The 55502-nt window shown below is 59.8% G+C and carries 59 protein-coding genes and 1 tRNA gene (1 of these 60 running past the window's edge); 28 read left to right on the plus strand and 32 right to left on the minus strand.

Annotated features, from left to right (window positions below):
• The coding region (locus RMQ97_RS09055; protein WP_413660549.1) for a hypothetical protein at positions 1 to 199 on the plus strand (199 nt) is incomplete at its 5' end.
• A 255-nt stretch (positions 200 to 454) separates the two neighbouring features.
• Here RMQ97_RS09055 and RMQ97_RS09060 read toward each other — a convergent pair.
• Positions 455 to 886, minus strand: a complete 432-nt coding sequence (locus tag RMQ97_RS09060; RefSeq protein WP_413660550.1) for a CBS domain-containing protein — start codon at positions 884 to 886, stop codon at positions 455 to 457.
• Positions 887 to 1180: 294 nt separating this feature from the next.
• Between RMQ97_RS09060 and hfaA the strand changes: the two genes are divergently transcribed.
• The 3 genes from hfaA to hfaD are packed head-to-tail and all read left to right on the plus strand — an operon-like array spanning position 1181 to position 3756.
• Positions 1181 to 1621, plus strand: a complete 441-nt coding sequence (gene hfaA, locus RMQ97_RS09065) for a holdfast anchoring protein HfaA (protein WP_413660551.1) — start codon at positions 1181 to 1183, stop codon at positions 1619 to 1621.
• The gene (hfaB, locus tag RMQ97_RS09070; protein ID WP_413660552.1) at positions 1614 to 2612 is read left to right on the plus strand and encodes a holdfast anchoring protein HfaB; all 999 of its coding nucleotides are present in this window, start codon (positions 1614 to 1616) and stop codon (positions 2610 to 2612) included. The genes hfaA and hfaB overlap by 8 nt, the downstream gene beginning before the upstream one ends.
• Positions 2527 to 3756, plus strand: a complete 1230-nt coding sequence (gene hfaD / locus RMQ97_RS09075) for a holdfast anchor protein HfaD (RefSeq protein ID WP_413660553.1) — start codon at positions 2527 to 2529, stop codon at positions 3754 to 3756. Before hfaB ends, hfaD begins: the two co-directional genes overlap by 86 nt.
• Positions 3757 to 3796: 40 nt before the next feature.
• Here the strand turns inward: hfaD and RMQ97_RS09080 are convergent, their stop codons facing one another.
• Positions 3797 to 4561, minus strand: coding sequence for a PhoH family protein (locus RMQ97_RS09080; RefSeq protein ID WP_413660554.1), 765 nt, complete (start codon positions 4559 to 4561; stop codon positions 3797 to 3799).
• Between the two features lie 280 nt (positions 4562 to 4841).
• Here RMQ97_RS09080 and RMQ97_RS09085 point away from each other — a divergent pair, with 280 nt between their 5' ends.
• On the plus strand, positions 4842 to 5378 hold the full coding sequence (locus RMQ97_RS09085) for a gamma carbonic anhydrase family protein (RefSeq protein ID WP_413660555.1): 537 nt from the start codon (positions 4842 to 4844) through the stop codon (positions 5376 to 5378).
• Between the two features lie 53 nt (positions 5379 to 5431).
• On the opposite strand, the gene RMQ97_RS09090 is transcribed toward RMQ97_RS09085, so the two are convergent.
• From RMQ97_RS09090 to RMQ97_RS09100, 3 genes are all read right to left on the minus strand, one after another.
• Complete coding sequence (locus RMQ97_RS09090; RefSeq protein ID WP_413660556.1) at positions 5432 to 5956, minus strand: DUF4339 domain-containing protein; 525 nt, start codon at positions 5954 to 5956, stop codon at positions 5432 to 5434.
• A gap of 114 nt (positions 5957 to 6070) precedes the next feature.
• Entirely contained in the window at positions 6071 to 6694 is a 624-nt protein-coding gene (locus RMQ97_RS09095) for a PilZ domain-containing protein (RefSeq protein ID WP_413660557.1), read from the minus strand.
• A 57-nt stretch (positions 6695 to 6751) separates the two neighbouring features.
• Positions 6752 to 7312 (minus strand): PAS domain-containing protein, encoded by a 561-nt coding sequence (locus RMQ97_RS09100; protein ID WP_413660558.1) that lies wholly within the window; start codon positions 7310 to 7312, stop codon positions 6752 to 6754.
• Between the two features lie 225 nt (positions 7313 to 7537).
• Here RMQ97_RS09100 and RMQ97_RS09105 point away from each other — a divergent pair, with 225 nt between their 5' ends.
• A complete protein-coding gene (locus RMQ97_RS09105) occupies positions 7538 to 8440 on the plus strand; it encodes a hypothetical protein (RefSeq protein WP_413660559.1) in 903 nt (300 codons plus the stop codon).
• Positions 8441 to 8485: 45 nt separating this feature from the next.
• Here the strand turns inward: RMQ97_RS09105 and RMQ97_RS09110 are convergent, their stop codons facing one another.
• From RMQ97_RS09110 to RMQ97_RS09155, 10 genes are all read right to left on the minus strand, one after another.
• A complete protein-coding gene (locus RMQ97_RS09110; RefSeq protein ID WP_413660560.1) occupies positions 8486 to 8995 on the minus strand; it encodes a hypothetical protein in 510 nt (169 codons plus the stop codon).
• 78 nt (positions 8996 to 9073) lie between these two features.
• Positions 9074 to 9556 (minus strand): hypothetical protein, encoded by a 483-nt coding sequence (locus RMQ97_RS09115; RefSeq protein WP_413660561.1) that lies wholly within the window; start codon positions 9554 to 9556, stop codon positions 9074 to 9076.
• Between the two features lie 16 nt (positions 9557 to 9572).
• A complete protein-coding gene (locus RMQ97_RS09120) occupies positions 9573 to 11141 on the minus strand; it encodes an ABC transporter permease/substrate-binding protein (protein ID WP_413660562.1) in 1569 nt (522 codons plus the stop codon).
• Complete coding sequence (locus RMQ97_RS09125; RefSeq protein WP_413660563.1) at positions 11138 to 11914, minus strand: ATP-binding cassette domain-containing protein; 777 nt, start codon at positions 11912 to 11914, stop codon at positions 11138 to 11140. Before RMQ97_RS09125 ends, RMQ97_RS09120 begins: the two co-directional genes overlap by 4 nt.
• A complete protein-coding gene (locus RMQ97_RS09130; protein WP_413660564.1) occupies positions 11911 to 12135 on the minus strand; it encodes a DUF3126 family protein in 225 nt (74 codons plus the stop codon). Before RMQ97_RS09130 ends, RMQ97_RS09125 begins: the two co-directional genes overlap by 4 nt.
• A gap of 127 nt (positions 12136 to 12262) precedes the next feature.
• Entirely contained in the window at positions 12263 to 13084 is an 822-nt protein-coding gene (cysE, locus tag RMQ97_RS09135) for a serine O-acetyltransferase (protein ID WP_413660565.1), read from the minus strand.
• A 12-nt stretch (positions 13085 to 13096) separates the two neighbouring features.
• Entirely contained in the window at positions 13097 to 13690 is a 594-nt protein-coding gene (locus RMQ97_RS09140) for an NUDIX domain-containing protein (RefSeq protein ID WP_413660566.1), read from the minus strand.
• Between the two features lie 36 nt (positions 13691 to 13726).
• Entirely contained in the window at positions 13727 to 16864 is a 3138-nt protein-coding gene (locus RMQ97_RS09145; RefSeq protein ID WP_413660567.1) for an efflux RND transporter permease subunit, read from the minus strand.
• Between the two features lie 4 nt (positions 16865 to 16868).
• Positions 16869 to 18008: an efflux RND transporter periplasmic adaptor subunit gene (locus RMQ97_RS09150; protein ID WP_413660568.1), complete on the minus strand. Its 1140-nt coding sequence runs from the start codon at positions 18006 to 18008 to the stop codon at positions 16869 to 16871.
• Between the two features lie 127 nt (positions 18009 to 18135).
• Positions 18136 to 18780: a TetR/AcrR family transcriptional regulator gene (locus RMQ97_RS09155; protein WP_413660569.1), complete on the minus strand. Its 645-nt coding sequence runs from the start codon at positions 18778 to 18780 to the stop codon at positions 18136 to 18138.
• A 112-nt stretch (positions 18781 to 18892) separates the two neighbouring features.
• Here RMQ97_RS09155 and RMQ97_RS09160 point away from each other — a divergent pair, with 112 nt between their 5' ends.
• On the plus strand, positions 18893 to 19522 hold the full coding sequence (locus RMQ97_RS09160; RefSeq protein ID WP_413660570.1) for a nitroreductase: 630 nt from the start codon (positions 18893 to 18895) through the stop codon (positions 19520 to 19522).
• Between the two features lie 4 nt (positions 19523 to 19526).
• On the opposite strand, the gene RMQ97_RS09165 is transcribed toward RMQ97_RS09160, so the two are convergent.
• Positions 19527 to 20147, minus strand: a complete 621-nt coding sequence (locus tag RMQ97_RS09165) for a TetR/AcrR family transcriptional regulator (RefSeq protein ID WP_413660571.1) — start codon at positions 20145 to 20147, stop codon at positions 19527 to 19529.
• Positions 20148 to 20283: 136 nt separating this feature from the next.
• Here RMQ97_RS09165 and RMQ97_RS09170 point away from each other — a divergent pair, with 136 nt between their 5' ends.
• The 5 genes from RMQ97_RS09170 to RMQ97_RS09190 all read left to right on the plus strand — a co-directional run bounded on the left by RMQ97_RS09170 (position 20284) and on the right by RMQ97_RS09190 (position 24430).
• On the plus strand, positions 20284 to 20973 hold the full coding sequence (locus RMQ97_RS09170) for a peroxiredoxin-like family protein (RefSeq protein WP_413660572.1): 690 nt from the start codon (positions 20284 to 20286) through the stop codon (positions 20971 to 20973).
• A gap of 22 nt (positions 20974 to 20995) precedes the next feature.
• A complete protein-coding gene (locus RMQ97_RS09175) occupies positions 20996 to 21286 on the plus strand; it encodes a DUF1330 domain-containing protein (RefSeq protein ID WP_413660573.1) in 291 nt (96 codons plus the stop codon).
• A 9-nt stretch (positions 21287 to 21295) separates the two neighbouring features.
• Positions 21296 to 22285, plus strand: coding sequence for a haloalkane dehalogenase (locus tag RMQ97_RS09180; protein WP_413660574.1), 990 nt, complete (start codon positions 21296 to 21298; stop codon positions 22283 to 22285).
• A 185-nt stretch (positions 22286 to 22470) separates the two neighbouring features.
• Complete coding sequence (locus tag RMQ97_RS09185) at positions 22471 to 23244, plus strand: phage tail protein (protein ID WP_413660575.1); 774 nt, start codon at positions 22471 to 22473, stop codon at positions 23242 to 23244.
• A gap of 76 nt (positions 23245 to 23320) precedes the next feature.
• Positions 23321 to 24430 (plus strand): phage tail protein, encoded by a 1110-nt coding sequence (locus RMQ97_RS09190; RefSeq protein ID WP_413660576.1) that lies wholly within the window; start codon positions 23321 to 23323, stop codon positions 24428 to 24430.
• Positions 24431 to 24437: 7 nt separating this feature from the next.
• On the opposite strand, the gene RMQ97_RS09195 is transcribed toward RMQ97_RS09190, so the two are convergent.
• The 3 genes from RMQ97_RS09195 to RMQ97_RS09205 form a co-directional block, all read right to left on the minus strand.
• Positions 24438 to 26396 (minus strand): methyl-accepting chemotaxis protein, encoded by a 1959-nt coding sequence (locus RMQ97_RS09195; protein ID WP_413660577.1) that lies wholly within the window; start codon positions 26394 to 26396, stop codon positions 24438 to 24440.
• A gap of 130 nt (positions 26397 to 26526) precedes the next feature.
• Positions 26527 to 26988, minus strand: a complete 462-nt coding sequence (gene queF / locus RMQ97_RS09200; RefSeq protein WP_413660578.1) for a preQ(1) synthase — start codon at positions 26986 to 26988, stop codon at positions 26527 to 26529.
• Between the two features lie 119 nt (positions 26989 to 27107).
• Positions 27108 to 27584 carry an Lrp/AsnC family transcriptional regulator gene (locus RMQ97_RS09205; protein ID WP_413660579.1) on the minus strand — a complete coding sequence of 159 codons (477 nt, stop codon included), beginning with the start codon at positions 27582 to 27584 and terminating at the stop codon, positions 27108 to 27110.
• Between the two features lie 195 nt (positions 27585 to 27779).
• Between RMQ97_RS09205 and ald the strand changes: the two genes are divergently transcribed.
• Both ald and RMQ97_RS09215 read left to right on the plus strand, forming a co-directional pair.
• Positions 27780 to 28898 (plus strand): alanine dehydrogenase, encoded by a 1119-nt coding sequence (gene ald, locus RMQ97_RS09210; RefSeq protein ID WP_413660580.1) that lies wholly within the window; start codon positions 27780 to 27782, stop codon positions 28896 to 28898.
• Positions 28899 to 29197: 299 nt separating this feature from the next.
• Positions 29198 to 29857, plus strand: coding sequence for an HAD hydrolase-like protein (locus RMQ97_RS09215; RefSeq protein ID WP_413660581.1), 660 nt, complete (start codon positions 29198 to 29200; stop codon positions 29855 to 29857).
• 24 nt (positions 29858 to 29881) lie between these two features.
• Here RMQ97_RS09215 and RMQ97_RS09220 read toward each other — a convergent pair whose 3' ends face one another.
• Together RMQ97_RS09220 and RMQ97_RS09225 are read right to left on the minus strand one after the other, a co-directional pair.
• A complete protein-coding gene (locus tag RMQ97_RS09220; RefSeq protein ID WP_413660582.1) occupies positions 29882 to 30616 on the minus strand; it encodes a DUF4328 domain-containing protein in 735 nt (244 codons plus the stop codon).
• A gap of 143 nt (positions 30617 to 30759) precedes the next feature.
• Entirely contained in the window at positions 30760 to 31722 is a 963-nt protein-coding gene (locus RMQ97_RS09225; RefSeq protein ID WP_413660583.1) for an NAD(P)H-dependent flavin oxidoreductase, read from the minus strand.
• Positions 31723 to 31959: 237 nt separating this feature from the next.
• Here RMQ97_RS09225 and RMQ97_RS09230 point away from each other — a divergent pair, with 237 nt between their 5' ends.
• The 4 genes from RMQ97_RS09230 to RMQ97_RS09245 are packed head-to-tail and all read left to right on the plus strand — an operon-like array spanning position 31960 to position 33755.
• Positions 31960 to 32430, plus strand: a complete 471-nt coding sequence (locus tag RMQ97_RS09230) for a hypothetical protein (RefSeq protein WP_413660584.1) — start codon at positions 31960 to 31962, stop codon at positions 32428 to 32430.
• A complete protein-coding gene (locus tag RMQ97_RS09235) occupies positions 32420 to 32818 on the plus strand; it encodes a hypothetical protein (RefSeq protein ID WP_413660585.1) in 399 nt (132 codons plus the stop codon). Before RMQ97_RS09230 ends, RMQ97_RS09235 begins: the two co-directional genes overlap by 11 nt.
• Before the next feature lie 2 nt (positions 32819 to 32820).
• The gene (locus RMQ97_RS09240; RefSeq protein WP_413660586.1) at positions 32821 to 33441 is read left to right on the plus strand and encodes a hypothetical protein; all 621 of its coding nucleotides are present in this window, start codon (positions 32821 to 32823) and stop codon (positions 33439 to 33441) included.
• Entirely contained in the window at positions 33438 to 33755 is a 318-nt protein-coding gene (locus RMQ97_RS09245) for a hypothetical protein (RefSeq protein WP_413660587.1), read from the plus strand. Before RMQ97_RS09240 ends, RMQ97_RS09245 begins: the two co-directional genes overlap by 4 nt.
• A gap of 14 nt (positions 33756 to 33769) precedes the next feature.
• Here RMQ97_RS09245 and RMQ97_RS09250 read toward each other — a convergent pair whose 3' ends face one another.
• Positions 33770 to 34393, minus strand: a complete 624-nt coding sequence (locus RMQ97_RS09250) for a DNA-3-methyladenine glycosylase family protein (protein WP_413660588.1) — start codon at positions 34391 to 34393, stop codon at positions 33770 to 33772.
• A 94-nt stretch (positions 34394 to 34487) separates the two neighbouring features.
• Between RMQ97_RS09250 and RMQ97_RS09255 the strand changes: the two genes are divergently transcribed.
• From RMQ97_RS09255 to RMQ97_RS09270, 4 genes are all read left to right on the plus strand, one after another.
• Positions 34488 to 34916 (plus strand): DUF2946 family protein, encoded by a 429-nt coding sequence (locus tag RMQ97_RS09255; protein ID WP_413660589.1) that lies wholly within the window; start codon positions 34488 to 34490, stop codon positions 34914 to 34916.
• 63 nt (positions 34917 to 34979) lie between these two features.
• Entirely contained in the window at positions 34980 to 37088 is a 2109-nt protein-coding gene (locus tag RMQ97_RS09260; protein WP_413660590.1) for a TonB-dependent receptor, read from the plus strand.
• 5 nt (positions 37089 to 37093) lie between these two features.
• The gene (locus RMQ97_RS09265) at positions 37094 to 37789 is read left to right on the plus strand and encodes a PepSY domain-containing protein (RefSeq protein WP_413660591.1); all 696 of its coding nucleotides are present in this window, start codon (positions 37094 to 37096) and stop codon (positions 37787 to 37789) included.
• Positions 37790 to 37956: 167 nt separating this feature from the next.
• Positions 37957 to 38184: a hypothetical protein gene (locus tag RMQ97_RS09270; protein ID WP_413660592.1), complete on the plus strand. Its 228-nt coding sequence runs from the start codon at positions 37957 to 37959 to the stop codon at positions 38182 to 38184.
• Between the two features lie 62 nt (positions 38185 to 38246).
• Here RMQ97_RS09270 and RMQ97_RS09275 read toward each other — a convergent pair whose 3' ends face one another.
• The 9 genes from RMQ97_RS09275 to RMQ97_RS09315 all read right to left on the minus strand — a co-directional run bounded on the left by RMQ97_RS09275 (position 38247) and on the right by RMQ97_RS09315 (position 49466).
• On the minus strand, positions 38247 to 39374 hold the full coding sequence (locus RMQ97_RS09275; protein ID WP_413660593.1) for a hypothetical protein: 1128 nt from the start codon (positions 39372 to 39374) through the stop codon (positions 38247 to 38249).
• Between the two features lie 31 nt (positions 39375 to 39405).
• The gene (locus RMQ97_RS09280; protein WP_413660594.1) at positions 39406 to 40224 is read right to left on the minus strand and encodes a helix-turn-helix domain-containing protein; all 819 of its coding nucleotides are present in this window, start codon (positions 40222 to 40224) and stop codon (positions 39406 to 39408) included.
• Positions 40225 to 40673: 449 nt separating this feature from the next.
• Positions 40674 to 41348, minus strand: coding sequence for a hypothetical protein (locus tag RMQ97_RS09285; protein WP_413660595.1), 675 nt, complete (start codon positions 41346 to 41348; stop codon positions 40674 to 40676).
• A gap of 418 nt (positions 41349 to 41766) precedes the next feature.
• Positions 41767 to 42465, minus strand: coding sequence for a hypothetical protein (locus RMQ97_RS09290; protein ID WP_413660596.1), 699 nt, complete (start codon positions 42463 to 42465; stop codon positions 41767 to 41769).
• Positions 42466 to 42560: 95 nt separating this feature from the next.
• Positions 42561 to 44324 (minus strand): UvrD-helicase domain-containing protein, encoded by a 1764-nt coding sequence (locus tag RMQ97_RS09295; RefSeq protein WP_413660597.1) that lies wholly within the window; start codon positions 44322 to 44324, stop codon positions 42561 to 42563.
• A complete protein-coding gene (locus RMQ97_RS09300; protein WP_413660598.1) occupies positions 44315 to 46096 on the minus strand; it encodes an ATP-dependent nuclease in 1782 nt (593 codons plus the stop codon). The genes RMQ97_RS09295 and RMQ97_RS09300 overlap by 10 nt, the downstream gene beginning before the upstream one ends.
• Before the next feature lie 294 nt (positions 46097 to 46390).
• Positions 46391 to 46477, minus strand: a tRNA-Leu gene (locus RMQ97_RS09305).
• Between the two features lie 101 nt (positions 46478 to 46578).
• Positions 46579 to 48510, minus strand: coding sequence for a vWA domain-containing protein (locus tag RMQ97_RS09310; protein WP_413660599.1), 1932 nt, complete (start codon positions 48508 to 48510; stop codon positions 46579 to 46581).
• 95 nt (positions 48511 to 48605) lie between these two features.
• Entirely contained in the window at positions 48606 to 49466 is an 861-nt protein-coding gene (locus RMQ97_RS09315) for a LysR family transcriptional regulator (RefSeq protein ID WP_413660600.1), read from the minus strand.
• A gap of 159 nt (positions 49467 to 49625) precedes the next feature.
• On the opposite strand from RMQ97_RS09315, the gene RMQ97_RS09320 reads away from it, so the two are divergent.
• Entirely contained in the window at positions 49626 to 50114 is a 489-nt protein-coding gene (locus RMQ97_RS09320) for an SRPBCC family protein (protein WP_413660601.1), read from the plus strand.
• On the opposite strand, the gene RMQ97_RS09325 is transcribed toward RMQ97_RS09320, so the two are convergent.
• A complete protein-coding gene (locus RMQ97_RS09325) occupies positions 50111 to 50890 on the minus strand; it encodes a competence/damage-inducible protein A (RefSeq protein WP_413660602.1) in 780 nt (259 codons plus the stop codon). The genes RMQ97_RS09320 and RMQ97_RS09325 overlap by 4 nt on opposite strands.
• A gap of 191 nt (positions 50891 to 51081) precedes the next feature.
• On the opposite strand from RMQ97_RS09325, the gene sfsA reads away from it, so the two are divergent.
• From sfsA to radC, 5 genes are all read left to right on the plus strand, one after another.
• Positions 51082 to 51798 carry a DNA/RNA nuclease SfsA gene (gene sfsA, locus RMQ97_RS09330; protein WP_413660603.1) on the plus strand — a complete coding sequence of 239 codons (717 nt, stop codon included), beginning with the start codon at positions 51082 to 51084 and terminating at the stop codon, positions 51796 to 51798.
• Positions 51795 to 52277, plus strand: a complete 483-nt coding sequence (locus tag RMQ97_RS09335; RefSeq protein WP_413660604.1) for an acyl-CoA thioesterase — start codon at positions 51795 to 51797, stop codon at positions 52275 to 52277. The genes sfsA and RMQ97_RS09335 overlap by 4 nt, the downstream gene beginning before the upstream one ends.
• Positions 52278 to 52354: 77 nt before the next feature.
• Positions 52355 to 54013 (plus strand): M28 family metallopeptidase, encoded by a 1659-nt coding sequence (locus tag RMQ97_RS09340; protein WP_413660605.1) that lies wholly within the window; start codon positions 52355 to 52357, stop codon positions 54011 to 54013.
• A gap of 92 nt (positions 54014 to 54105) precedes the next feature.
• Positions 54106 to 54942 (plus strand): type I methionyl aminopeptidase, encoded by an 837-nt coding sequence (map, locus tag RMQ97_RS09345; protein WP_413660606.1) that lies wholly within the window; start codon positions 54106 to 54108, stop codon positions 54940 to 54942.
• A gap of 12 nt (positions 54943 to 54954) precedes the next feature.
• Positions 54955 to 55502 carry the 5' portion of a RadC family protein gene (radC, locus tag RMQ97_RS09350; protein ID WP_413660607.1) on the plus strand. The gene runs 175 nt beyond the window's last position, so 548 of the gene's 723 nt are visible here — the first part of the coding sequence; its start codon is at positions 54955 to 54957; its stop codon lies beyond the right edge, outside the window.

Genomic DNA, 55502 nt, shown 5'->3' on the forward strand with positions numbered 1-55502 from the left:
CCAGACCCAACAAGCATTCTCGCCAGATCTGCCAGCAACAAAACCCAACTTCCGTAAGGCCCGTCACCGAAGGGAGCGCGGTGTTTATGAAACCGCCGATCCCGTGTCAACTCATTCTTCAGAGTTTTGTCAGTTTTGTTTCAGCCCCGTTGAAAGTGACAAAACCACCCTCGCCGGCGCATCGGTGAAACGCCGCTGATGTAAACCCCGTCCAATGGGAGGCTCGGCAGAATGGCAAACATCGCCCCGACACACAAGAGATAAATCGCAGATCAATCTCAGTGGACTGTTCCGAAGAACCGTCCGGTGTGTGTCGCGCCGGTGTGTCCCGCCGCCGAGGTCGCGGTGTATATGCCCCCCTTTTCAGGACGGCAATCCCCCAATGCATAAAAAGTTCAAAAAAATGCGGGTCGAAACTGCGGCATTGCCCGAAGAGCCCTGCCCAGCAAGGCCATCAGCTCGCTGCAGCGCAAACAGCTTGAACCGCATCTTGCGGTGCATGCTTGGACAGCTGATGTTTCACCAGGTCGCCGATTGAAACCAGACCGCAAATCTGACCCGCGTCCAGCACCGGTAGATGCCGCACATGACGCTGTGTCATCCGGGCCAGCGCGGTTTGGACGCTGTCATCGGTAGAGGTGGAGACGAGACCCGGCGTCGTTACCTGCGCAATGGGGCGCCCGAGTGAGGCCGCTCCATGCAGGGCCAGTTCCCGCACGATATCGCGTTCACTGATCAGGCCGGTCAGTCGCCCCCGCCGATCCGTAATGACAAGGGCACCGATCGCGTGCGCATCCATGAGGGCAATCGCGCGTTGGAGCGCCTCCCCTTCATAAAGAGTGATAACGGCTGTGCCCTTGTGTTCGAGAATATCGCCAATCTGCATATTCGCCTCCCAAGCGCATTTACCCTAGCACAATTCCCTCGCCAATCCGACCTTTTGCGAATTGCCCCGAATTCAGACGCCCGCAGTGCGGTGGCGGAGCGCACGATTGTGCCGGAGCGAGACAGATGTGCGGGTCGAGGCCGGAAATTGCGTCCAGAATTGGCGCGTCGCCTGACAGGAGAGCGGTTTTTCACGGCTTTCCCGCCTCAGGCGTTCGCGTTTTCGGGGAAATAGACTGGCACGCGCATTGCAGCAGGGAGTGCAAAGACAAGATGCGCTCAAGGGACGACCCCGATGACCACAAGCCTGAGACAGACACTGTTCGCGACCGCCAGCCTGGCCATGGGCCTGGCCGGCACCAGCTCTGCGCTGGCCCAAACACAATCGCCCAATTTCGAAACCCCTTATGGCATGGGCTATGGCCAGGCCGGACGTGCCTACAGCGCGGCCAGCGCCACGGGCTCTGCCGTGGCCCGCGACAACCAGAATAACCGCGTTGTGATCGACGGTTTGATCCAGACCGGGGTCGGCGTTGCCAACCAGGTCAACGGGCAATACGGCCTGGGCGGCGTCGGCGCCGGAGCCACCGCGATCGGCAATCAGCTCAATGTAAATGTCACGGGCAATTACAATTCCGTCGTCATCAATTCGACCCAGATCAATAACGGCTCCGTCACCGCCCAGGCCCAGGCCAATGGCGAGACGGCCCATGCCGGAGACTCGCAAAATGACTAAGATGCGCGCCCTCCTCGCCTCCATGGCCAGCGCCCTGGTCCTGGCCGGTTGTGCCACGACGAGCCATCCCGGCTCGGACGGTCTATATGCCGCTCCGACCGGCGGTGCTCCGGTCACCCCGAATCCGACCCCGTATTCCGAGGCCCTGGTTTGCCTGGCGCATCACGCCCAGGCCCATAATCTCGCCTCTCCGCGCATCGCGGTGGGACGCCTGGCAGACTATACCGGGCGCGCCTCGCAGGATGGTGCCGGGGCGGCCGTCACCCAGGGTGCCTCGCTGATGGCCATGTCTGCCTTTGCCAAGGCCGGCGTCAATCTGGTGGAGCGTTTCGACACATCCGTATCCGAACTGGAATTGCGTTATGCCAATAATCGCTTGATCCGCGATGACCAGACGGGCCAGCGCCAGATCAATGCCGGATCAATCCCCGGCTCGAATTTCCACCTCGTCGGCGGCATTACCGAGCTGAACTATAATATCCGCTCCAACGGTATAGATGCGCTGGGTGGAGACCGGGTGGATGGCGATCCGACCGGTGTGTTCAGCCGGCGCCTGTGGGTCATGAATATCGGCCTCGATCTGCGTCTGGTGGATACGGTTACCCTCGAGGTGGTCGATGTGATTTCCTATCAAAAACAGATTATTGGCCGTGAGTTGAGCGCAGGCGTCTTCACCTTCTGGGATGATGCCGTGGTGGATATCTCCGGTGGCGGTTCCTCGCTGGAACCGGTTCAGCTGGCCGTACGCTCCGTGGTGGAACGCGCCGTGCTTGAAATTTCCGCCCAGCTCTACGGCGTCAACCCATCCCAGGCCTGCCAGTTCGATGATCCGATCGGCGGCGGCGCCTCCAATATTACAGGCGGCGTGAATGTCGCCACGGCCTATGGTTCCAGGGAGACATCCAATGTCCAAGCCCGCCAAAACATTGATCGCGGCCACGAGCAGCGCGATGACACTCTGCGCGGCTACCTTCGCGGACGATACGACTGAGATCCTGAACGGCCAGATCAATCTGAATGCGGCGATTCTCGCCGTCACAGAGGGTCAGGCCGACCAGGTCAATCTTGCCAGTCAGACCGCGAGCGCGATTGCCAATGCGGCCAGCATTGATGTCATCACACCGCATGATGTCGAGAATGACCAGCAATTCGGCGGGGATGTCGCCTCACGCGCGACCACTCAGGCCCGGGCGATCGACGGTCTGGCGACCACGACTGCGACCTCTCATGGCAATTCGCTGAGTGTCCTGGCGGACGATACGCTCGATATCCGCTCCACCCAGACCGCCGCCGACGGGGCCAGTATTGCGGCGGAAGCCACGCTGGCCGTGGAGGATTATGTCATGCATTCCGTGACGACGGCCGGGGCAAATGCCAATACCTATCAGGGTGTTGTCTATGGTGGTGAGACCAATCTCGACCTGCGACAGGACAGCGGCGCGCGCGTCACGGCCGATGCCTATGTCACTGCGCCGACCGGTGGTCTGGGGGATACGGCCACCATCGCAGCCGGTGCGAACGGGAATTCAATCCTGAGCGAGGGCTATTATCAGGCCCCGTCCCAGATTGTTGAGATTGACCAGGAGAACCGCGGTGAAATCCGGGCCCGTGCCCGGGCAGAAGCCGGCGGCGGCTCCGTGGCGACAACCGTCATCGCTTCAGCGCGCGGCAATGAAGCCCGGATCCAGAATGAAGACGGCTATGCCCATATGCAGGGGCAGCAGTCCAATTCCGGCACAGTCACGGCGCAAAGCGAGGCCGCCATTCCCCATTTCGACGTGGATGTGGTGACGCTGGGCAGTGAGGCGATCGGCAATTCCGTAGTGATCTCGAATTTCGGTGCCGATGCCTATAACGGCGTGGGTCAGACCAATACCGGCACCATTCTCGCCCAGACCTGGCAAACCGGAAACGAGGGCGGAGCCGGGTTTGCCACGGCAACGGCCTTTGGCAATGCGGCCTCGACCTATATCTGTTCGGAATGCCCTGTCACCGCTTACGGAACGGGAAGCCAGACCAATTCCGGTTCGGTCACTGCGGTGTCCAGCCAGTCTGTTAATACGGCGCCCTATCTGACAGGGTCGGCCACCGCGATCGGCAATTCCGCGACCTATCAGACCCGCCAGCCGGACTAGTGTCGGCCGGCAGGCCTGAAAAGGGTTATCCCTGTCAGTCTCAGAGGACCGTCAGCATGGTGGCGACCAGCGGGTGGCGCACAATGTCCTTGGAGGCCAGCCGACACACGGCCACATCATCGAGCTCATCCATCCGGTCAGCGATTTCGGCCAGCCCGGACATTTCCGGCAGAAGGTCAGACTGCGCCGGATCTCCTGTCACCACCATGGTGGAATTCCAACCCAGTCGTGTCAGCAGCATTTTGAGCTGACCGAAAGTGCAATTCTGCGCCTCATCCACCACCACAAAGGCGTTATTGAGTGTGCGACCGCGCATATAACCGATCGGCGCAATCTCGATCAGGCCTTCAGCCATCAAGGTTTTCAATCGCTTCGGCGAGAGGCGATCGGCCAGGGCGTCGTAGAGCGGGCGCAGATACGGTGCCAGCTTGTCTTCCATGGCGCCGGGCAGGAAGCCGATGGATTCGCCCGCCTCAACGGCCGGACGTGACAGCATGATCCGGCTGACATCGCCGCGTTCGAGCGCCTCGACCCCCTTGGCCACCGCCAGATAGGTCTTGCCTGTGCCGGCCGGCCCCAGGGCCATGACCAGATTGAAACGCTCGATGGCGTCCATCAGCTTGGCCTGACCATCCGAGCGCGGCTTGACCGTTTTTATGAAACGCTGGTCCCGCATGGGTTCCTTGTCGTCCGGGCTCCAATTGGTGCCGGGAAACAGGGCCCGAACCTCGGCCTGATCTTCCTTGTAGGCATCGGAATTGAATTCACCGGCTTTCTGACGACGTTTGACTGACCGCTTACCCATGGGGGCTTCCTCCACGCATGAAAAACCCCTCAACCAAGGGCAGAGGGGCAACGACTCGAAGATGGGGTGAAATCAGGGACTCGAACGCCCCGGGTCCTGAAGGGACCGCCTGGGGTGGACTATGATGCAAACACGACATCAGCGTCGTCTGCCTCCGTTCGAGAACCGGACCGACTCAAGCTTGCGCTCGAATCGTGTGGACAGTGTCAGTGTAGCGTGGTTGAGAGAGTCTGAATCCAGTTGTCTTGAATAATTCACGTATTTTCCGGGGAGATAATAAATGACTGTCTATGCTTTGGGCGATTCTGCCCCGCAATGGCCCGAAACCGGCGAATTCTGGGTTGCCCCGGGCGCCATGGTGATGGGGAATGTCATTTTGAAACGTAACTCCAGCGTCTGGTATGGTGCTGTTGTGCGCGGAGATAACGACCCGATCGAGATCGGTGAAGATGCCAATGTCCAGGACGGTGCCGTGCTCCACACAGATATCGGCTTCCCCCTGACCATCGGCCGGGGTGTCACGATTGGCCACAAGGCCATGCTGCATGGCTGCACGATTGGAGATTATTCGCTGATCGGCATTGGCGCGACGGTGCTCAATGGTGCCAAAATCGGCCGCAATTGCCTGATCGGAGCCCACGCATTGATCCCCGAAGGCAAGGAGATTCCCGACAATTCACTGGTCGTGGGTGCGCCGGGCAAGGTGATCCGGCAACTGGACGAGGACATGGCTGTGATCCTCAAAGCCTCGGCCGATCATTATGTCGAGAACTGGCAGAAGCATAAATCGGAACTGACCCCGATCGAGACACCCTGAGGCCGGAGCTGCCGCCCATCGCGCTTCAGTCCGTCAGTCCCAGCTCGGGCGGATCAGTCCGCCCGGCTCCACAATTCGCGGATATTCTGGTCCGCATCGCGCCCCAGATTGAACCAGGCTGCCCGGTCATGGGAGGCATCGATCACCAGAAGGCGATCATCACGCTCGAGCATGTGGCTGAGCTCATTGCGCAAGACTGCAGACGTGGTGGGGCCGCGCAGCAGCCAGACACCGTGGGTCACCGGCTCCAGATCGCCATAGGCGCGCAGGGCCGTTTCGAATTCCGGACCATTATCAGATCGGATTTCGCTGATAATCACGAAATTGGCCGGCCGAGCGCCCGGCGTGACACGCTTCTCCGGCTCAGGGCCCTTGCGGCTTTCCTCAAGCCAGGCACGGATTTCAGCCTGGTCAGAGGCCTCACCCCAATCCGAATCCCGTTTTGTCGACACCTGGGAATGAGCCGCAATGCGCCCTTCGCTAACGAAGGACCGCATTTGAGCCGGAGTATATGGGCCATATACCCGACCTTCGACTTTTACGAACCAGGCCATAGTGATTCCATCATCGCGAGGCATTGGGTGATCTCTCTCGCTTCAACACACAACTGACGCTATCACCCCGATACGGCAAGAATCGGGCCGACACACTGCGTACACGTAAAAAGCGACGTTTTTCGAACAATTTTCGACTCAGGCAGCCTGATCGCCGCTTTCTTGGGCACGGGGGGGATCGAACATGACTGCGAAACCATTGTCCAGAATGCGAGCCACACGGCCTGTCATTTCACCCACTTTAACAACCTCACCGGGCCTTGGGCGCTCTAAACACTCGAAAGCTGCCCCAGAAACGGACACATCAATGACATTCGCCTGAATCACCACGCCATCTTCCAGAATGATTCGGGCGCGACCCCGACCGGGTTTACGAGGTGCGACCCGATCTTCATCCAGACCGAGACGGTCCTTGTTATAGCGCCAGGTAATGGCATCGGCGAGCTTGTCCCGTTTTCGGGCAGGTGCACTGAAACGCAGCGAGAATTCCTGCCCAGCCGCACGCACGACCTTGCCCTCGATGCGCCCGATGGAGGGAATCATCATGACAACACGCTCGTCAGCAGAGGGAGTGACGCGACAAGCGATGCGGGCACCACCCGGAGATATGTCCAGAAGGGCACAGGCGTGCTCACCCAGGGCCTCTGTCCAGAAACGACCATGCAGTCGCAAGGGCAAGCGGGCGTGACGACGACGCTCATCCGCGCCGCGAGCCGCGATCTTGATTTTCCTGCGATCCAGTCGGCCGGGTTCATCCAGCATCACATACCTCCGCAAGAGTGTGAAAATACTCCCGAGGTATTAACGAGCGCTTTCAGATCACGCGTGTCCCGTCAGTCCCTCATCGTAAGGGTGTCGTTCCCCGTTAAGGGCAGCGAACGGCCCGGAGGTCAGGACAGGGGGGGTGATATCCTTCAACCGAAGGCGGACGAGCGGACGCCCGCCCAGGTCATCACTGGCGTGCAAAGGCTGAAGCAGACCCAGTGTCCGGTCGACCGATCCCTCCGCCCCCCGCAGAGGAAAGAGCGCTAATTCCAGCGGCAGAGCCTGCATTTCCAGGGTATGAGCCGCAATACGGGCATAGGCAGGAGACCCACCAGCGAGCACCGAATCGAGTAGAGCCTGCATGTGGTTGCGATCATATCCGCGCCACAGGCTCAGGAAATTCTGGTCGCGAAACTCTCTTTGAAACAGATCACACAACTGGGTCCCGGCCAGCCGGAACACGTGATGATCCCGGTCCATACGTCTCAAAATGAAAACATGGCCCAGAAAATCCGAGAGCTCCTGCGGCGCGATCGCGGAACGCAAGGGTGTCGTCCCCGAATTGCGGCGTGACAGCCAGTAGGCATGAAGCGCCTGTGTGTGTGCGTGTCTCATTGATACAGTCCAAAACAATCAAGCCGGATCGAAACACTGCACGCCCCAAGGCGCTCCCGGTTCAATCCATGACCAAAAGGTTTTCAAGATCGGGGCCATACTCCTGAAAAGCGAGAAATGGCAAAGCGTTCTCCTGTTTCGGGCGTGAGCCGCCCCGGATGACGGGCAAAAATCAAAACTGGCCCGCGCATTGCAGCACCCGGTGTGAAACTGAGGAGAATCGCCATGCGCGTATCAGCCCGGCACGTTCTGAGTGTGGCCCTGACATCGCTGACCCTAACTGCTGCTGCCCCAGCCCTGGCCGGTGGAGGCGGTGGCGGCGGTGGTGGAGGTCATGGCGGCGGCGGGGGTCATGGCGGACCGCCCAACTGCGGTGGCTGCGGCCATGGTGGCGGTCACACCGTGAATGTGCCGAACATCAATATTCACGGTCCAACCGTGAATGTCGGCGTGAACGTCCATTCCAACGTCTCGGTTAACACCAATATCACGGCCAATGTGAATGCGGTCGCCAATGCCAATGCGAACGCCTCGGCATCGGCCAGCGCCCTCACCGTCATCAATTCATCCTACTATCCGATGATGTCGCCGCCCGCGGCCACCGCCATTACCGGCCTGAATGTTGTCGGTGTCGAGCACGAGAGCGCGTATGAGCTGGTCGAAGAAGAACGCTCGCGCATGATCGAGGAATGGCGGGTTGTCCGCGCCGTGTGCGTGGACGACCGGGGCACGCCGCACCCGGCATCCCGCCCGACACCGGATGAGCGTGTCGATGCCATTTATGAGGGCGAGATCTTTCGCTGTATGGCCGGCACGGCGATGCAGGTCACAGTTGGTTGGCGCCAGGACGGAGCCGATCGCTGGGAAAATGCCCCGACCCTGATGTGCCGCAAAGGTGAAGCCCTGCGTCACGTGCCTGGTGGCACGCTCAACTGCGTCACCCAGGAACCGCGCCGCAATTGTAATGAACGCTCCTTGCTGCGCATGCACGGCCCGGGGGTCAAACTCATCTTCATCCGCCGCGAGGAGCGCTACACCGAAACCGTGCGCCGCGAAGTCGCGCGTGAACACTCTTCCAGCACCCAGATGACGCTCATGCTCGATGGTGGCGTCGGCGGGTATCGCTGATCCGATCAACACCACTGCCACTCAGGCAAACTCGCCCGGCATGTCTCATGCCGGGCTTTTTCTTGGTCCCGACACAGATGCAGAGGGTGTGGACCGCATGGCGGCCAGCTCCCTCAGGGTCAATGGCAACAGGGTTGAGTTGTTACGGCGGCCTCGAAAGGTCCAGCCCAGCGCGAGAAGGCCCAGCATCACCAGCCAGAACATCGGACTGGCCGCCCCCCCCTCCAGCCAATCGCCAAGCCCGCTCTGCAATGACAAAAGCATCACCAGCGCAAAGGCTAAAACGACAAACGGGCCCAATGCGAAGCCCGACCTTCTGCGGCCTGCGCCCGCGCGGCCATCGCGAAAATAGGGCCCCTGAATCCGCGCAAAATCGACCAGTCGCTCAGGGTCAATCCAGTCAACGACGTCGGAGAAACGCCGGCGGTCATACCCGCACGCCCGGTTCAGCGCCATTTCGGGGCGAAGACGTTCGCCGTTTTCAGGCACAAACCCACGTGTTTCCAGCAAGGTCACGGCCCGGTTCACCCAGGCATCATTCGACAAATTTTGCATGTCATCCCCGGCATGATGCAAAAGCGCTCCGCAAGGTGCGGGGCCTCTGACAGATCATCAATGCCGGACAGCGTCAGATCAATGCACCGTTTGGTTGCCAAGCCTGTACTGCGCCAGCATGCGGAGAGTGAGCACATATTCCTTGGTGGGATCAAGCCCCAGCTTGCGAATGTAATGTTTCGCACGGGCCTTGCGCTGCTGCACGATCGAATAATGGACAAAGATTGCCGCAGCGATCACCGCCCAGAGGAAGAGATGTGTCAGACCGAGCCAGTTGGGCACAAAGACAGCCACCGCAAAGGCCGCACCGCCGCCCAGGATGAAGTCCAGTGGCCAGCCTTCAGAAGGCTTCATATGCGCAAGCGCCGGAAAAAAATCCTTGTCGACCGAAGCTTCCGGATCAATGCGTTCCAGCAGGCTCTCAAGGTCGGCAACCTGACGGACATAGGTCTGATTGATGGGCGTGTCGCCATTGATGCGCGTTGCGCCCTGGGGCAGGTCGGCATTCATGATGTCGCAGGCCCGGCTGACCCAAGCCTCGGTGTCCAGACGTTCGCTCATTGCACGCAGTCACTCTTCATCGGCGGCTGTTCAGTGTCTCGTCCAGCCAGCGCGCGACCTCGCCAGAGGTCTCCTGATCCAGATCGGCCCGGCGATTGGCTTCACGCATCAGATCGCCATCGATCGCTCCAACAAGACCGGACAACGAATCCGCCAAGCCGGGCGTTGCGGCCGCTTCGGGCGACAGCAGGATGACCGCATCATAGGGCGGCAAGACCGCCAGGGGATCGTCCAGCACAACAAGGTCAAAGGCGGCGATCCGACCATCCGTGGTATAGGCGGAGATAAGGTCGACCTGACCATCGCGCACGGCACCATACATGAACGCGGCATCCATGGACCGGGTCGACATGGCATTCAGACCGTAACGATCACGCGTCTCGGTCCACTCGCGACGGGCAAAGACTTCCGCATCACCCCCCACTTCCAGATCCCCGGCAAGAGGTGCCAAGTGGGCCAAGCTGGATACGCCCAGGGCCTCGGCCTGGTCCCGGCGCATGGCAAAACCATAGGCGTTTTCAAACCCCAGTCGTCCCAGAACGATAATGCCGGTTTCCTGCTGGAGCCAGCCGGTCATTTCGGCATGCATGACATAACGATCCACGGGCTCCGATCGGTTCATCACCGTCGCCCAGATCGTGCCGGTATAGTCGATATAGACATCGATCTCGTTATTGCGCAGCGCATCAAACACAATGGCTGAACCCAGATTGTCCCGGCGCTCCACACGTGCCCCGGCCGTTTCCAGTCGGCGCTGCATCAGATCCGCGAGAATGTATTGTTCGGAAAAGGCCTTGGCACCCACCACCACAGTTCGACCATCCAGCCCGGCCTGTGTGGCATAGAGCGCTTCGACCTCGCTCGAGCGGTTCTCGAAATCAGCGCTTCGCACCAGGCTGGGTGTCAGCGCCAGGGCCAGGCACAGGGCGAACACAACCGACACCCCGACAGCCAGATCACGGCGTCGATCCCGCGCGGAGATCTCCAGCAATCGCGCCATCTGGTCCAGACCAATGGCCAATCCGGCGGCAAACACGCAGCCGAAAATGACCGACAGCCAGTTGCGGGTCTGAAGCCCGGCGAAAATGTAATTACCCAGGCTGGGAGCCCCGACCGGAGTGGCCAGCGTCGCAGCGCCGACAACCCAGACCAGAGACGTGCGCAAACCCGCGACAATCACCGGCAGCGCCAGGGGAATATCGACCTGCCACAAGCGTTGACGATGCGTCATGCCCAGCCCGCGGGCTGCCTCGCGCACCACCGGATCAACACCTTGCAAGCCGACAATCGTATTTCTCAGGATCGGCAGGATGGCGTAAAGCATCAGGGCCAGAAACGCAGGTTGATACCCGATCGTGCCGCCCAGCAAAGGCACCATCAGGGCGAGCAAGGCCAGGCCCGGTATGGTCTGGATCAGTCCGGCGATAAAGAGGACCCAGCCCGACAAGACGGGTCTGCGTGCTGCATACACACCCAGTGGCAGGGCCAGGGCCAGTCCAACCGCGATGGCGGCAACCGACAATAAGAGATGTCCGGCGAGATAATCGGGCAATTCGGCCCAGCGTTCGGCGAGATTGGCGTTCACAGGTCCAGCTCCCGGATCCGGCGCATTTGCCGACGCGGGGTCTCGAGCAGTTCGGACACGTGGTCATGAGCCGGGTTGTCCAGTAATTCCCGCGGCTTGCCGATTTGCAGGATCTCGCCCTCTTTCATCACCGCAATCCGGTCGGCCATGATCAGGGCCTCGGCCATGTCGTGAGTGACCATCACGGCGGCAAAACCCAGTCGGGCCTGGAGTTCGCAGAATTCCTGCTGCAGCAGGTCGCGATTGACCGGATCGAGAGCACTGAACGGCTCGTCCATCAACAGAACATCCGGCTCTCCCGCAAGCGCGCGGGCAAAACCGACACGCTGACGCTGTCCGCCGGACAGTTCCGAGGGCATTCGATCACGATAAATGCCGGGATCGAGACGCACCATCTCCAGAAGGGCATCAACACGGCGGGCAATACGGTCACGCTCCCAGCGCAGGAGACGCGGAACAATCGAGATATTGCGCGCCACCGAAATATGGGGGAACAGGCCATCGCCCTGCATCACCCAGCCCATGGCCCGGCGCAGCAAGACGGGGTCCATCGTCTCCACCGGCTGGTCTTCATACAAAATGGAACCGCCCGAAGCATCCTCCAGGCGGTTGATCATTTTCAGGGTCGTGGTCTTGCCACACCCGGATTCGCCTGTCAGGGCCACCAGCTCGCCCGGATAGACATCCAGGTCGACCCCGCGAACCGCATCCACGCCGCCGTCATAGGTTTTGCAAACCTGGCTTAGCGACAGGACAGGCGAGGCAGATGTCAAAGGTCTTCCAGATCGATGTCGAGAATGGTGATCTCGAACGAGAAGGAGGTTTCACCCTCATCGATGATCTTGGACACCACGCCCATGCATTCATCGCCGATATAGATCTCGGCGCACTCGTCCGGACGGTTCCGGCGCTGCACAACCAGTTCAGGGTTCAGCTTGGAGGACAGGAAGCTTTGCAGTTTGGCTTCCTCGATGGCGGTAATATTCTTGTCCAAGGGAATTCTCCGGCAGGTCAGGGGATTCGTATGAGCCCTAATAAACGCATGCAACCGCACTCCGTCCAGACCAAGCCTGTCATGAAGTGTGCATCAATCGTGTATGGAGCGATCCGCCTGCGCTAACTCAGGCCTGATCCGGCAGGATCTGGTCCATGGAGCGAGCGGGTTCCGGGCAGCAATCACCGACGATCTTCGCCGGCACACCTGCCACGGTGCAATTGGGCGGCACTTCCTTGAGTACGACCGAACCGGCGGCGATGCGGGCACCGTCACCGACCGTGATATTGCCCAGAACACGCGCGCCCGCGCCGATCATCACGCCTTTGCCAATCTTGGGATGGCGGTCTTCATGCGCCGCACCGGTTCCGCCCAGCGTGACCTCGTGCAGGATGGAGCAATCATCACCCACGACGGCCGTTTCACCGATCACCACGGACGTCGCATGATCAATCATCACCCCTTGCCCGATACGGGCGGCCGGGTGGATATCGAGTCCGAAGCGTTCCGCGACACGGCTTTGCAGGTGAAACGCCAGATTTTGACGACCTTCATTCCACAGCCAGTGACTGACACGATGGCTCTGCAGGGCGTGAAACCCTTTAAAATAGAGGAAAGGCTGCAACAGCGACAGGCTTGCCGGATCGCGCTCGTCAATAGCGGTCATGTCCGCGGCCGCGCGCTCCACGATCTTCGGATCGCTATTGAGCGCCTCGATCGCCACGTCGTGGGCGAGCATGGTGTCCAGCTGGGCATCCGCCAGCTTGGCGGCCAGGCGATAGGCCAGCGCAGTCTTGAACTTGGAGTGGCGCAGGATGGCGGCATTGAGGAAACTGGCCAGGATGGGCTCTTCAGCCGCTGCGGCCGCCGCGGCCACACGCAGCCGGGCCCAGACCGCATCCACGCCCGACCGGGCTTCGATTGCCGTGTTCTGTGTGCTCGCGCTCATCAACTCATCCCTTCAGTCCTGGCCCAGCAAAACCTGAGCAATAGTGGGGGATAGCTCCCCTTCCCGCGCCATGTAGTAAGTACGCAGAAGAATTGTAATGGTCAGTGCGTCCTTTATCTGCCCGCTCATCGCCGCCTGCAAGGCTGACATGAAGGGGACACGACGAAGTGAAAGCACTTCCGTACCCTCCGGTTCGGCCTCTCCCTGCGTCAGATCCATGGCCAGAAACCCGTAGGCATGCTCGTCGGTGATCGAGTTGGAGAGATCCATCCGAAAGATTTCCTGCCAGGACCGGGCCGTGAGCCCCGTCTCCTCTTTCAGCTCGCGCCGGGCACCGTCGAGCGGGGTCTCGTCCTTTGGGCCGCCGCCTTCCGGGACCTCCCAGCTATAGTGATCGGTCGCGAAGCGATGCTGCCCGACAAGCGTGACCGTGCCATCCGCGTGAACGGGCAAAATGGCCAGAGCCCAGTTCTTCGGCGACATGACGCCATATACGCCCGGCGCCCCGTCGGGCCGGATCACGTCATGGTCGGTGATCTGCATCCAGGGCGTGTCATAGACGGTCCGCTTGCCCGTCACCGTCCATGGCCCGCGTCGCTCATTCATACCTCGCCCTCCTGCGATACCGGCGGGCTGTCTGGCCTATTCGGCAGGGATGGACAAGTTTTTCCGCCGCGCACTGCGCTCCGCGAGCTTCTGGGCGATCTGTCCGCGCCGTGCCGACACCCGCACCAGGGCCACAAAGGCGGCCGGCGCAAACACCAGGGCGAGGATCGCAGACCCGGCCACCCCTCCGACCATGGCCGAGGCGAAGGGCAGCCAGAAACTGTCCCCGGACATCAATAACGGCATGAAACCGCCGATCGTGGTCAGCGTGGTGGAGATGATATGTCGGGTCGCATCCGTCACCGTCTCCTGGACAGCGTCCGCTTCGAGACGTACGGCAGCCGGATTGGCCTTCAGCGCCGACAGCACCACGATCGAGCCATTGATCGACAGCCCCATCAAGCCCATCGAACCGACAATGGCATTGAACCCCATGGGCGTCCCGAACAACCAGACGCCAAACATCGCCAGGCCGACCGACAGGAAGGCCACCACAAAAATCACCCCGGCATATCGGAAGGAGTTGAAGGCCAGAACGACCGAACCGATCATCAGGATCATCAGCGGCAGGGCCGTGGAGAACAGGTCGGCCATCGCGTCACCGCGCTCGGCCGCCTCCCCGCCAATCTGCAGCTCATAGCCCGGCGGCAATTGGATATCGGCGACCTCAAGGGCCTGGAAGAACTGCTCCAGCGCAGGGGCCGGCAGGGTAAAGGGTTCGAGATAGCCATAGATCGTATTGACCCGGCGACCGTCCTCATGGGGGATGGAGGCAATCTGCGGGGCCAGGGTCACGGATCCCAGAGCGGAGACAGGCGAGGCCAGTTCTGTTCCGCCGCGCAGGGGCAGTGGCGCAGACGAAACCGCCGCAACACTGGAGCGGCGACCATCCTCGGCGATCACCCGGATTGGCAATTCTTCCAGACCTTCCAGAACACTGCCACCCGTCACACCATCCAGATCGCCGCGCAGACGATCCGCCAGATCGCCCAGGCGCAGACCGGCCATCTCGGCCGCCGCCTCGTCCGCCATGATACGCGCGACCGGTTCACCGGTTTCCAGGAGGGCCATGGTGTGAGTGATCGTCGGGGTCTGGCTCAGCACGGCGCGAATCTCGTCGCCCAGCCGGTCCAGCTCGTCCAGTTCCGGCCCCACCAGGACGAGTTCGATAGGCGCTGGCACGGGCGGCCCCTGCTCAAAAGGCAAGGCAAGGAAGCGGGCCTCGGGGAAATCGACCAGCAGCCGGGCCTGCAGCTCCGGCAGGATACGCGCTGTCGTGGCAGGTGAGTCCGTGCGGACAAAACCAGCCGCATAATTGGGCACGCCCGACTTGTTCGACACCACATTGTAATAGGTCCGCGGTGCGCTCTCACCAATCACCCAGCCGACCGATTCCACGCCCTCATAACTCTCGATAATCGCCCGTGCGCGCTCGGTCTGACGCAGGGTTTCCTCAATCGAGGCCGAAGACGGCAATTCCAGTTCCAGCTGGAACATGTCGCGATCGGTCGCCGGGAAAAACTGCATCGGCAGTGTTGAGGCCGCGACAAAACCCGCAATCGGCAAAAGACACCCCGCGACCAGCCCCGTCCAGGGCCGCGCAGTGATGGCGTTGAGCATATCGCGATACAGTCCGGAGAACGGACCGGCTCCCAGCCCCTGTCTCCAGAAGCGTTTGGGACCTTCCAGCGCCGTCTCGTCGTCGAACCAGGCGGCAAAAGCAGCCACAACGGTCATGGCCAGCAGGAAGGAGGACACGACCGCGAAAATCACGGAAATACCGATCATCGAGATAAACTCACCCGATGCGCCGGGCATCAGTGCGATGGGCGCGAACGCAAAGACCGTGGTCAGGGTGGAGGCCAGAAGGGGGGCGAACAAGTGCCGGATGGATTTGTCCAGCGCTTCGACAATGCCCAATCCCTTGTGGCGCATCAGGCGGAACTCATCCACCACCACAATGGCATTATCGATCAACAGCCCCAGGGCCACGACCAGACCTGTCACCGACATCTGGTGCAGGGGTTCGTCATAGATGCTGATCAGGATTAAAACCGCGAGGACCGTCAGCGGCAGCGCCGAGCCGACAATCAAGGCCGCGCGCCACCCCATCATGAAGAACAGGACCGCAAACACGATCAACGCTGAAAAGGCGAGATTGCCCGCAAGGCCGTTGAGGCGTTTTTCCACATACTCGACCTGTCGGAACACCGGAATGACCTCGATGCCCGGAACGCTGGCCGCAAACTCAGCAACAACGGCATCGGCCCGCTCGGCCCATTGGTCGACACGCAATTCGGGCTGGAGATAGGCGGCGACAAAGACCGTGCGGCGCCCGTTATACGTCCCCAGGCTGTCGGCGGGGTCACGCGCCGCCTTGATCACATCCGCGACGTCGCCCACCCGCACAAAGGCGCCACTGCCATCCTCGGCCAGCGCGATGGAGCGGATCCGGTCCAGACTGTCGAGTTCACCGGCAATCTCGACATTGAGATCGGTGGTTGAGGAGCGCAATTCGCCCGCTGGAGCCTTGGCATCGGCCCGGGCGATCAACGCCGCCATGTCAGAGACCGTCAGACCGAGCGAGGCCAGGGTATCGGGATCGGCAACAACACGGACTTCTTCCTCAACATCGCCAAAGACCTCGGTTTCATCGGTCCCGGAGAGATTGCGCAATTCGTTTTCCAGATCGCGCGCCAGACGGGTGAGGATGGCCGGGTTCTCACGCCCCGCCTCACCCCAGCTGAGACCGACAATCATCGTGGCGGCGCCCAGATATTGACGCTGCACATCCGGAGCTGAGGCCCCGGGCGGCAGGAAGGGACGCACGCTCTCGACCTGTTCACGGATCTTCGTCCAGGCCTGGTCCACCTGGGTCGGGTTCAGGTCCTCGCGGATCTGCAGCGAGATCACCGACACACCCGAACGGGAGCTGGAACTGGTCTGATTAATCTCGGCCAGTTCGTGGATCGTATTCTCAAGCGGTTCGGTGATCAGCGCCTCAACTCGTTCGGCAGACGCGCCGGGAAAGGCCGTCACGACCAGGCCGAAACGCTCGGTCAGCGACGGATCTTCCTGGCGACCCAGTGTCATGAAGGCGCCCATGCCCGCTGCCACCAGCAGGAAGACCGACAGGAGGGTCAGGCGCGAATAGCGATAAAACAGCGTGCTCATGTGATCAGCCCCCGGTGCTCAGACCAGCGGTCTGTTGCGCAGGTTGAACACGCTGGCCCGGCGTGACGCGCTGGAGGCCTGATGCCAGCAGGAGTTCACCATGAGCGACCGCGCCGCGAACATAGACCCGTTCGGCCTCGATCCGGATTGTTTCAACAACGCGCGGTTCCAGCACATGGGCGCCGTCCTGTTCGACTAGTGCGTAAACGGTCCACAATCCGCGCCGACCCTCTGCCAGTGCAGTGGTGGGCACCCAGAACCCATCGGAGGAGATCTCCGTCTCAATTGCCAGTCGCGCCACTTCACCCGGTGCGGCCGAGGCCGGATCCACAAGATCAAACACAGCGGCGACCGTGCGAGTCTGGCGATCAACAACCCCGGTCGACGCTCGCAGACGCGCCTCCACGCGTGAACCTTCGGCGTCAAATGTGTAAATCCGGCCCGGTTCAAGTGTGTCCGCAACGTTCAACGGCAAACCCACCCGGATCTCCAGCGCCGTGTTTTCGATGATGTCAAGAATGGGCAGTCCCGGGGAGGCCACAGCGCCTTCATCCATATGGCGGGCGGTGATGACACCGCTAAACGGGGCAGTGATGACCGACAGGTCCAGCTGTACACGCAGAGCATCGGCTGCGGCATCCGCTGCATCACGACGCGCAGCGGCAGCCATGGTTGATGTGCTCAGCTCGTCAAAGCGCTGTTGGGAGATATGGCCCTGTTCCAGAAGACGTCCTTGACGGTCCTCGGTCTCGCGGGCCAGGGCCACCTGTGCGCCCGCCTCGGCGGTCTGTGCATCAGCGGCAGCGATCTGGGCTTCCAGAGCCCGGGTATCCAGACGGGCCAGGAGATCACCGACCTCGACCCGGTCACCGACATCCACAGCGATGTCGTCAATCCGTCCGCCGCGCTCGAACCCGAGAGCACTGTTACGCCGGGCGGCGATAATGCCCGGGAAAAATTCCGCGGTGACCGCATCGCCGGCCTGTTCGACGGAAATCACCGGAACAGGCAGGGGCGCAGGACCAGCACGCTGAGCTGTGGCATCAGCACGCAGTGACGTGATGCCAAAAACCATGACAGACAAGGCAACAGCCGCGAACCCGACCGTTGCCCCGGCACCAAAACGTTTCGTCAATGCGGACATGACGCGCACCCTTCTTCAGACTGATGCGCAATATAGCCCCACGAATGGCGTTTGAGAAGTGAACGGCGTTCACAAATATCTGTATATCCCGCATGCGAAGACTTTACGCATACGTCACCGGATCAGATCAGACGGCCAGTCCGCGAATGATCATCTCGGTATGAAAATCCAGCACCTGATCGCGGGTCACATGTTCTGAACCGGGCATGCCATTGGGGAAATCATCAAGCGATACCAGAAGCATGGTCAGGCCATGCAGGCTGGCCCAGACGCTTTTTGACGCGACGCGCGGATCGACTTGGCGGAACAGGCCTTCCTGCATGCCCTGGTCAATCATGCCCACCAGAGCCTGTTCCGCATCATAGGCGGCCTTCTCGTTTTCAAGACTGTGCTGGTGTTCTTCCAGATGCGGAGCCCCGAACGCCATCCGGTAGTGATTGGGCTCTTCCATGCCGGTTTCCATATAGGCCCGCATGCAGCGCGAGGTGAGGACACGCACTTCCCCGCCTTCATCCATCGCTTCGCCGATCCGGTTCATCAGACGTTCGAAGAATAATTCCCGGATGGATGTGAACAGATCATCCTTGGACGAAAAATATTTATAGATGGCCGCAGGCGAGTAATCGATTGCTTCAGCCAGGCGCCGCATAGAAATTCCGCCCTCCCCCTCTTTCGAAAAGATGGCTTCTGCGGCATCAATGATGGCTTCACGGACCTTGCGTCGACGGCGATCCGCCGGACTGGTCTCCTCGATAGCGACTCGTGCGGTCATTCTTTTATCTACTCCGACAGCAGCCCCGTTTCCAAGGCATCCCCCTACCCATATAACGAGGCCGTCATACAAACGTCAAAGACACAATCCCCAAGGGCGAGAAGCGTACACCATGGACAACTCCACATTCACCCGACGACCCGAATTCGGCGAACGGCTTGAAGCGTCTCACAAATCCGAGGATACGCTAACCCTTTTGACACACCGCCGATCGACCGCTGCGATTGGTATGACCGACCCAGGGCCAACCGCGGACGAACGCGATCTTCTGCTTCAAATCGGTGCGCGCGTCCCCGATCACGGCAAGCTGGCGCCCTGGCGATTCGTGATCTTTGAAGGCGAGACACGGACCCGGTTCGGCTCCGAACTTGCCAGGATCTTCCGGTCCCAGAACCCGGAGGCCACGGACGAACAGGTGGCATTCGAGGCCAACCGGTTCAACCGTGCGCCCCTGGTCATTGCCGTGATTTCCCGGGTCGATGAGCGACACAAAGTGCCCGTCTGGGAACAGGAATTGTCCGCCGGTGCGGTCTGCCAGAACCTGTTGATTGGCGCGTCTGCCCTGGGATATGCCGCCCAATGGCTGACCGAATGGTACGCGTTTGACCAAGCCGCCAAACACGCCCTGGGTCTACAAGCGGGTGAACGGGTCGCGGGCTTCATCTATGTCGGAACAGCCAAGGAACAGCCCGTGGAACGCGCGCGCCCTGGTGCGGATATTCGGAACTGGACCCCCGCCTGAGCGACTAGTGCGCCGGGGCTGGTGATTGATACAATCCCAGACCTTTCAGGGTGATGTCCGAGATCTGACGCAATCCAGCTTCGGTGCGATCGACCTTGGCCATGACATTCATGCCCACCATCAGGTTCTGGAGAGCCAGCGCACTAGCTCGCACCGGATAATCGGGCGGAAGCTCGCCGCGGTCCACGCCCCACTCCAGCAGGGTTTGAAACCGCTGGGTTGATCCCTGAATAAACTCGCAGACCAGACGCCCGATCTCGTGATCCGGCTTATCTGCCAGTTCGGTGATCGCATTGACGATCATACACCCCCGACCGTCCGGTTCCTGACCGCGCACATGCACGATACTGGCGAAGACCCGTGTGATGAGTTCGCGGACGGACCAGCTCGTATCGTCAAAATCAACCTCATCGAGCGTGCGGTCCGGAGACCGCTGCGTGTAGAATCGCAAAGTCTCGCGAAACAAAGCTTCGCGTGTCCCGAACGCATTGTAGAAGCTCGACCGGGTCATGCCCATTTTTTCCGAGAGCGCCTTGACCGAACTGGCCTCATATCCATCGCTCCAGAACGCGTCGAGGGCGATCTGAACCGCCTCGTCACGATCGAATTTTGCCGGTCGTCCCATTCCGTGTCTCCTCGCCTGGCGCGCTCACAAAAGCGTGAAGTCCGGGCGGTCAGATTTCATTTGTTCACCCATGTACAAATGAGCGATTTCGTGTTTTGTACACCCTCGCACAATTCGGTGCAAGGGAAACAGATTCATGACATTGAACCAATCCATACGTGACACAATCGAGCAATTACGCGACGCGCTTCCGGCCGATATTACGGCCAAGATCGAAATCGGAGCTGGCGAAATCAGCGCACTCTCAATCGTAGAAGGCGCACGGTCCGCTGGCCAGTCCGCACCGGATTTTGCCCTCAAGGACCGCAGCGGTGAAACCAAGACGCTGAAATCCTACCTGGCTGACGGTCTCGTCATCCTCACTTTCTATCGCGGTGCCTGGTGCCCCTACTGCAATCTGCAATTACGGGCCTATCAGGATCATCTCGATGCGTTTCGCACCCGCGGCGCTCAGCTGGTAGCCATTACGCCGGAAACGCCGAACGCGATCGACGACCTGCTGGCCAGCGACCTCCCGGACGGCGTCATCGACGATACGGCTGCCAAGGTTGAGTTCGACGTCCTGCACGATGCCGGCAACACGGTTGCGCGCCAGTTTGGTCTGGTTTTCGACATGCCTGACAGCCATAAGGACGTGATTTCCGGCTTCGGGCTGGATCTGGAAGCCATCAATGGCGAAGGCGGCTGGGCCGTGGCCGATCCGGCCACCTATATCCTCACGCCGGACGGTCAGATCGCCTGGGCCTTCATCCCCAACAACTACCGCAAACGCGCCGAGCCCGAGGCCATTCTTCGCGCGCTCGACGACATCAACCGTTCCAACTAACACCCCCTCAAGGAGCTCCATCATGCCTGCATTTTTTGTTGCGACTGTTTCCGTCAAGAACCCCGAAAAAATGAAGGAATATGCTGCCAAATCCGGCCCGACCTTCGCCGCTTTTGGTGGCACCCTGCTCGCCCGCGGCGGCCTGGTCGAAACCCTGACCGGAGCAGCGGCAAAACCCGTCACCGCCGTGGTTCAGTTCCCCGATGCCCAGGCCGTGTCCGACTGGTACGCATCCGATGACTATCAGGCCCTGATCGCCTTGCGCGAAGAAGCGGCCGATATGGACATCAATGTCTTCGCGACGCCCGAATAGTCTCGATCCATGTCACGTCTTCTGACAGCGGCCCTGGCCGCTTTGAGCCTGGGAGGCCTCGCGGTCGCCCAGGACACGTCCGACACCCCGGCACCGCGCCTGCCTGCCCCGGCCATCGATGATGTGCTACATCTGGAGTATCAATCCGTGCCGGTTCTGGGCTCAACCATGACCTATCTTGAGATGGGAGAGGGTGATCCGGTCCTGTTCATTCACGGCAATCCGACCTCGGCCTATCTCTGGCGCAATATCCTGCCCATCGTGGGTGAGGACAGACGCGTGATCGCGGTCGACCTCATCGGCATGGGTCAATCTGGCAAGCCCGATCTGGACTATTCCTTCACCGATCACGCGCTGTACCTGGCCGCCTTTGTCGAAGCCCTCGGACTGGAAGAATTCACGGTCGTGGGACATGACTGGGGCGCCGCCCTGGCCTGGGATTATACCCTGCGCCATCCCGATCGTGTGACCGGGATTGCCTTCATGGAGGGTGTGCTGCCGCCCACCTTCCCCCAACCCAGTTTCGACGCCATGGGGCCGGAAATGGGCGGTATGTTCCGCATGTTCAAGGATCCGGTTCTTGGCGAGCAGAACGTGATCGGCCAGAACATGTTCGTGGAGCAGGTTCTGCCGATGCTAATCAATCGACCGCTCAGCGAGACCGCCATGGAGGCCTATCGGGCACCCTTTCTACAGGAAGAGGATCGCTGGCCGACACTCGCCTGGCCCCGTGAGGTTCCCATTGCCGGTACGCCGGCCACGACCGTCGACCGTCTCAATGACATCGCCGTCTATATGGGTGAAATCGACAAGCCGGTTCTGCTGCTCTACGCGGATCCCGGCGTGATCGTGCCGCGCCAGGCCGTCGACTGGTATGTCGAGACCATACCCGGACTGGAAACCGGTTTTGTGGGCCAGGGCCTGCACTTCATCCAGGAAGACCAGCCCGTTGCCATTGGCCGGGCGATCCAGGACTGGCTGCGCCGAACTGAGGGATAGGTGCCGCCAGAGCGCCGGGACACTTGTCCCTGTTCCGGCTCCCCCCTGCGCTCAGGGGTGCCCGGCGGCTCATCCCCGCCGGGCAAGCGCCGGAATAATCATAACCGCGCGCGAGTTTAGCTTGAACTGAACAGGTTTTGATTGTTGTTTGACGCTCCACACGAATTGATGTTTGGGGGCGTCAGATGTTGTTTCTTCCCGTGGTCGCTGTGCTTTTGGCCCAGGACACGACCGATCCCGGCCCGGGTGATACCCGCTCGGATGACCATACGCATGCCCAAGGGCAGGCGCAAAGACAGGCCCAATCCGAGAGCCACGCGGCCATGCACCCGCATGGGGAGGCAAACTCAGCCCTCTCTCCAGCTGAAGCCATCGATACGGACGATACCGCGAACAAGCCCGAGCCCCCGCCTCGCCCGACCTTGCGATACTATACGAGCCAGGTCGTGTTGTTCGCGAACTGGTACTGTCCTCTCGGAACAGTCGAAGCCGACGGTGGGTATTATCAGGTCAACGAGGTAATGGAGCTGTCGGCGCTCATTGGCAGCCGTTTTGGCGGTGACAATATCAACACGATACTGATCCCTGACTTGCGAGGCCGCACGCCGCTCGGCGCTCAAGGCTATCGCGACCCGGCCTATGGCGGCATGCCCTACCAGACTGTCGGAACTCCCGCACACTCCCACGTCCTGCTCGCCTCCTCCGCGGGTGTCTCCCAGGCCTCTCCAATAAACGGCATGCTTCCAACCAACTCACGGCCCGCTGATCCGACGCCGTATACATCACCTGTAAACGCGCAGAACCTGGTTGGGATGGGATATGAAACCATCTCCATGCAACCCTATACGCCGTCCGGCTACCCCATCAACACAGACAACTCGTCAGTTGACCTGTATCAGCCCCACCTGAACATCCGCTTCTGCTTTGTCCCGCAGGGCGTTTTTCCGCAACGCCAGTAGAAGGGGTCTCATTATGCTTCGGGCTCACACTATCTCCCGCCACTTGCTGATCGCCCTGACCGTCGCGGTAAGCAGCATGTCCTCGCCGGCCGCGCAGGCACAGCTGAATCCGGTGCTCGGGGAAATCCGGTATTTCGGTATCAATTACTGCCCGACAGGCTGGACGATGCCGGTTGGACAAACCATCGACCTGAGCCATCCGCCCCGGGGCGATTACGAGGGGCTGGCCGCGCTCCTCCAGCCCCCGTTGGGGCTACAAGGGCGAACCAATAATCTCAAACTGCCCAATCTGATGGACGTCTTTCCCGGGGGTTTTCAGACCACGCACGTCATCGGCACGACTTACGGCCAGAGCCACGTGACAGTCGAGCCGACAAATATGGAAACCCACACGCATGCCGTAATGGCCGACAGCGGTGACGCCACTCAGTCTTCCGCGCAAGGTGCCTATCTGGCCGGCTATTCCAATTCCTATCGCTTCGCCAACGGCTCTGAACCGACGGTCGACATGGCCAATGGCTCCATTACCCAAACCGGCACGCCTGGCCAGACCTTTTCAGTCCAGCACCCCTATACACGACTCACACCGTGTATGAGTGTGGACGGCTATTTCCCCTCCCGCGACGGACCGGATGCCTATGTCGACCGGCTGATGGGCGAAATCGTCATTCTCCCCTACAAGTTGAGCGACAGCATTCAATCCAGCTGTCCTGACGGAATGATTGAGGCTAACGGGACCTATCTCAACGCATCGACCTACGCGTCCCTGTACGCCCTCACCGGTGGGGCGTGGGGCACCCGGTCAAGCGGGACCGAGTTCGCTGTGCCCGATTTAACGGGACGCGTTCCGGTGTCCCATGGCACGCCCGTGATCAATAATCACCCCATGCAGTTTACATTCGCCAGTGAAGGCGGCGCTGAAACGGTGTCCATTCCCACCCATGAACACCTCCACAATCTGATGGTTGCCGTGGAGGTGGGAGACCAGCGCGATCCACAGGGGAGTTATCTGGCGGATTTCGAACGCGGGCGTGTCTTTGCCGGCACAAATCCGAACCCGTCATTGATCATGAATATGAACAGTGTCTCACCGGAGGGCACGGGAGCCCCCCTCCCGCTGGTCGCCCCGACGGTCGCATTGCATTTTTGCGTTGTAGTGACAGGGGACTGGCCTCAACACCCGTAATAGGCCCCTAGGCCGCGCGCATGAGGTCCCGCACGGTGCTGAGGAAGTCGGTCACGGCTCCCTCCAGCTCGCTGGATGTATCGGACAGATTGGCCACAATACGGTCAGACTGACCCGCGACCGTCTGGCATTCCGCCACGACGCCTTTCAGGCTCTCGGCTCCGGCTGCCGCCCGCTCGCTCGACTGACTGGCCAGCTCGCCACCATCGCGCAGCTCGTTGGAGGCCTGGCGCTGGGAGTCCACCGATTGCGTGATGGAGCCCACAGACGCCCCGGTCTCGGCGGTGAGACCACTGATATGACTGACCATGCCGGCAACCTGGCTGATCTGCCGGGTCAGGCCGGACATTTCATCCTGGACCCGCAAGGTGGCCGTTGAGGTTTGCTGGGACAGGGTTTTCACCTCGTCGGCGACCACCGCAAACCCTTTGCCGGCCTCACCCGCACGCGAGGCCTCGATTGTCGCATTCAACGCCAGAAGATTGGTGTGTTCGGCAATTTCCTCGATCAGCTCCACCACACGGCGGATCTCGCCCGAGGCGGCCTCCAGCGCCTGTGTGGCCTCGCGCGCTTCGGTGGCATCACCCTGGACCCGACCCGACAGGTCATGGGTCTGGCTGGTTGCCTGGGCAATCTGATCCATTTCCAGCAACAGGGTGGAGAGGTTGGACGACATGCCGGCAACATTGACGGCGGCTGTGCGCGACGTCTCCGCGACCTGGTCGGCATCCTGGCGAGCGCGTCCGGTCAGATCCATCATCCGCGCGGCCATGTCATTGACCTGACCAATCGCTTCACCAACGGTGTGAAGACAGGTCTCGATACTGGTCTGGAAGTCTAGAATCAGGCGCTCCACCTTGTCATAACGCGCACGCCGGCCCTCTGCTTCCGCACGCTCATTGTCTGCATGCACGGTTTTTTCGCGTTCCAGCACATGGAATTCACGCAGGGACGACGCCAGAACCCCGGTCTCGGTCTTGTTCTCCCAGCGCGCCAGATCAGCGATGCGTGACGCATTGCCTATATCCTGAACGGCCGCAGCAAAGGCGCGAAGCGGGTGACGGATGCTTCGGGACACAGCCACGCAGAACCAGATACAGGCCGCCGCCACGCCCATCACGATAACCAGAAGCCCCCACCCCGTCAGCTCAGCGACACGCGTATATTCCTGACGTGCTGCCACCGCATCTTCACGCAAGAGGGTCTGCTGCCGGGTCAGCTCGGTCAGGGTCATCTGAGATTGCCGCCGGTATTCGCTCACCCGCGTATCGAGACGCAGGGACATTTCCGCCCAGTCATTGAAGGCGCGCTGATAGGTTTGCGCCGGGTCCAGAGCGCCACTGAGAAAGCCGATAACCTCGGCCGTTTCGATCAACTCGACAAACCCGTCGATCTGGCCATTGAAACGGGTCACATAGCGTTCCTGCCCGCGCAACATGAAGTCCTTCTCGCTGCGGCGCAGGCTCAGCATTTCGATCGTCAGGATCTGGGCCAGCTGTTCCTGCCCGGAATTCGCCGGCTCGAACGCCTCCAGCTGTGTCTCGATACTGTGGACGGCGGCGCGCAATTCTCCGGTCAGACCCTCTTCCGAATGCAGGCCCAGGGACTGGCGAAGCGCGGTAATGTCCTGTGCGCGTTCGACCAGACCATCAAGAACCAGGTCCTCGTGCCCCGGGGACTGGCTGGAGAGCCGACGGCCCAGCTGATCAATGTCTGCGATTTGTTCGGGGGATTTATCGAGCAGGAATTGTTCGAGCGTGTATCCCAGCTCCAGTGCCGTGGTGCGAATATGTTCAATATCCAGCGCGCGAGCTTCGAGCCGCTGTGCCCGATTCAACGCGTCAGCCTTCTTGGCCTCGCCCAGAAGCATGGCGCCCCCAATCACCCCAAAGCTGGCGATCATCAACCCGAGCAGGGTGAACAGGCGGGCCTGGACCGTCCAGGCACTTAGGTGGAATAATTTCATTCGCTCCCCCAACAGAGTGGGGGAGAGTGTGCCAAACAGGGTTAACTCGATCTTACGACACAACCGGTTTTAGTTTCGAATAATCATGAACATTCAACAGGTTGCGTTACAGGGCCAAGCGGACCCAGGGTTAACCGCGCCCCCGATACGGCGGCACACCTTGATCGGGAACCCACACGCCGGCCGGCGCCTCGCCGGTCGCAAAAAACACATCAATCGGAATACCGCCGCGCGGATACCAGTAACCGCCAATGCGCAGCCATTGCGGGTCGAGCTCCTTGACCAGGCGCTGACCAATCATCGTCGTGCAGGCCTCATGGAAGGCACCATGATTACGGAAGGCCCCCATGAAGAGTTTCAGACTCTTGGATTCGACGATCCAGTCACGCGGCACATAATCGATCACCATGTGTGCAAAGTCCGGCGCGCCCGTGACCGGGCAGATCGAGGTAAATTCCGGGCACACAAAACGGATCATGTAAGGGGCGTCACACGGATTGGCGACACGTTCGAGAACGGCCTCTTCCGGCGTGTTCGGCAGCGGGGTATCGGCGCCCAGCTGGCCGAGTTCGGTATAGCGTTGATCGGTCATGGCGCGGATCTAATACCGCCATGAGGGGTTGGCAAGCATCTCGCCCCGGTCTTCTCCAGAACACTGAGCCTGCGAACCCGACCAAATCGCCCCCAAACAGCCCAGGTGACGATCCGGCCTCAGACCTCAACCCCGTCCGGGATCGGCATCTGGGTGCGTGAAAACACCCGTCGGATGGTGAAGGAGGAATTCAGTCGCGCCACGCCCGGCAGGGAGGACAGCACCTCACGGTGCACACGCTCATAATCATTAGGGTCGCGGACCAGAACGCGGACCAGATAATCCGCTTCACCGGACATCAGATAACACTCCATCACCTCAGGCACGCCTTCCACCGCATTCTCAAAATCGCGCAGCGTGTCATGCTTCAGATTGTCGAGCGTGACCTGGACATAAACGGTCATGCCCCGGCCCAGGGCTTTCTCGGACAACAGGGCGACATACCGCTCGATCACACCGGACGCCTCGAGGGCCTTGACCCGGCGATGGCAGGCCGAAGGGGATAACTGCACCCGGTCGGCCAGTTCGGCATTAGTCAAACGCCCTTCATCCTGAAGCGTATTGAGAATGGCGATATCTACCGTATCGAGCCGCATGACGGTCCCCCCGAACTACACGAAATATTCTTCTGGATCTGACGCTTTTTGCTGTATATACAGCGGCGCCATTGATTGCTTTGCGCAGCTCATTGCACACTTGCAATCCAGTGGTCAAGAATATTTCAAGTGCCAGCGCGATAACATCCCGGAGTGGAACGGATTGCGCCGACAGACAAGGGAAGCGGGAGAAACATGCGCATCGGTGTCCCCAAGGAAATCAAGGTTCGCGAATACCGGGTCGGGCTGACCCCGGACAGCGCGGCAGAACTCATCCGTGCCGGCCATGACGTCGTCGTGGAAACCCAGGCCGGGAGCGGTGTCGGCTTCTCCGATGACGACTACAAGGCGATCGGCGCCCATATCCTGCCCGACGCCGAGGCCGTGTTTGCCGACGCCGAGATGATCGTGAAGGTGAAGGAGCCGCAGCCGTCTGAAACGGCCATGCTGAAACCCCATCATATTCTCTATACCTATCTCCACCTGGCTCCGGATCCGGTCCAGGCCGAGGGCCTGCGCCAATCCGGCTGCACCGCCATTGCCTATGAGACGGTCACGGATGTGGATGGTCGCCTGCCCCTTCTGACCCCGATGAGCCAGGTCGCTGGACGGATGTCTGTGTCGGTCGCAGCACATTGCCTGCAAAAAGCCCAGGGTGGCCGTGGCCTGATGCTGGGCGGTGTGCCAGGCGTTTTGCCGGCCAAGGTCGTGATCATCGGCGGCGGTGTGGCCGGAACACACGCCGCAGAGATGGCGATCGGCGCACGCGCAGACGTGACCGTGTTTGATCGCTCCGCCAAGCGGCTCGCGGAACTCGACGAACAATTCGCCGGCAGTGTGAAAACCGCCTACTCCACCCAGGGCGCGCTCGACAAAGCTGTACGCGAAGCTGATGTCGTGATCGGTGCTGTTTTGATTCCTGGTGCCGCTGCCCCGAAACTCGTCTCGCGTGCCATGCTCGCAGACATGAAGGATGGCGCAGTGCTGGTGGATATCGCGATCGACCAGGGCGGGTGTTTCGAAACCTCAAAAGCCACCACCCATGACGCGCCGACCTATATCATCGACGGTGTCGTGCATTACTGCGTCGCCAATATGCCGGGCGCCTACGCTCGCACGTCCACTCTGGCGCTCAACAATGCCACCCTGCCCTTCGCCCTCGCTCTGGCCAACAAGGGTCCCCAGGCCGCGATGAATGATGATCCACACCTGGCACGCGGTCTGAATGTGCATGCGGGCGAGATCTGCTATGAACCGGTAGCGCGCGATCTCAACCTGCCGTATGTAAAACCGCAATGGCTCACCTCTATCTAAGGGTAGAAGTGTCACACGAATCCGTAGTGTGATCAGGGCCGGTCCACAGACCGGCCCTTTTTATTTCAGGCCGGGCCTGTGCCCGGACAGCATGGCGAACAACGCCAAAACAGGTGACGCGCCTGTCGGATGAGATTCAGGTCCAGGCCTTTCAGGGGTCCGGATCTTTCAAGGAACACACCCTGCCCATCGCAGGCCCTTGCAGTGGATTTCAGAAGACATCCGGACCGGAATGAACGCTGGGATGAACTCTGGGGAGATGTTCAACACCCGAACCGGCGCGAACCAAGGGGGGAAGTATGACGCAGCGTTTCGACCTCGTCGTTTTTGATTTTGACGGCACTCTCGCCGATAGCCTGACCTGGTTCCGCTCGGTGCTGGGTGATGTGCTCGAACACCACCGGCTCAAGCCCCTGACCCTGGACCAGGCCGAAGCCCTGCGTGGACTGACACCCAAAGCCATCATGGACGAGCTGGAGATCCCGGCCTGGAAAGTCCCGCTCATCGCCGCTGACGTCCGCCAGCGCGCTGCGGATAATGCCGACCAGATTGTGCTGTTTGATGGCATTCCCGAGCTATTGCTCGCCCTCAAGGCGTCCGGGGTCTCTCTGGCCGTGGTCAGCTCAAATGGCGAAAAAGCCGTACGCGAGGTGCTGGGGGCGGAACTGGCCGGCCTGTTCGACCAGTTTGCCTGCGGCGCGGCCCTGTTCGGCAAGGCCTCTGTGTTCAAGAAAGTCATCAAAAAGGCCGGCACAACCCCGCAACGCACCTTATGCGTGGGGGATGAGGTCCGCGACATCGATGCCGCACGCGAGGCCAGCTGCAACTGCGCAGCCGTCAGCTGGGGTTTTGCCACTGCCGACATCCTGGCGGACCAGGGGCCGTGTCACTTAGTCAGCGAACCGGCCGCCCTGGGCGACATTGTGCTGGGGCATCAGAGCGAAGCCCAACGGGCCTGATCTCGCCCCGCAAGTCAGGTCGGCTTAACGCAGCCGTGCTGGAACGACCTTCGTAAGCGCGGACTGATCCTCGGCGATCTGTTGTGACACGATAAAAATGCCGACAAGCGAGACAACGATAAGAACCGCTGCGACGATATGGAATTTGAGTGTGAGCAAGAAGGCGCCGAGCCTCTCCTTGTCTTCTAGAAGCGGCTCCAAACCCTCAAAAACAATCCCGGTCACGGCCCCGGACGAGATCGCGGAAAACAGACCGGCCACCAGCCAGCTGATCCACCATACGGCCAGCCAGTAAGCATTCGTACGCCCGCCATCCGCCCAGTCTCGACCTGCCGTCCAGATGTCGAGCACCCGATTGGCGGGGACGAACAGATTGCCGATGGGAATGAGGTACCAGATCCAGACCGCATGCGTGAACCGGTCATCGCGCTCGCGTGTGATCTGAAGTGCGTTGTGCTGCGCCCGCACGAAAAACATTACGTAACCGATCGCAAACAGCACGTTCAGCAATGCATTAAGCGTAAATCCACCGACAAACACGCCATTGAGAATGCCCTGGGCGGCTTCCGGAATGCGGTCGAATTCACCGTGGTATATATTGCCCAGGACGGCATGAGCGCCGATCGAGCCCATCACGATCAACAGGTGAAACACCAGGGACATCCAGATTGCAATCTGGAACACACCCCATCCACTACTGATCGGTCGAATATCCGCCCGACGCTCGATGAGCTCTTCGGTACTCAGACTAATGCCCATGCCATCCCCCCAACACACACTGAAGGAGATCGCATTATCTTGGCATCGCTTCAAGCCTGTATTCGGAGCTCGCACACCTCAAACCCGACTCAAACAGTGCCCGACAGGGCCGGACGCTGTCGTCTTGATACCGGATATGAAGCTCAGCCGATCAGGCGGGACTTCGCGGCGGCGTATTCGGCCTTGAGCTGGTCGATATAGGCCTCTGCAGACCGGACCGCCTTGATCGATCCAATCCCCTGGCCAGATCCCCAGATATCTTTCCAGGCCTTGGCGTCTTGATTGCCGCCGGAACCGAAATTCATGGCAGAGGGATCGCTTTGGGGCAGGTTGTCCGGGTCGAGCCCGGCATCTTCGATGGATTTGCGCAGATAATTGCCGTGCACACCGGTGAATAGATTGGTGTAGACGATGTCTTCGGCGGAGCCATCGACAATGCCCTGCTTGTAACGCTCATCCGCACGCGCTTCCTGGGTCGCGATAAAGGCCGAGCCGATATAGGCGTAATCTGCGCCCATGGCCTGGGCCGCCAGCACACCGCCACCGGTTGAAATGGACCCGGAACACAGGATCGGACCGTCAAACCATTCACGTGTCTCGGCCACAAAACCAAAGGGCGACAACGCACCGGCATGCCCGCCTGCACCGGCAGACACGCAGATCAGACCCGTGGCCCCCTTTTCAATCGCCTTGTGAGCGAAACGCTGATTGATCACGTCATGCAGAGTGATGCCACCCCAGCCGGTCACAGCCTGGTTGACCTCTTCGCGCGCCCCCAGCGAGGTAATAACGACCGGCACCTTGTATTTCTCACACAGGGCGATGTCTTCCTCGAGGCGGTTGTTCGAGCGATGAACAATTTGGTTCACCGCAAAAGGCGCGGCCGGTGCGTCCGGATTTTTTTCGTTGTAACTGGCCAGTTCAGACGTGATCTGGTCCAGCCATTCATCCAGCTGGGAGACCGGCCGCGCATTGAGCGACGGGAAGGAGCCCACGATACCGGCCTTGCACTGGGCGATCACCAGATCCGGGTTGGAGATGATGAAAAGCGGTGCACCGATAACGGGCAAACGAAGCTTGCCCTTCAGGATATCCGGTTCGGCCATGGTATCTCCCCTATCGACCTTGTTTGCGGTTCGGATCAGGTGTCACCGAACCGTCCGTTATGTCACCGCCGGGACTCGTTCATCGGTCACGTGCGGATCGCCGGTGAGATTAGTGGCGTCTTCCCGGACTGTCGAGACCAAACCTCCGCTTACGTCAACGTAATGCCCTGTCGCCGCTCCAACCCACAATTTCGACCTTAACTTGCAAGCCGACCAGGTTTGTGACCAAATCAACCTATGAGGGATATCTTGGCCATCATAGCGGTTGTCGTGCTTGCTCCACTTGGAACAGGCTGCGCCGTCAATGGGCGAGGCCTGGCGGTTACGGAGGTGACCCGGCTCGAAGAGGGCACACGGCTCGATGTCCGCTCGTTCGGGGGTCTCGTCTCGCGTTCGGGAGGAACGGAGTGGACGCTGGGATACCGGCACGACACTCTATTATACGCCGACCAGCTCGATCTGCCCGACGCATGTGAGACGGGATGTTTCAATCAAGCCACGCCAGAAGACGCTTTGGCATCAGATCGACTCTCTGTCGGAGTCCGTCTCGGCCTCAGCCCGATCTTGCGCGGACTGACGATTGGAATCGAGCGGGTGTATCTGCACCAGCAATCCATTCACGACACCCGCTGCGTCCGGATCCTTTACCATCATGACCAACCAGAGCTCACACACGTTCAAGAGGGGGAGAATTGCGATGAATTTTAGACGTTATTCCAAACACCTAGGCTTGATTCTGGTATCTATTACCAGTCTGAGCGCCTGCTCTAAATCAGACCATGTGTACTATTATCAACGGAGCGTACTGGGTGTCGATGCCTCGGCGTCGACCGCAGAACAGGGAGGCGGTCTCACTGTTGGATTTCGCCGAAACTTTCTCGCCTACGTCCCCACTCAAACCAATGAAGTCACTCCAACGGAAGTCACTCCAAAGCAGAGCACAATGTCAGTAATCGCGTGTGCCGAAGTTGAAATTGTAAACGCGTTCGGATTTGACGTGAATGAAGCCATGGCCACAGGTGAGGCTGCGCTCATTTACGCCGATAAAGTTGCCCAGGGCGCAGCCGGCCCGTTCTCATGCTTCCAGGGAGGCTAGTCATGCACATCAGAACCACATGGCCTGTCCTGCTTCTGATTCCCGTATTGGCCTCGGGCTGCAAGACAACAAAGACCTCGGATGCGGTCTTCTTCGCTGAAGAGGCCCAGATTGCCTTTTCCTTGACCCTGGCGCCCAATGCCGCCACCTCCTCGGAACCAGCCGAGATGAGCCTCGCCTACAAACGCTCGGTGTTCGCCTCGATACCCGGAAATGCTCCGGTTTCCGAGAATCCAAATCCGGGACAAGGCCCGTCGCGTGAGGCCCAGGACGTGATCTCCATGTTTGGCACCACGCGGACCGACAATAATGACTTTACGATCCGTAGCGCATTCTCAACCGGGCAGGCCGCGCGCGCGCTCGGTAACTCGGCAAGCAGTACCAACGCATTTCTCAATCTTGCGCCAGAGGACACGGAGTTCACACGCCGTGTCGCGGAGCTATCAGGGTGCAAAACCGCCCTCGCCAACAATGGTGACCCAGAGGCTCAACAGGCTGCCATTGATCAGTTGGGGATCAGTCAGGATGGTCGCTCGACGCAACAAACCATTCTGGAAATTGATCTGAGAGACCGTGAATTCGGCTTCAGCCAGCTTGAATCAGCCTTGTGTGACGAGTCATGACATTCATCCTTCAGATCGACACACTTGATCGCAATCTCGACTCGCAGGCTGCGTTCGAAACTGAAGCCAGGGGTGATGTGGCGCAGTACGGGGATCTGTGCGCCGCAGGATACAATCTCACCGAGGACAATCAGCGACGCAATTGGTATGTCTGCCGCACTGACAACCCGCGCGGATCCGACGCTCAAGTCACTCTCGTCAACGAGGGCGACGCGCCGCCGCAAGGGATGACGTATGTGTGCACGGCCTTTCTCAGGTTTGGGGACGCAAATGCTGAGGCATTCGATATCTATCAATCGCCCGACATCCCATAAACACTCCCCATAGACTATGGAGATGCATCGCCATCGGGCGGTGCATCCACATAGGCCCACATATAATAGGCCAGCCAGGATCGATAGGGTTTGAACCGCGCCGCTGAACGGACCGTTTTGCGTCGTTTCGAGGTCAGGCGCTCGAGCGTCTTGCGCGCGGCCACATCCCCGTCCGGCCAGATATCCCACTCTCCAAAATAGAAGATATTCATCATGTCCGCTGTCCACTGGCCCACACCCCACAGCTCGGTGAGACAGGCCGCGCGTTCAGCGGGTGTCAAACCCTCAAGGCGCTGCGTATCCAGCCCGTCTGTTTGGTGGGCCTGCGCGATAGTGATGAGAGTCTTCGCCTTGGCGTGCGACAGGCCACACCCCCTCAAAGCGTCATATTGCTCGGGACAGATGAACTGCATCAAGGCCGTCTCACCACACAGGGCCTCGACACGGGACCAGATGCTGGCCGCGGCCTTCACGCTGATTTGCTGACCCGCTATCGCCCGGCTCAGATAATCGGGGAAGGCGCGATCATTTCGACGCGGCAGGATGATCGGCCCGACATGATGAAGGGCCTCCACCAATTCGGGTGAAAGGTCTGCGGCGGCGTCCAGACAGTGGGCATGGATTTCATTATGAGACATGGCCGCCATGTGGCGCCACGAGGCCTCCGCGATCAAGGGTCGCGCCCTGAGATTTCCACTTCTTGTGACACACCAAACATGATAGGCGGCCCTTATGTTGTTGGATCTGCGACACGGACGGGGTTTTCTGGCCCAGCTGCTTCTGGCGCTGGCCCTGATCGCCATGGGCGTTCAATCAGCCCTGCCCCAGGGTCTCATGCTGGATCGCAATGACAGCACGGGCCGGATCGAGATCGTCCTGTGTCACGTCGATGGTCCTCTGACCGCTCTGTACGACATGGAAACCGGCCAGCTGGTTCCCGATGATCACGCCTCTCACGACAGGGGCGATGACGACACGCCAACCACCTCGACCTGTCACCTGACCAGCCATGCCGCGTCAGCAGCCCTGCTCGCTTCGGCCGCATCCCTGGCAGCGCCGCCGGGGATCAAACCCGAGCATACCCGGCCCGGTGAAGACCTGGCTCGCGATCATGCCCATCTGAGCCTCCAGCGTTCACGCGCGCCCCCACATTCCGCCTGACATCTCAAACCCAGTTGATTGTCATATCGGGACCGGAGCATCCGGCCCATGCGGAGTATTATCATGCGTACATCCATTCTGGCTTCGGCAAGCCTGACCGCCCTCGTCTGTGCAACCCCCGGCTTGGCTCAATCCGAGACCTCACCGTCCAGCGAGACCGTCTTTACAGATATCATCACCGTCTCGGCCCCGCGCGTCGCAACGGATACGACCGAGCTTCTGCGTCCGGACGCCCTGCCACCCGCGGCCCCTGACACGGCCGGCCTGGTCGCCCGCTTGCCCGGCGCCGCCCTTACCGCCAATGGTCCACTGTCCGGCCAACTTCAGTATCGCGGCCTGTTCGGGGACCGCGTCCCCGTGCGCATCGATCATCAAAGCTTCCATTCGGGCGGTCCCAACCTGATGGACCCGCCGCTCAGCTATGCCCCGCGCGGCCTGGTCGAGCGCATCGAACTCTCCCGTGGCCTCGCCCCCGTCAGCGATGGACCGGGCCTGGCCGGCGGCGCCAATGTCGTTTTCAAATCCGTGCCCTTTGGTTCGGGCGACGCCTTTGACGCCCAAAGCGAATTCACCCTGGGCTATCGCTCGGGCGCGGACGCTGTCGAGGCATCCGGCCTGACCGGTCTGGCCAATGATCGCTGGGTCGTGCAGGCCCTGGCCTCCCATGAAAGTGGCGGGAACATCGAAACTCCAGAAGGAGAACTGGCCGGAACAGAACACATCCGGTCCGTCTATGGCCTTGGCATTGGTGTCCGCAATGCGCACCACACCGTACGTCTGGATCTGCGTCGCCATGAGACCGGGGATACGGGCAATCCGCCCTTTGCAATGGATATTCGATATATCGACACCGATTTTGCCAAGCTGAGCTATGAGGGCGAGCTGGGCGCGTGGGCTGTGACCGCCATGGCCAGTCTCGCCGATGTCGATCACGCCATGAACAACTTCACGCTGCGTCCCGCGCCCGCCATGATGATGCGATATCGCGAGACTCTCGCGACCGGCGAAACCCGCCATGTCAAACTCGATGCCGGACGGGAGCTGGCAGGCGGATATGTGACCCTGGGTGTGGACCATGTCACCGCCGACCATGCGGTCACCATCACCAATCCACTCAATGCCGATTTTTTCCTGACCGCCATTCCCGATGCCGAAATCTCGCGCACAGGTGTGTTCGCCGAGTTCGAGACGGTTCTGGCCGGCTGGAATACCGAGCTGGGCCTGCGTGCCGACCACCACGAGGCCGAGGCGGGTCTCGCCACGGTCGGCTCGGCTGTTCCCGCCATGCCGGGCATGCTGGCCATGGGCTTCAATGACCAGGATCGCAGCTGGGACGACACGACGTTCGACGCAGTCCTTCGTAGCTGGCGCGATCTGAGCGACGCCACGCGTCTGCGGGTGAGCCTGGCCCGCAAAAACCGTGCGCCGACCTACCTGGAACGTTTCGGCTGGTTGCCCATCCCCGCCTCAGCCGGTCTGGCCGACGGCAACACTTATGTCGGCGACCGCGATCTGGAGACGGAAACCGCCTGGCTCATCGAAGCCGGTGTGGACTGGTCCAACGCCACGGCCTATGTGCGGCCCGCCGTGTTCTATCGCCAGATCGAGAATTACATCCAGGGCGTGCCCTTCGATGCCACACCGGGTGTGATCGATAATCCGGTAGAAATGGTGTCGGGCATGAATGGCGATCCCACCCCGCTGCGTTTTGCCAATACCGATGCCGTGCTCTACGGGTTTGATATCGATTTCGGCATGCAGCTGAGCGAACACTGGCGCCTGGATGGCGTCGCCAATTATGTTCGCGGGGAACGCGACGATATCGATGACAATCTCTATCGCATCGCTCCGCCCAATCTGCGCCTGACCGCCCGCTATGAAACCGCGCGCTGGAGTCTGGGGCTGGAAACCCAGGCCTTTGCCGAACAGGACGAGGTCTCCGTGACCAATTCGGAAGCGGATACGCCCGGCTATGTTCTGCTGGGTGCCTTTGGCGAGATCGCGCTCACCGACGCCCTGTCGCTCTCGGTTTCCGCCGACAATCTTCTCGATCACAGCTATCGCGATCACATGGCGGGGTACAACCGCAATACGGCCTCGATCGTGCCGGTTGGAGAGCGTCTGCTGGGTGAAGGCCGCACGTTTGGCCTGCGCCTCCACTGGCAGGGCTGAGCCCCATGATTGCGCCGAAACTGTTTCGGGCCCTGGGCCGCGTCCATCTCTGGATGGGCGTGGCCGTCGGGTTCCAGGTCGTGATCTGGTTTGTCTCTGGCCTGTTCATGGTCTGGTTCCCGATTGATGAGGTGCGTGGATCCCATCTGCGCGCTAATCAGCCGCCCGCTTCCCTCAACTGGCCGGCCGACGCCCTGTCGGCTGCGACACTGGCCGAGCAATTGGGCGATCCGGTTATGTCTCTGGAAGCCCGGATGCTGTTGAACGAACCGGTCTGGCTGGTGCGCACACACACAGGACGGGGCCTCTATGATGCCCGCACCGGTGAAGCGCTCGGATTGATTGACCAGGACCAGGCCAGCGAGATTGCCCGGACCCGCTATGCGGGACGCGGTGAAATGTCCGACATCCGCCTGCTGGCCTCTCCGCCGCGTGAGGCGGGATTATCCACTCCGGCCTGGGCTGCGGTGTTTTCCGGTCCGGACCGGGCCACATTGTACGTCAATGCTCAGACCGGGGATTTACGGGCCGTGCGGACACCGCTCTGGCGGACGTTTGACTGGTTCTGGGGTCTGCACATCATGGACTGGTCGACGCGGGAAAACTTCAATTCCTGGTGGGTCAAAATGACGACCCTGCTGGCTGTTCTGTTTGCCTTGACCGGTGTCGGCCTGACCGTCATCCGCCTCTGGCCGCGCTAGCCAGAGGCTGCCCGGCAAGCGCTCGAACATAAGCCGGATCCGTGCCCGCACAGATCCGGCTGAATATCCCTACTCGGCCTGGGTGCGCTTTCGTCTCTGCCGACCCGTATTGAAGACCGGTCACCCGATCGCCACACCTGTCTCCAGATCTGACAACGGAGATATGCATGCTGCGCCTGCTTTTTGCCCTGCCCCTGATCGGCGGAGTGTTTCGCGAACTCAATGACAATCCCGAGCAAGCCTTCCTGCCCTTCATTGCCAATATTGCCCTCTTGCTGGCCGTGCTGAGCTATTTTTTCGGCCCGGTCATCATCATGACCGTCGCGCTTCTGGCCGCTCCGGCCGTGCTCATCTGGATCTGTCTAATGTGCGCCGATTTCGGGCGGTCGATCTAGACAGCGCCTGGCGCGAAAAAGGCTCCCCCGCCCGATCGGGACAGGCGGGAGAGCCGGACGGGTCAGCGCAGAGCCAGCCCCGTCATGTCCTGAAGACGGGCGGCCAGGGCCCAGCCATTGGCGCGCTCGGCCACGCCGATCACCAGATCATTCTCACCCTCGTCCAGCGCCAGCATCACGGTCTGCGTGTTCACATCGAAATCACCGCGGAAAATGACGTTGGAATGCTTGGCCCGGAAAGCGTTGTTGATTTCCACCAGGGGCTGGCCATTGAGATAGATGCGGCCGATATCGGACACATCGAAATCGAGCGCCACAACCCGCGCACGATCCGAAACAATCGTGGTTGAGGCATAGACCACATCCAGACCATTGCGCTCAAACCCGCCGGAGCTGGGCTTGGCCCGATAGCGCGACACCAGCAGCGTGCCATTGGCATCGGCCTCAGCCTCGCCCCAGGCCTCATCCGACATCATCGTATCGGCAAAACCCTCAAACAGCGCCGCTTCGGAGAGTGACCAGGTCGAGATCTGACCGGGCGCGGGGTCATAGACCGTCGGAGCAATATCGGAGAGATCCGGGGTGGCGTCATCATAGCGCAGATTGGCAAAACAGGTCGGGAACAGGGCGCGCAGACCGATCTGCTCGCCATAGGTGTCGAGCGCCAGATCGCCGACCGGCTGGTCAAACGTGCCCGCCGAGGTCTCCACGCTCACGCGGGCGCGGTCATCGGCATAGGCGACCGACAGCGTGATCCAGTCGGCCTCGCCCAGATCCGCCATGCGCATATAGGGCGCAAAGAGCTGCCAGTGGCTCTCGCCACGAATGTGCGGATTGTATTGCAGCGTATCGACCTGACGACTCTTGTGCATGCGCACATAGGCTGCTTCGTGATCCTCGACACTTTCGGCGCGGAAGACGAGATTGGCAAAATGCCGGTGGGATTCATTGGCGATATCGACACTCAGCGTGCCATCGGCCAGGGCGACATCGCGCACCAGAACGGCGCCGCCAGCAAAACACAAAGCCGGTTCGCCATTGATCTCGCGAAACTCGACATTGCGGGCATGGGACAGGTCAAAACGCTCCGCCCGCATCTCAATGGCGGTCTGGGCGAGAGCGGTGGACGATAGGAGTGTGGCGGCAATTACGCCAGCCGACAGGCGGGTCAGGGCAGTCAGACGGGACATCGTGTCATCCTCGGACAATCAAAACGATCTCCTAGATAGCGCTGACCTCCACCCCCGTATTGGACAAATCGGACACGCCGTGACGACGCTCGGCATGGGCCCGCGCCGGCGAGAGGCCGAGAATATGTTTGAACTCACGCGCGAGGTGCGCCTGGTCAACCAGGCCATGATCATGTGCCAGCCCCGCCCAGTCGGGCTGATCATCGGCATCGGCGGACTGAGCGATCCGCCCGAGCCGCACCAGGCGTGCATAGGCCTTGGGCGACAAGCCGGTCGTGCCACTGATCTGGCGATTGAGTGTGCGTTCGGACAGGTCGAGCTGTTGCGCCAGACGGGACATGCGGACCTGGCCGCCCGTGCGCCGGATCAGACCGAGCGCATGATCGCTGGCCGTCTCCTTATGCCCGTCACTGGCCCGGGCCAGCTTGTCCTGTACGAGCGTCATCAGCGAGGTCTGCAGGGTTGCGGCCGCCTCACCCGCCTCGGCCCGCGCGATCAGGCGATCAAGCCCGTCCGGGCGATGATCCATCCAGGCGCCGCGCACCCCGTCCAGCTCATCGAGGCGTGCGCCTGTGAGGTCGGGAGAGAGTTCGGCCTGGAAGGCCACACCCAGGATTTCGGTGCGCTCGCGCGGTGCATAGATATAGGGTCTGGACGCTGGCCCCAGCACCTCCGCGCGCACCGACAACACATGTCCGCGCGCAGACCAGATCCGGCGCAGCGCCACGCTGGCATACCAGAAGGGCAGCATGCGGTGCGGCAAAGGCACGGCCTCAGGCCCGCCGTGATGCCAGGCCATCAGACCGGGCGGGACGGGAGCCAGGGCGCGATAGGCGGGCAGTCTCTCCATAACCTCCAGATGGGCCAGGGTGCGCCGTTTGGCCAGAGCCTGTGGCCCCGCCTCACGCGCTTGTCAGCAAGATGACGGGTTGGTGAGGTTTGAGGGGAGATTGGGCCATAAAGGCGGTAGCGTTTCAATCGCTGCCACGGCAATGCCCCTCAATATCGCCGCTCATGGGTAAGAACGATATGGAACCACCGTACTGCCGCGACCTTAACAACCGATGTGGCGACCAGACGATCTTCGTAAAGCCAGTTTGACAAGCATTGGCAGTCCGACAAAAGAGCCCGCAATACTACTGTGCTCTATGGGAAACGCCTAAAGTCTATGTCTGTTTCAGAACGAAAACCTCCACCGCATTCGATCAAACCGGCGGCGATGAGGCGGCACTTAATCGCATGGACCGCACAGAACAGTTTGCGTTCACCCCTTGAGAACAGGCTGATTTGTTTTCAGCTCTACACTCCCATTTTCACACACAACTCCATGGACCCATAAATGGAACTGATCAGAACGGCGTCCACTACTACATCTTCATTTTTATAGGTGGACCTAGAATACCTTACTGTGACCAGATAGTTATCCAGTGGATTATTTGAGCTTATATTTTCATGCGACACAATAATCTGTCCATCATCAAAACCTTTAAGTCTAGCCCTGAAAGCCCTGATGAACGGTTCGGGATCAGAAGCTTTAAAGTTATAATCAAAACTAAAAGCATTTACTGCTTTACTGTTGTTATGGAAAACTCTCATGCGTAGGTTTTTATTTTTGAAACTCGACGTTTTCAGGTTAATCAATTGGTACTCATCACAGTGGGATGCTGTAACACCCAATTGCCTCGAAGCCGCATTCGGAACGGACCGAACAAGCACGACCTCTTCAAACAACTCTTCCACGATCGAATGAAGATCACGCGGTGCCAGATTGGTGTTTTTTGACTGACTATTATTTCTGCCGCGAAAATACAGGACCGCGACCAGAACAACTCCCGCGACCAGAGTGAGAAAAACAAATACGTCCACTGAAACCCCCAAATTTACGCAATACGCTAAGCGGCCCGGTTCAATTGCCACGCACGAATACGCCATCCTGCGCTCTAACAAGGTCGACTTTCCGGTAATGCCAATCAATCAACTCTGGCATGCACCTGGCCCTCAAGCAATCAAAATCAAATCTCGGTAAAAGAGACATCAACTCAAGGCTTCGCGCTGTCTTCTGCCCCATGACAGAGGCAACAAGCCACAGACGATAGAGACATCTCTGACAGCGACCTGGTCCCCTTCACCCCTAGGCCTGCCGTTGCAGTGCCCAGAGCCGAAGAAGCTTTGACAACGCCACCCAGCCCGACCAAGCTTGCTTCCGCCCGGTCCACGCAGCTGCGCCTGGGCATTCAGGATAAAGGCTGAAACAGGGTCAGAACTCAAGCGCGACCAGACTTATACAGACAATGGCTGTATACAACACGACAAAGGTGTAGCTCAGGCCCGAATTCACACCACGGGCGCTCTAATTGTATCAGAGTTTAGAGCGCAAAAGCCAAGCTAAACATCAAAACAGCCAACCCCTTAGAGAATAAAGTAAAACAGATGAAATAGTTAGCGCAACAAGCACGATTACAACATCTTGAACAATTGCGCCTCGACCTCTTCTTTTGGCCACCTCGAGTTCAATTTCACGCTCTTTTTCTATAGACTCTTGACGTCGACGAACCCTTACAAATTCATCGTGCGTCTTGACAACATAGTCGCGAACCACATCACACAACTCGGCACTGTACTGTGTATAGTATAATTCCAAAGAAGGAAGAACACCATACGAAACCTCTTGCTTCAGTGGGGATTGAGATTGAAGCAATTCCTGCCCATCACAAAATACAAATGCCTGACCAACGGACCACTCGTAATAATATCCATCATTTCTCCTTTCGCTCCCCCCCTGATGGTCCCAGTACACTGCACGCTCTGGGACTGTCGCCATTGCGATCGCCCCCAGCCGATCCTCTTTGCAATAAAAAGTAATACAATCGGAATCTATATACTCATATTTCTTTGTGGTTCTATTATCTTTCGAACCATCAGGAAAAACCTGTAACGTCTCCGTTACGGAACCTACCTCCCTCTTTATTTTAACTCTCTCTCTAAGAATAATCACGGGGTGATCCGCGGTGACCTTTAGGAGCGCTTCGCAAAGCTGGTTGGATTGGGGATTGCCTTCTGACAGAAGGCCCTCATTATCGTCAGTCGCCATCGTAAACTCCTGAGATCTATCTCATATCTTACTGAAACACTCTGCCTACGGTGAGCAATCATACTCCGTGACGCGCTCTATAAGGGGCTGGACACTCATTCCGCCTCGCAGTTGATGTGCTTAATGACAAGCCCGGCGCTTCGGGCTAAGGCGATGAACCGATCGCCTATGACCACCGGGACCGCTAGAGCGGAAATTCGCTCAGCTCTCGTCAGTCCGACATACAGTACCCGTTCAGGTTCCTCGATTTGATGTCGCTCTAGCCGCTCAAAGAGGTCTTCCGCCCCGCTTGGTGGTACGACAACGCAGATCGCTGGGAACTCCTGGCCTTTGACATTATGGATTGTGCTGACGGGAGATGCGGTCGTCTCACGAACGGACAAGGCATCCTGCAGGTTTTTGAGCGGCTTCTGAGACGGCATTCGAAACAACGCCGTCCTGCCGCCTTCAAATCGTTCATCGAACGCAGCTTTCGAGCGGTCCAGCCAGCTACGCGGATTATCTGATTCACCGACAACAGGGCTTATCGCCGAGATCAGCTCAACGATTTCGGCCCGAAAGTCGCTGATCTCCAGCTGATCCTTCGCCAAGACTTGATGAAAGCTCTCTCCATCCTGAATGAGGCCACGATACTCGAAAATAAGCGCACCCACGTCTTCAATCGCTTTGACTTTCGTCCGCCAGTGACCCGCTGCTGCGTTGTAGGCGGCAATGCTGTTGGCTAAACGGACAACAAAACCTGATTGACCTCGTTCAATGGACAGCAAGCCAATTGCCCGACGCGCGTAGTTCTCACGATGAGCAACAATGGGGGCTTCACAGGCGTCAATTCCGGCCGCCCCAATCACCTCAGTGAATGTCTGCCCAACGCTGTCTGACACAGTATTGTGGCGAGGGCGGTAGGTAAGTAGATAGGCCCCGTCCGCTTCGCTTCTCGGCTCGCGAAGGGCTCCGATCTCATCTCCTTCGATGGGTGAGCGGAACAATGAGGCGATTCCGCACACCTCACCCACAGAGCGGAAATTGCCAGTAAGAGAATGTCGTTGTTGTACGCCATAGCTGGTTGAGTACCGATGGAGTTCAGGCGCGGAACCGTGGCGGAAACCATAGATGGATTGATCAGGATCGCCGATAACGGAAACAGGCAATCCGCGCGTTCTTAGCGACTGGATGACGCCCAAATCTGATGGGTTGCAGTCTTGAGACTCATCAACAATTAGCTCCGCAAACCGGGCTGCCAGCGCATCCAGAACCGGTCTAAACTGAGCATCATCAATACGGCTTTGGGCCAGCGAGCGGGCTTCCTCGTAATCTAGAAAACCCGCCTCTCGCCGAGCTCGCCAGATCGCGGCCGCAAGCGCCTGATACTGCCCGACTGGCGAAACCTGGTCAGCAAGACGGCGATCATCACCCATGAGGTTCGTGCGAATTTGGCCCGTGTTCCGATCAAATATCCGCAACGGGTAGTCTCTCATCTTCTTTCCGCTTGTGTTCCCCATAGTCGGCGAGATCATTTGGTCGCCAATGTCGGGAACAAGCCTCGCGGCGATAGCCTCCTGAGTGCCAAGCGGTGCGATTAGGAAGCGCCAAAGGAAGCTATCAAACGTCCCTATGAAGCTTGGAAAGGGAGGAAATTCGCGGCCAAAGCGTTTCTCGATCTCTTCGACTGCTGCGTTGCTAAATGTGAGAATTGCAACGCCACGCCTTGAGGGTAGTTCGCTCAAAACTCTTTTAGCGCGCTCAACCAAAACACGCGTCTTGCCGGCGCCAGGACAGGCCTGAACATAGACAGCGTTTTGGCTGTCAATGATCTGTCGTTGAGCGAGTGATGCAGCTTCAATTTGCTCAGCTATTGGCATGCTGCCTCAATGGCGCGAACCAAATAGTCTGGAGGGGTGAAGGTCAGTTCGCTGTCTTCGTCTTCGATTTGAGCGGCAAGTTCTTGAGCGAAATCGCCCTTCCTTGTCGTGTCAAAGACCTCGCGGATCCTCTGCGCTCGCTCGTCACCTTCGACATCGGCAATCGCGTTCCACTTATCCTCTGAACGCGGATGTAGCGTCAGGTAGGCCGCTTTCATTATCGCCGCATTCCCCGCAGCGTACAGATCGACCTCAAGCGTGTCTGTGCCAACAATGACCGTCAGTTTGTCGGAGGCGCTGAGCCGATCGGCTAGGGCTTCGAAGTTGGTCTTGCGATTGGTTCCCGCACCGTTGTCCTCGTCCGTCAAAACGACGACTCGGTCTGCCAAACGCACACCATCAACATCGGAAAGCATCATTTTGATGTACGGGCTAAAATCGACGCCATCGATTGGGATAAAAGTGGAACCACGGAATTTTTTCTGCTTAGCCCGAATGGCCTGAGTCTGGGCAACCTTCTCCTCATTCGTGGCGGCTGAGGCATCAGCTGCCGCGATCTGGTCCTTGAACAATTGGTCGGCGATCACGGGCAACAAAATCGCTTCGGCTATCCCTTCGGCCAATAGACATCGCCCACCGAAAAGAAGCGACGCGCGCATGACGTCGAGATAGCGGTCGATTTTTCGCCTTTCCTTGGAAGAGAGCTCAATTTTGTTGAGAGGTAGCGGCTTTGATTGTTTCCCATTCTCAGCGGCGACAGTGCGCAATCCGATGAGATTTGAGGATGAAACCCATGATGTCAGATTGGGCGAATGGGACGCGACGACGACCTGAATTCTACCTTCCGGCACACCAGGAGCAACTTCAGGCCGCTTTTGCGCACGATCCCGAAGGAAATCCAATACAGACATCTGGAGCTGCGGGTGGAGATGCGCCTCAGGCTCCTCAACGAGAAATAGCGTGAGGTCGGCTTCCTGCGCTCGTTCAAGCTCGACGATGATTGTCGCCATGTAGAGAAGGTTCGCGAAGCCTAGTCCTGAGAGCGCAATCTCATTGGCGTCTCCATCTGCATCACCAAGCTTGAAACGAAGGTCCCGGGCGATATCGATGAGTTGTTCGCTATCAGAGAACCCAAGTTCGGCAGCCTGTTCCCGCACGCCAGAGGTTAGGTCGGCCAGCTCCTTTGAGACTGCCTGTCTTACCTGACCTAATCCGGCGTGCGTTCCGGATCGTTGGAGCGCATTACGAAAGGCGTCGTGATCCCCTTCAGGGATTACATGGCGAAGCAGCGCAAGTTTGCGCGTTGGGTTACCCGATGACAGTGCATATTGCGCGTCTCGCAACGCTGGCAGGTAGACATGTCTAATAAGATCACGCGTACCTTGTTCCGGTTGGCCGTCGTGTGCCCCTCCCGTGAAGCGGGGGCGTTTGACCTGAGGCCCTTCAATCTCGCAAGAAAGCGTGAGACGCGCCTTGGTCACCGATTGGTCTGAAGCAAGGCTTAACAGGTTACCTTGCTGGCTCGGCGACAACCCAGAAAAAGACCCGGAGATGGTGAAAGCAGTTTCATTAGTGTGGCGGTGGAGGTCATCCAGTTCACAATACCGATCGATCCGCCCAGATGCTGGCAATGTCAGGAGCCGAATAGCTTCAATGACATTGCTTTTCCCGCCGTTGTTCTCCCCGACCAAGACTGTCAGGTCTTTGTCTAGTGGAATCGTCGCATTTGCAAACGACCGGAAATTCTTCAGCTCCAAACGTTCAAGATACATAAAGCCTCCAACACAACCAATTAGTGCATCAGTTCCCTCGGAGAGACAAGCCACTATTTCCCCGGAGCCGACACGCTCTGCGTTCAACGTCACGCCTCAGCGCAAGGCCTTCCCTGGATCGCGAGAGCAATGCCGCGCTCAGCGGCGGGCTGGGAAACGCAACTCTGATTGGAACTCACAAGCCAGCCTCACAGATCACCTCGCTCCTCGTCTGAACGAAGACCGTACACTTTACTATTCCTCCAGGAACAGCAGTATTTGAGCGCTCTCATCAGCAGCTATAACCAGCGAGAATGGTACGGGCGGCCGGACTTGAACCGGCATGACCTTGCGGCCGACAGATTTTAAGTCTGCTGCGTCTACCGATTCCGCCACGCCCGCATACCGCGCGGGAGCATACAGGCTTGATCCGCCAAATAAAGCGGGCCCGCCAGAGGCGGACCCGGTTTTCGCAGTCTGCGATGTCAGACCCGGCGGGCGATCTAGCGCGGCGAGGGCTCGGGTGTCGGCAGCGGAACAGGCGCCGGCGGCTGGCCGGGCGTGTGCGGCGTGCCCGGCGGGGTTTCGCTCAGGCGCAGCGCCCAGTCGGCCTGGGCGACGAGGGAGTAGAATTCCTCGCGATAGCCATAGGGGTCGGGGGCGTTCCGACCGGCCTGGCTGGCGAGGATATCATCAAACCCGTAATCCGCCCCCAGATAGGGATCACCGCGCAGGATCTGCGCCAGCCCGACCACATCCAGCGCAAACCGGATGTCGAGCGGGGCCTGTCGCACATCGCCCACCACAGAATCGGTGGTGATCGGCATGTCCAGCAACTGGCTGTCATCCTCGCCCGGCGCCTTGTAGCGCAAACGCAGATGGGCGATCTCGCCACTCAGATCCGGCAGGACGGCTGGTTCGGGCTGATAGCGCAGCGGGTCGGTGAGCACACCATCGGAACCGGGAGCGGCGATCTCATAGATCGCGGTGACCGAATGGCCGGACCCGACCTCACCGGCATCCACCGCATCATTGTTGAAATCCTCGCGTTCCAGCGCCCGGGTTTCATAGCCGATCAGGCGATATTCCGCGACCTGGGCCGGGTTGAACTCGACCTGGATTTTCACGTCCTCGGCGATCGGGAAGAGCGAGGAAAAACTCTCCTCCACGAAGAACCGCCGTGCCTCGGCCTCGCTGTCGATATAGGCGGCAATCCCGTTGCCCGACTGGGCGATGGCCTGCATCATCTGGTCATTGTAATTGCCGCGACCAAAGCCCATTACCGAAAGATAGATGCCGGTATCGCGCTTGCGGGCGACAAAATCCTCCAGGCGCTCATCCTGGGTGACCCCGACATTGAAATCGCCATCGGTGAGCAACATCACCCGGTTAACAGCATCGGGATCGAAATTCTGCTCGGCGAACTGGTATGCCAGCGCCAGACCCGCCCCGCCGGCTGTGGACCCGCCCGCCCGCAAACGGCCCAACGCGTCCTCGATCCGGTCGGCATGGCGCGCCTCGGTCGGTTCCAGCACCGCTCCGGCAGCACCGGCATAGACCACGATCGACACCGTGTCCTCCGGCTCCAGCTCTTCGACCAGCATTTCCAGCGCCTCAATGGCGAGCGGCAATTTGTCGGGCGCATTCATGGATCCTGATACATCGATCAGAAAGACCAGATTGGCGCGCGGACGGTCGGTTTCGGGTAGATCATAGCCCTGGATACCGATGTGCATCAGCCGCGTGGCCGCATTCCACGGTGTGGGCGTGACGGTCACATCCGCCGCAAACGGCGTGTCCGCGTCGTCCGGGCGGGTATAGGCATAGTCAAAATAATTGACCATTTCCTCGATGCGGACCGCATCGGAGGGCGGCAGCTCGCAGTCATTGAGATAGCGCCGCACGACGGCATAACTGGCGGTGTCCACATCGATGGAAAATGTCGAGACCGGCGCCTCGCTCACCCGCTGGACCGGATGGGGCGTGACGTCCTCATAGCGTTCGCGGTCCACGCCGGGCTCTACGGAGGGGCTGTAGAATGTGACCGGCGCGGGGGCACGCCCCACCGGCGATGCCGCGGCTCTCTCGACATGAGGAGGCGGCGGGGGCGGCGGCGATGGCGGTGGTGGAGATGATGGCTGTGCGCCGCGAACACGCGAGCCCGTCACGGTAATCCGTTCACCGCCCTCCGGTTCGGGCTGGACCTCTCCCAGAATGACATCGGCCTCGCGCCGGGCCTGCCAGCTATCCATTGCCACGGTCGAATGACGGCGCACATAGGCGGCCCGGCAAGCGCGCGGCACACGCTCCAGCTCGTCCTTGGAAATGCCCGACGCGCTGACAGTTTCGTCCTGATGGGCAATCGCTGCGCCCCCCAGCGCCGCAAGCAGTGTCAGACTCGACAAGGCCGTAAAGGCCCTCATGGATCTGGACATGGTTCTCCCTTCCCTACTCTCCATCTGCACGCTGTCAGCGCTTGCAGGACGAGCAAAGGGCGAAACCGGGGCGTTTTCGAGGCAATCGACGCGGGTCAGTGCTCTGCGAACAGGGTCGGCTTGAGACGTTCCATACCTGTTTCCAGCCGTTCACGCACACGGCGCAAACGTTCGATCCGACGTGCATCGGTATGATAGATCAGCCAGAGGGGGGCGCTGGGCAGGTCTGCCCCCATGCTGAGCGGCACAAGATCGGCTTCCCGGGCGGCCAGTGCCCGGGGCAGACACGCGACACCGGCACCGGCCCTCACAGCGTCAAGCTGCAATCCTTCCCGGTTTAGCCGATGAACGGGTGTTGTGCCGCGTGACCAGGCACGAGCCCAGTCAGGCCAGTCCTCGACAAGCCCCAGGATGAGCGGTGTCTGCCCCCTGTAGGCCGCCTCCTGCAAACGCCGGTGCACATACAGGCCAAAGGGTAGATCGCCCAGTTTGCGAGCGACCACATCCTGGGGCGGATCAGGTGTAATCCGGAAGGCGAAATCAGCTTCAAACCGGTCAATCCGCGCGGGCCCCTCGCCCGAAATCAGATGAAAACCCAGCCGCGGAAACTCGGCCGCCATGTCCCAGACCAGAGGGGCCAGAAACTGCCGCAAGAACTCACCGCCGGATGCAATCTTGACCTCCCCGTCCAGCTCGCCCCTGTCGCGAGCGATCAACGTGCTCACGCGGTGTGCCGCAGCTTGCATGTCGCCAATATGCTGAAGGGTCTCTGCTCCCAGTTGGGATAAGGCGAGACCTTGGGCACGGCGTTCGGTCAGGCGCCCTCCCAGTCGCGCTTCCAGCCTCCGGATCCGGCGAGACACCGTGGTTGCATCCACACCGAGCTGGCGCGCGGTCTCACTCATTGAGCCCGTGCTGGCAAACGTCTGGAATATGCGCAGGTCATCCCAATCCATACCTGCAAATCTGCAGGAGAAAGCTGTAAAAGTCTACATTTTCGCAGGGAACATTTGTGTCTAGACACGGCCCACCTGACTGCCTGCCTGCGCCCTCCGGAAAGCGCCAGGGAGGGCATCGGGTGTGCTCAAAGACTGTGCTCACATATGGAGAGAGCAATGAAACTGGCCCGTGTAACCTATGACCTTCAGGTCAATGTCGGTTCTTCGAAAGCCTGGGAGATCCTGAGCCATTATGGCGATGTTGCCGAACATCACTCCATTGTCATCGACTCAAAACTGCTCAGCGAAAACCCTCATGGTGTGGGGGCTGACCGTTGGTGCCAATTACCGGATAGAATTCAAGTCTGGGAGCGCATCGTGGAATGGAATGAAGGCTCCAGTTACACGTATGAAGTCTACAAGTGGAAAAACTTCCCACTCAAGAGCATGTTCACAACGTTTCGGGTCGAATCGCTCGGAAGCGAAAAAGCTCGCTTGTCACAGGTCGTGGATTTCCGGCTATCCCCGGGCTTCCTCACCGGTTTGATGACCGGACGCCTGCGCAAAGGCGTGAGAGATACGCTTTTGGCGTACAAGCACGTTATGGAAACCGGCGAGCGTGATGCCAGCCTCAAGGTTTTGCGCAAGACCTATAAACAGATCTAAAGTGCGCTGGTGACAGGCTCAACTCCCAGGCGACTGACCTCTTTAGCGATCTCACTGATCACAGAATTGAGTTCAGCCTCATCTGTTGAGCGAACGACCAGCTGGGTGCCACGGGTCAGCTTGCCGCCAACTTGCTCCAGAAAATAGGGATAGGAGCCGATCGAGACATGAGGGTGTGCCTGTTGCAGAGCGCCCAGGAAACCGGCCACATCGCCCTCGCGCAGGCCCTCTCCCTTGATCGTCCGCGACAGTGTAACCGCACCGCCCTCGAGCCGATGGGCGATATCCTCCAGCATGCCGCGAGCGATCTTGGGAACGCCGGCCAGGGTGAACACATTCTCCATCTGGAACCCCGGCGCTCCGGTGACAGGATTCTCGATCAGCGACGCCCCGTCGGGAATGCGCGCCATGCGCTTACGGCTCTCGGTGAGCGGTGTCTGTGTCCGCGCATACCATTCCTCGATAATCGCCAGGGCATCATCCCGCACATCAATCGGCACTCCGAACGCGGCCGCGATAGAATCGGCAGTGATATCATCATGCGTCGGCCCGATCCCGCCGGTGGTGAACACGTAATCGGCCTGGACCCGCAATGTGTTGACCGTATCGACGATGACATCCTGCTCGTCGGGAATGGTGCGCGATTCCACGACACTGATCCCCAGGGGCGCGAGAAAGAGTGCGATCTGCTGGAGGTTTTTGTCGGCGGTTCGACCGGACAGGACCTCATCCCCGATGAGAATCACAGCAGCGGTTACGCGTTTTGTCTGGCTCATCCAAACCTCCTTCACTCTTGTCCTGCACCCCAAATCCGGTCGGTGTCTCACCGGGCTCGGAAACGTGCAACTCGATCAGGCTGACCATGGCACTGTTTGACGGGATACGTTCAGGCCTGCCAAACCGTTATACCGACCCTTTGATCCTTTATATGGGGGTGGTAGCGGAAGTCGGGGAGAGTGTCCAAGACATGAAATTCACGTCGAAATTGATCGAGGCCCGGCTGGTCAAGCGGTACAAGCGCTTTTTCGCCGACGCCGAACTGGCTGATGGCACGATTGTCACCGCACATTGCGCCAATACCGGAGCCATGGCGGGCATCAAGGATCCCGGCCTCAAGGTTTGGCTGTCCCCCTCGGATAATCCCAAGCGCAAGCTGAAATACACCTGGGAGATTGTAGAGGCCGACGGGCAATTGATCGGCACCCTGCCCGCCAAGGCCAACGCGCTGGCTGAGGAAGCCATTCTCGCGGGAGCCCTGCCCGAACTGGCCGGGTATGCGCGGCTGCGACGGGAGGTGAAATATGGCGAGAATTCCCGGATCGACCTGTTGCTCGAGGATGATGATCGTCCGCCCTGCTGGGTTGAGGTAAAAAACGTCCACTGGTCGCGCCAGCCCGGCCTGGCCGAATTTCCCGACGGCGTGACGGCACGCGGAGCCAAACATCTTGGCGAGCTGGCCAACCAGGTGGCAGCCGGCCATCGGGCGGTTCAGCTCTTCGTCATCCAGCGTGAGGATTGTCAGCGCCTCGCCTTCGCCGCCGATATTGATCCACACTATGCGCAAAGCCTGACCGCGGCCCACACCGCAGGCGTCGAGGTTCTGGCCTATGGCTGTCGCGTCACGCCCGACGCCATCGACATCGCCCAGGCCCTGTCTGTTGATATCCCCGGAGACCGCTCATGAAACGCAATAAAGTGGGACAGTTTGACGGCTGGGATCTGCCCGACGCCTATATCCACCGGGTGACGGTGAAAGACAGCGATATGGACGAATTCGGCCACGCCAATAATGCGCGCTATCTGGAATGGGCCGATGATGCCGCTTGGACGCACTGGTGGTCCCGGGGTTTCACGCGCGAACAGTGTCAGCAGGATGATCGCGGGATCGCCATTATCCGTACCGAGGCGGATTATCTCGGACATGTGCGCGCGGGAGATGAACTCGACTGCGCGGTCTGGATCACCCAATCCGATGGCCGTTTCCGGGCCGAGCGCCAGTATCAGTTTCGCAAAGTGTCCGACGCATCGACTGTTTTTCGAGCCATCACCAAAGTGGTCTGCTTCCAGCTATCGACCGGCCGTCCGGCTCGGATGACACCAGTTTTCGCGCAGCACTATCAGGTCTTACCCTCGGTGGCTCAGGCACTTGTGACCGAAAATTAACATCCGGTCAGATTGGCCACACACTTTGTGACCCTTATACTTCCGCGCGAGAGGACATTGTGTCCGGGGAGCTTACAATGAAATATCTGACCCACACGGTTGCCGCCTTGGCGACCTTGACCGTATCCGGTATGGCGATTGCCGCGGACGGCGACTTCACGCCGAATGTGTCACCGACCAATATCGAAGCGCATATCCGTTTCCTCGCCTCAGACTATCTCGCCGGCCGCGATGCCGGGTCTGATGGCTATGAAATCGCTGCCAATTATGTCGCCGCGCAATACCGCATGCTCGGCTTGGAACCAGCCGGGGATGACGGCTCGTATTTTGCTGCCGTGCCGATGCAGGACGTGCGCACCGATGTCGAGTTCGGCCAGTTCGAATTTGGCGGTGAGACCTATGGGCAGGGTGAAAGCGTCTATCTGTCGACCAATCCGAACCAGCTGGAATCAGCGGTCTCGGGCGAGCTGGTCTTTGTGGGATATGGCGTTTCTGCTGCCAATCGCGGCCATGATGACTATGCCGACGTGGATGTGGACGGCAAGATCGTCGTCGTGATGGGCGGCGTTCCCGGCGGTCTGCCGAGCGAGGAGCGCGCCCACCACAATTCCGGTACGACCAAGCGGGATGTGGCCGCCGCCCATGGCGCGGTCGGCATGATCAATCTGACAAGCTGGAGCGATGAACAGGTCAGCCAGTTTGCCGCGCGCGCGTCCAGCGCATCGGCCGTGCGTCTGACCCCCGCCACAGGGCCGAACAGCTATGACCAGGTGACCGTCACCGCCAATGTGTCCGCCGACCTCGCCGCCGCTCTGTTTGAAGGCGCCGAGATGAGCCTGGAAGACGTGCAGGCAGCGATGAATGCCGACGAGCCGAGCTATCCGCGCTTTGACCTTGAAGGCACGGTCTCCATGCGTCAGCGCTCGCTGTCCGAACCGTTTGTGGACCCCAATGTCGTGGGCATGATCCGTGGTTCCGACCCGGAGCTGGCGGATGAATATGTCATCCTGACGGCCCACCTGGACCATATCGGTAGCATGGGCACGTTTGGCCGTTCTTCCGGAGCCTGCCGGACCAATGATGACGAGGACCAGATCTGTAACGGGGCTCTGGACAATGCCTCGGGCATTTCCGTGATGCTGGAAACCGCCCGCACCTTCCAGGAACAGGGCACGCCGCGGCGGTCCGTGGTCTTTGTGGCGCTGGCTGCTGAAGAGAAGGGCCTGCTGGGGTCTGATCACTATGCACGCAATCCGACGGTTCCGGCCGATCAGATCGTGGCCAATGTGAACCTCGACATGCCGGTCATCGTGTATGAATTCTCCGACGTCGTGGCCTTCGGTGCCGACCACTCCAATCTGGGACCGATCGCCAGCCGTGCGGCGGCCCGCCTGGATGTTCAGGTCAGCCCGGACCCGCTGCCGGAACAATCCCTGTTCGTCCGCTCGGACCATTATCGCTTTGTGCAACAGGGTGTGCCCTCGCTCTTCCTGATGACGGGCTTTTCCTCTCCCGATCCGCGCTGGGACCAGGGCGAAGGGTTCATGGGCTTCCTCAACACCTATTATCACCGCCAGACCGACCAGCTGGACGGTGAAATGGAAGTGCTCTTCGACCAGGGCGCCAAATTCGCCAACATCAACTACATGATCGCGCGCGAAATCGCCGACAGTGACGAACGTCCGGCCTGGAATGAGGACAGCTTCTTTGGAAACCTGTACGGCCAGGACAACTGAGACTGATACCCTTTGAGGTGTAATGACAGGGCGCGCGCCGTTTCATACGGCGCGCGCTTTCGTTATATATGGGTGTCTGGAGGGCCAGTGATTTGACGACTGAATACGAAGACGTCGGGGAATACTCGACGGAACCATCCCGCGACGGACGCATCAAGCTGCATGGACCGGACGGTTTTGAAGGCATGCGCAAGGCCGGACATCTGGCCGCGAGCGTGCTCGATATGCTGGCTGAACACGTGCAGCCGGGCACAACAACCGCGTATCTGGATGACCTGACGCGAGAGTTTGTCTTCGCCCACGGCGCGACACCGGCCACGCTGTATTATCGCGGCTATCGGCATTCGCTCTGCACCTCGATCAATCACGTGGTTTGCCACGGTATTCCCGGCCCCAAACCACTCAAGAATGGCGATATCGTCAATATCGACGTGACCGTCGTGGTGGATGGCTGGCACGGGGATACGAGCCGCATGTTCATCGTAGGCGAACCGCGCCGCAAGGCCGAACTGCTCATCGACACGACCTATGAAGCCATGATGGCCGGCATCCATGCTATCAAGCCAGGCGTCACGCTGGGCACGATCGGCGCCATCATCCAGGAGTATGCAGAGGAACGCCGCTGCTCGATTGTCCGCGATTTCTGCGGTCATGGTCTCGGTCGCCTGTTCCATGACAGTCCGAACGTGCTGCACTTTGGTGAACGCGGCGAAGGCCCCGAGCTCAAGCCGGGCATGTTCTTCACGGTCGAACCCATGCTCAATCTGGGACGGCCGGATGTAAAAGTCCTGGCCGATGGCTGGACCGCCGTCACGCGGGATAAATCCCTCTCCGCCCAGTTCGAGCACTCAGTCGGCGTGACCGAGGACGGGGTGGAGATTTTCACTCAGTCTCCCAAAGGGCTGCACAAACCGCCCTACGCGCTCTGATGAGGTTTGCGAATGACCGGCGACATCCCATCCTCCGGTCATTCTCCATCACCCGTTGGCGCACCTGCCGATCATCTGGGTCACCGGGACCGCTTGCGTGACAAGCTGGTCTCGGGCGGTGGTGCAGGTCTGCATGATTATGAGCTGCTCGAACTCTACCTGTTTCGCTGTATTCCGCGCCGGGATGTGAAACCCATAGCCAAGTCGCTGATCGCACGTTTCGGGGATCTGGGCGGTGTCGTCACGGCGCGTCCGGTAGACCTGGCGAGCGTGAAAGGGATCAGCGACAAGACGGCCGCAGAACTCGTTTTGATCCAGGCCCTGGCCGAGCGTCTGGCCCGCGAACAGGTGATCGGCCGACCGGTGATTGCCTCCTGGTCAGCCCTGATCACCTATTGCCGAACCGCACTTCAACATGCCCGGACCGAGGAGTTCCGGGTCATGTTCCTCGACCGCAAGAACCGGCTGGTTGCGGACGAAGTGCTGGGTCAGGGCACGATTGATCATGCGCCGGTCTATCCCCGTGAAGTGGTCAAGCGCGCCCTCGCGCACGAAGCCTC

The organism is Maricaulis sp. D1M11, assembly GCF_047308265.1.
Lineage (GTDB): Bacteria > Pseudomonadota > Alphaproteobacteria > Caulobacterales > Maricaulaceae > Maricaulis.

Excerpts from the sequence above, each read along its gene's own strand:
- RMQ97_RS09060 (WP_413660550.1), bottom strand. The coding sequence starts at position 886 with ATGCAGATTGGCGATATTCTCGAACACAAGGGCACAGCCGTTATCACT.
- hfaA (WP_413660551.1), top strand. The coding sequence starts at position 1,181 with ATGACCACAAGCCTGAGACAGACACTGTTCGCGACCGCCAGCCTGGCC.
- hfaB (WP_413660552.1), top strand. The coding sequence starts at position 1,614 with ATGACTAAGATGCGCGCCCTCCTCGCCTCCATGGCCAGCGCCCTGGTC.
- hfaD (WP_413660553.1), top strand. The coding sequence starts at position 2,527 with ATGTCCAAGCCCGCCAAAACATTGATCGCGGCCACGAGCAGCGCGATG.
- RMQ97_RS09080 (WP_413660554.1), bottom strand. The coding sequence starts at position 4,561 with ATGGGTAAGCGGTCAGTCAAACGTCGTCAGAAAGCCGGTGAATTCAAT.
- RMQ97_RS09085 (WP_413660555.1), top strand. The coding sequence starts at position 4,842 with ATGACTGTCTATGCTTTGGGCGATTCTGCCCCGCAATGGCCCGAAACC.
- RMQ97_RS09090 (WP_413660556.1), bottom strand. The coding sequence starts at position 5,956 with ATGCCTCGCGATGATGGAATCACTATGGCCTGGTTCGTAAAAGTCGAA.
- RMQ97_RS09095 (WP_413660557.1), bottom strand. The coding sequence starts at position 6,694 with ATGCTGGATGAACCCGGCCGACTGGATCGCAGGAAAATCAAGATCGCG.
- RMQ97_RS09100 (WP_413660558.1), bottom strand. The coding sequence starts at position 7,312 with ATGAGACACGCACACACACAGGCGCTTCATGCCTACTGGCTGTCACGC.
- RMQ97_RS09105 (WP_413660559.1), top strand. The coding sequence starts at position 7,538 with ATGCGCGTATCAGCCCGGCACGTTCTGAGTGTGGCCCTGACATCGCTG.
- RMQ97_RS09110 (WP_413660560.1), bottom strand. The coding sequence starts at position 8,995 with ATGCAAAATTTGTCGAATGATGCCTGGGTGAACCGGGCCGTGACCTTG.
- RMQ97_RS09115 (WP_413660561.1), bottom strand. The coding sequence starts at position 9,556 with ATGAGCGAACGTCTGGACACCGAGGCTTGGGTCAGCCGGGCCTGCGAC.
- cysE (WP_413660565.1), bottom strand. The coding sequence starts at position 13,084 with ATGAGCGCGAGCACACAGAACACGGCAATCGAAGCCCGGTCGGGCGTG.
- RMQ97_RS09140 (WP_413660566.1), bottom strand. The coding sequence starts at position 13,690 with ATGAATGAGCGACGCGGGCCATGGACGGTGACGGGCAAGCGGACCGTC.
- RMQ97_RS09145 (WP_413660567.1), bottom strand. The coding sequence starts at position 16,864 with ATGAGCACGCTGTTTTATCGCTATTCGCGCCTGACCCTCCTGTCGGTC.
- RMQ97_RS09150 (WP_413660568.1), bottom strand. The coding sequence starts at position 18,008 with ATGTCCGCATTGACGAAACGTTTTGGTGCCGGGGCAACGGTCGGGTTC.
- RMQ97_RS09155 (WP_413660569.1), bottom strand. The coding sequence starts at position 18,780 with ATGACCGCACGAGTCGCTATCGAGGAGACCAGTCCGGCGGATCGCCGT.
- RMQ97_RS09160 (WP_413660570.1), top strand. The coding sequence starts at position 18,893 with ATGGACAACTCCACATTCACCCGACGACCCGAATTCGGCGAACGGCTT.
- RMQ97_RS09165 (WP_413660571.1), bottom strand. The coding sequence starts at position 20,147 with ATGGGACGACCGGCAAAATTCGATCGTGACGAGGCGGTTCAGATCGCC.
- RMQ97_RS09170 (WP_413660572.1), top strand. The coding sequence starts at position 20,284 with ATGACATTGAACCAATCCATACGTGACACAATCGAGCAATTACGCGAC.
- RMQ97_RS09175 (WP_413660573.1), top strand. The coding sequence starts at position 20,996 with ATGCCTGCATTTTTTGTTGCGACTGTTTCCGTCAAGAACCCCGAAAAA.
- RMQ97_RS09180 (WP_413660574.1), top strand. The coding sequence starts at position 21,296 with ATGTCACGTCTTCTGACAGCGGCCCTGGCCGCTTTGAGCCTGGGAGGC.
- RMQ97_RS09185 (WP_413660575.1), top strand. The coding sequence starts at position 22,471 with ATGTTGTTTCTTCCCGTGGTCGCTGTGCTTTTGGCCCAGGACACGACC.
- RMQ97_RS09190 (WP_413660576.1), top strand. The coding sequence starts at position 23,321 with ATGTCCTCGCCGGCCGCGCAGGCACAGCTGAATCCGGTGCTCGGGGAA.
- RMQ97_RS09195 (WP_413660577.1), bottom strand. The coding sequence starts at position 26,396 with ATGAAATTATTCCACCTAAGTGCCTGGACGGTCCAGGCCCGCCTGTTC.
- queF (WP_413660578.1), bottom strand. The coding sequence starts at position 26,988 with ATGACCGATCAACGCTATACCGAACTCGGCCAGCTGGGCGCCGATACC.
- RMQ97_RS09205 (WP_413660579.1), bottom strand. The coding sequence starts at position 27,584 with ATGCGGCTCGATACGGTAGATATCGCCATTCTCAATACGCTTCAGGAT.
- ald (WP_413660580.1), top strand. The coding sequence starts at position 27,780 with ATGCGCATCGGTGTCCCCAAGGAAATCAAGGTTCGCGAATACCGGGTC.
- RMQ97_RS09215 (WP_413660581.1), top strand. The coding sequence starts at position 29,198 with ATGACGCAGCGTTTCGACCTCGTCGTTTTTGATTTTGACGGCACTCTC.
- RMQ97_RS09220 (WP_413660582.1), bottom strand. The coding sequence starts at position 30,616 with ATGGGCATTAGTCTGAGTACCGAAGAGCTCATCGAGCGTCGGGCGGAT.
- RMQ97_RS09225 (WP_413660583.1), bottom strand. The coding sequence starts at position 31,722 with ATGGCCGAACCGGATATCCTGAAGGGCAAGCTTCGTTTGCCCGTTATC.
- RMQ97_RS09230 (WP_413660584.1), top strand. The coding sequence starts at position 31,960 with ATGAGGGATATCTTGGCCATCATAGCGGTTGTCGTGCTTGCTCCACTT.
- RMQ97_RS09235 (WP_413660585.1), top strand. The coding sequence starts at position 32,420 with ATGAATTTTAGACGTTATTCCAAACACCTAGGCTTGATTCTGGTATCT.
- RMQ97_RS09240 (WP_413660586.1), top strand. The coding sequence starts at position 32,821 with ATGCACATCAGAACCACATGGCCTGTCCTGCTTCTGATTCCCGTATTG.
- RMQ97_RS09245 (WP_413660587.1), top strand. The coding sequence starts at position 33,438 with ATGACATTCATCCTTCAGATCGACACACTTGATCGCAATCTCGACTCG.
- RMQ97_RS09250 (WP_413660588.1), bottom strand. The coding sequence starts at position 34,393 with ATGTCTCATAATGAAATCCATGCCCACTGTCTGGACGCCGCCGCAGAC.
- RMQ97_RS09255 (WP_413660589.1), top strand. The coding sequence starts at position 34,488 with ATGTTGTTGGATCTGCGACACGGACGGGGTTTTCTGGCCCAGCTGCTT.
- RMQ97_RS09260 (WP_413660590.1), top strand. The coding sequence starts at position 34,980 with ATGCGTACATCCATTCTGGCTTCGGCAAGCCTGACCGCCCTCGTCTGT.
- RMQ97_RS09265 (WP_413660591.1), top strand. The coding sequence starts at position 37,094 with ATGATTGCGCCGAAACTGTTTCGGGCCCTGGGCCGCGTCCATCTCTGG.
- RMQ97_RS09270 (WP_413660592.1), top strand. The coding sequence starts at position 37,957 with ATGCTGCGCCTGCTTTTTGCCCTGCCCCTGATCGGCGGAGTGTTTCGC.
- RMQ97_RS09275 (WP_413660593.1), bottom strand. The coding sequence starts at position 39,374 with ATGTCCCGTCTGACTGCCCTGACCCGCCTGTCGGCTGGCGTAATTGCC.
- RMQ97_RS09280 (WP_413660594.1), bottom strand. The coding sequence starts at position 40,224 with ATGGAGAGACTGCCCGCCTATCGCGCCCTGGCTCCCGTCCCGCCCGGT.
- RMQ97_RS09290 (WP_413660596.1), bottom strand. The coding sequence starts at position 42,465 with ATGGCGACTGACGATAATGAGGGCCTTCTGTCAGAAGGCAATCCCCAA.
- RMQ97_RS09295 (WP_413660597.1), bottom strand. The coding sequence starts at position 44,324 with ATGCCAATAGCTGAGCAAATTGAAGCTGCATCACTCGCTCAACGACAG.
- RMQ97_RS09300 (WP_413660598.1), bottom strand. The coding sequence starts at position 46,096 with ATGTATCTTGAACGTTTGGAGCTGAAGAATTTCCGGTCGTTTGCAAAT.
- RMQ97_RS09310 (WP_413660599.1), bottom strand. The coding sequence starts at position 48,510 with ATGTCCAGATCCATGAGGGCCTTTACGGCCTTGTCGAGTCTGACACTG.
- RMQ97_RS09315 (WP_413660600.1), bottom strand. The coding sequence starts at position 49,466 with ATGGATTGGGATGACCTGCGCATATTCCAGACGTTTGCCAGCACGGGC.
- RMQ97_RS09320 (WP_413660601.1), top strand. The coding sequence starts at position 49,626 with ATGAAACTGGCCCGTGTAACCTATGACCTTCAGGTCAATGTCGGTTCT.
- RMQ97_RS09325 (WP_413660602.1), bottom strand. The coding sequence starts at position 50,890 with ATGAGCCAGACAAAACGCGTAACCGCTGCTGTGATTCTCATCGGGGAT.
- sfsA (WP_413660603.1), top strand. The coding sequence starts at position 51,082 with ATGAAATTCACGTCGAAATTGATCGAGGCCCGGCTGGTCAAGCGGTAC.
- RMQ97_RS09335 (WP_413660604.1), top strand. The coding sequence starts at position 51,795 with ATGAAACGCAATAAAGTGGGACAGTTTGACGGCTGGGATCTGCCCGAC.
- RMQ97_RS09340 (WP_413660605.1), top strand. The coding sequence starts at position 52,355 with ATGAAATATCTGACCCACACGGTTGCCGCCTTGGCGACCTTGACCGTA.